Source organism: Azorhizobium sp. AG788 (assembly GCF_943371865.1).
GTDB lineage: Bacteria > Pseudomonadota > Alphaproteobacteria > Rhizobiales > Xanthobacteraceae > Azorhizobium.
In genome coordinates this window covers 1-57,149 of the sequence record NZ_CALRWL010000008.1, presented here as the reverse complement: position 1 = coordinate 57,149, position 57,149 = coordinate 1, and the positions used below count along the sequence as shown (strand labels likewise).

52 protein-coding genes and 1 riboswitch (1 of these 53 running past the window's edge) are annotated in these 57,149 nt (G+C 66.0%); of the genes, 29 read left to right on the top strand and 23 right to left on the bottom strand.

Annotated features, from left to right (window positions below):
- The 5 genes from rfbA to AAG816_RS07125 form a co-directional block, all read left to right on the top strand.
- Positions 1 to 745, top strand: partial view of a glucose-1-phosphate thymidylyltransferase RfbA gene (gene rfbA, locus AAG816_RS07145; protein WP_341988885.1) — the 3' portion only. It extends 128 nt beyond the left edge of the window; 745 of the gene's 873 nt are visible here — the last part of the coding sequence; its start codon lies off the left edge, out of view; its stop codon occupies positions 743 to 745.
- 123 nt (positions 746 to 868) lie between these two features.
- On the top strand, positions 869 to 1,468 hold the full coding sequence (locus AAG816_RS07140; RefSeq protein ID WP_341988884.1) for a D-sedoheptulose 7-phosphate isomerase: 600 nt from the start codon (positions 869 to 871) through the stop codon (positions 1,466 to 1,468).
- Positions 1,469 to 1,483: 15 nt separating this feature from the next.
- Positions 1,484 to 2,599, top strand: a complete 1,116-nt coding sequence (locus AAG816_RS07135) for an HAD family hydrolase (protein ID WP_341988883.1) — start codon at positions 1,484 to 1,486, stop codon at positions 2,597 to 2,599.
- Between the two features lie 162 nt (positions 2,600 to 2,761).
- A complete protein-coding gene (locus AAG816_RS07130) occupies positions 2,762 to 3,535 on the top strand; it encodes a ferredoxin--NADP reductase (RefSeq protein WP_341988882.1) in 774 nt (257 codons plus the stop codon).
- 511 nt (positions 3,536 to 4,046) lie between these two features.
- Positions 4,047 to 6,668, top strand: coding sequence for a sulfite reductase flavoprotein subunit alpha (locus AAG816_RS07125; protein WP_341988881.1), 2,622 nt, complete (start codon positions 4,047 to 4,049; stop codon positions 6,666 to 6,668).
- A 91-nt stretch (positions 6,669 to 6,759) separates the two neighbouring features.
- Here AAG816_RS07125 and AAG816_RS07120 read toward each other — a convergent pair whose 3' ends face one another.
- Together AAG816_RS07120 and thiD are read right to left on the bottom strand one after the other, a co-directional pair.
- Positions 6,760 to 7,383, bottom strand: coding sequence for a helix-turn-helix domain-containing protein (locus AAG816_RS07120; protein ID WP_341988879.1), 624 nt, complete (start codon positions 7,381 to 7,383; stop codon positions 6,760 to 6,762).
- A gap of 117 nt (positions 7,384 to 7,500) precedes the next feature.
- Positions 7,501 to 8,331, bottom strand: a complete 831-nt coding sequence (thiD, locus tag AAG816_RS07115) for a bifunctional hydroxymethylpyrimidine kinase/phosphomethylpyrimidine kinase (RefSeq protein WP_341988878.1) — start codon at positions 8,329 to 8,331, stop codon at positions 7,501 to 7,503.
- Between the two features lie 40 nt (positions 8,332 to 8,371).
- Positions 8,372 to 8,479, bottom strand: a riboswitch (TPP riboswitch).
- 137 nt (positions 8,480 to 8,616) lie between these two features.
- Here thiD and AAG816_RS07110 point away from each other — a divergent pair.
- Entirely contained in the window at positions 8,617 to 8,853 is a 237-nt protein-coding gene (locus tag AAG816_RS07110) for an Lrp/AsnC ligand binding domain-containing protein (RefSeq protein ID WP_341988966.1), read from the top strand.
- 122 nt (positions 8,854 to 8,975) lie between these two features.
- Positions 8,976 to 11,579 (top strand): cation-translocating P-type ATPase, encoded by a 2,604-nt coding sequence (locus tag AAG816_RS07105; protein WP_341988877.1) that lies wholly within the window; start codon positions 8,976 to 8,978, stop codon positions 11,577 to 11,579.
- Here AAG816_RS07105 and AAG816_RS07100 read toward each other — a convergent pair whose 3' ends face one another.
- The 3 genes from AAG816_RS07100 to AAG816_RS07090 form a co-directional block, all read right to left on the bottom strand.
- On the bottom strand, positions 11,580 to 12,428 hold the full coding sequence (locus AAG816_RS07100; RefSeq protein ID WP_341988876.1) for a universal stress protein: 849 nt from the start codon (positions 12,426 to 12,428) through the stop codon (positions 11,580 to 11,582).
- Positions 12,429 to 12,495: 67 nt separating this feature from the next.
- Positions 12,496 to 13,026: a chromate transporter gene (locus AAG816_RS07095; protein ID WP_341988875.1), complete on the bottom strand. Its 531-nt coding sequence runs from the start codon at positions 13,024 to 13,026 to the stop codon at positions 12,496 to 12,498.
- Positions 13,023 to 13,622 carry a chromate transporter gene (locus AAG816_RS07090; protein ID WP_341988874.1) on the bottom strand — a complete coding sequence of 200 codons (600 nt, stop codon included), beginning with the start codon at positions 13,620 to 13,622 and terminating at the stop codon, positions 13,023 to 13,025. The genes AAG816_RS07095 and AAG816_RS07090 overlap by 4 nt, the downstream gene beginning before the upstream one ends.
- 232 nt (positions 13,623 to 13,854) lie before the next feature.
- Here AAG816_RS07090 and AAG816_RS07085 point away from each other — a divergent pair, with 232 nt between their 5' ends.
- Positions 13,855 to 14,520 carry a cytochrome b/b6 domain-containing protein gene (locus tag AAG816_RS07085; protein WP_341988873.1) on the top strand — a complete coding sequence of 222 codons (666 nt, stop codon included), beginning with the start codon at positions 13,855 to 13,857 and terminating at the stop codon, positions 14,518 to 14,520.
- 19 nt (positions 14,521 to 14,539) lie between these two features.
- On the opposite strand, the gene AAG816_RS07080 is transcribed toward AAG816_RS07085, so the two are convergent.
- From AAG816_RS07080 to AAG816_RS07070, 3 genes are all read right to left on the bottom strand, one after another.
- On the bottom strand, positions 14,540 to 14,968 hold the full coding sequence (locus tag AAG816_RS07080; RefSeq protein ID WP_341988872.1) for a cytochrome c: 429 nt from the start codon (positions 14,966 to 14,968) through the stop codon (positions 14,540 to 14,542).
- Between the two features lie 222 nt (positions 14,969 to 15,190).
- A complete protein-coding gene (locus tag AAG816_RS07075) occupies positions 15,191 to 17,500 on the bottom strand; it encodes a xanthine dehydrogenase family protein molybdopterin-binding subunit (protein WP_341988871.1) in 2,310 nt (769 codons plus the stop codon).
- A gap of 137 nt (positions 17,501 to 17,637) precedes the next feature.
- Complete coding sequence (locus AAG816_RS07070) at positions 17,638 to 18,384, bottom strand: molybdopterin-binding protein (protein WP_341988870.1); 747 nt, start codon at positions 18,382 to 18,384, stop codon at positions 17,638 to 17,640.
- A gap of 160 nt (positions 18,385 to 18,544) precedes the next feature.
- On the opposite strand from AAG816_RS07070, the gene AAG816_RS07065 reads away from it, so the two are divergent.
- From AAG816_RS07065 to AAG816_RS07015, 11 genes are all read left to right on the top strand, one after another.
- Positions 18,545 to 19,960 (top strand): circularly permuted type 2 ATP-grasp protein, encoded by a 1,416-nt coding sequence (locus AAG816_RS07065; protein WP_341988869.1) that lies wholly within the window; start codon positions 18,545 to 18,547, stop codon positions 19,958 to 19,960.
- A gap of 166 nt (positions 19,961 to 20,126) precedes the next feature.
- Positions 20,127 to 21,077, top strand: a complete 951-nt coding sequence (locus AAG816_RS07060) for an alpha-E domain-containing protein (protein WP_341988868.1) — start codon at positions 20,127 to 20,129, stop codon at positions 21,075 to 21,077.
- A 37-nt stretch (positions 21,078 to 21,114) separates the two neighbouring features.
- Complete coding sequence (locus AAG816_RS07055) at positions 21,115 to 21,957, top strand: transglutaminase family protein (protein ID WP_341988867.1); 843 nt, start codon at positions 21,115 to 21,117, stop codon at positions 21,955 to 21,957.
- A gap of 97 nt (positions 21,958 to 22,054) precedes the next feature.
- Complete coding sequence (locus AAG816_RS07050) at positions 22,055 to 22,489, top strand: HIT family protein (RefSeq protein ID WP_341988866.1); 435 nt, start codon at positions 22,055 to 22,057, stop codon at positions 22,487 to 22,489.
- A gap of 756 nt (positions 22,490 to 23,245) precedes the next feature.
- On the top strand, positions 23,246 to 24,376 hold the full coding sequence (locus AAG816_RS07045; RefSeq protein WP_341988865.1) for an ATP-grasp domain-containing protein: 1,131 nt from the start codon (positions 23,246 to 23,248) through the stop codon (positions 24,374 to 24,376).
- 88 nt (positions 24,377 to 24,464) lie between these two features.
- Positions 24,465 to 24,923 (top strand): dihydroneopterin aldolase, encoded by a 459-nt coding sequence (gene folB, locus AAG816_RS07040; protein ID WP_341988864.1) that lies wholly within the window; start codon positions 24,465 to 24,467, stop codon positions 24,921 to 24,923.
- Between the two features lie 119 nt (positions 24,924 to 25,042).
- Positions 25,043 to 26,032, top strand: a complete 990-nt coding sequence (locus AAG816_RS07035; protein ID WP_341988863.1) for a class 1 fructose-bisphosphatase — start codon at positions 25,043 to 25,045, stop codon at positions 26,030 to 26,032.
- Positions 26,033 to 26,083: 51 nt separating this feature from the next.
- The gene (gene rpe / locus AAG816_RS07030; protein WP_341988862.1) at positions 26,084 to 26,764 is read left to right on the top strand and encodes a ribulose-phosphate 3-epimerase; all 681 of its coding nucleotides are present in this window, start codon (positions 26,084 to 26,086) and stop codon (positions 26,762 to 26,764) included.
- Between the two features lie 185 nt (positions 26,765 to 26,949).
- Positions 26,950 to 28,563, top strand: coding sequence for an acyl-CoA synthetase (locus tag AAG816_RS07025; RefSeq protein ID WP_341988861.1), 1,614 nt, complete (start codon positions 26,950 to 26,952; stop codon positions 28,561 to 28,563).
- Positions 28,564 to 28,572: 9 nt separating this feature from the next.
- Positions 28,573 to 29,364 (top strand): enoyl-CoA hydratase, encoded by a 792-nt coding sequence (locus AAG816_RS07020; RefSeq protein WP_341988860.1) that lies wholly within the window; start codon positions 28,573 to 28,575, stop codon positions 29,362 to 29,364.
- A gap of 688 nt (positions 29,365 to 30,052) precedes the next feature.
- A complete protein-coding gene (locus AAG816_RS07015) occupies positions 30,053 to 30,478 on the top strand; it encodes an OsmC family protein (RefSeq protein WP_341988859.1) in 426 nt (141 codons plus the stop codon).
- Positions 30,479 to 30,535: 57 nt separating this feature from the next.
- Here the strand turns inward: AAG816_RS07015 and AAG816_RS07010 are convergent, their stop codons facing one another.
- Positions 30,536 to 31,234, bottom strand: coding sequence for an esterase (locus AAG816_RS07010; RefSeq protein ID WP_341988858.1), 699 nt, complete (start codon positions 31,232 to 31,234; stop codon positions 30,536 to 30,538).
- A 143-nt stretch (positions 31,235 to 31,377) separates the two neighbouring features.
- On the opposite strand from AAG816_RS07010, the gene AAG816_RS07005 reads away from it, so the two are divergent.
- Complete coding sequence (locus AAG816_RS07005; RefSeq protein ID WP_341988857.1) at positions 31,378 to 31,572, top strand: hypothetical protein; 195 nt, start codon at positions 31,378 to 31,380, stop codon at positions 31,570 to 31,572.
- Positions 31,573 to 31,625: 53 nt separating this feature from the next.
- Here AAG816_RS07005 and AAG816_RS07000 read toward each other — a convergent pair whose 3' ends face one another.
- Entirely contained in the window at positions 31,626 to 32,324 is a 699-nt protein-coding gene (locus AAG816_RS07000) for a GntR family transcriptional regulator (protein ID WP_341988856.1), read from the bottom strand.
- A gap of 232 nt (positions 32,325 to 32,556) precedes the next feature.
- On the opposite strand from AAG816_RS07000, the gene AAG816_RS06995 reads away from it, so the two are divergent.
- Complete coding sequence (locus AAG816_RS06995; RefSeq protein ID WP_341988855.1) at positions 32,557 to 34,233, top strand: radical SAM protein; 1,677 nt, start codon at positions 32,557 to 32,559, stop codon at positions 34,231 to 34,233.
- 35 nt (positions 34,234 to 34,268) lie between these two features.
- On the opposite strand, the gene AAG816_RS06990 is transcribed toward AAG816_RS06995, so the two are convergent.
- From AAG816_RS06990 to AAG816_RS06980, 3 genes are all read right to left on the bottom strand, one after another.
- Complete coding sequence (locus AAG816_RS06990; protein ID WP_341988854.1) at positions 34,269 to 35,819, bottom strand: glycosyltransferase family 39 protein; 1,551 nt, start codon at positions 35,817 to 35,819, stop codon at positions 34,269 to 34,271.
- Positions 35,820 to 35,945: 126 nt separating this feature from the next.
- Positions 35,946 to 36,248 (bottom strand): acylphosphatase, encoded by a 303-nt coding sequence (locus AAG816_RS06985; RefSeq protein ID WP_341988853.1) that lies wholly within the window; start codon positions 36,246 to 36,248, stop codon positions 35,946 to 35,948.
- Positions 36,249 to 36,262: 14 nt separating this feature from the next.
- Positions 36,263 to 37,090, bottom strand: coding sequence for a cell envelope integrity EipB family protein (locus tag AAG816_RS06980; protein ID WP_341988851.1), 828 nt, complete (start codon positions 37,088 to 37,090; stop codon positions 36,263 to 36,265).
- A gap of 100 nt (positions 37,091 to 37,190) precedes the next feature.
- On the opposite strand from AAG816_RS06980, the gene AAG816_RS06975 reads away from it, so the two are divergent.
- From AAG816_RS06975 to AAG816_RS06955, 5 genes are all read left to right on the top strand, one after another.
- Complete coding sequence (locus AAG816_RS06975) at positions 37,191 to 37,655, top strand: RidA family protein (protein WP_341988850.1); 465 nt, start codon at positions 37,191 to 37,193, stop codon at positions 37,653 to 37,655.
- A 23-nt stretch (positions 37,656 to 37,678) separates the two neighbouring features.
- Complete coding sequence (locus AAG816_RS06970; protein ID WP_341988849.1) at positions 37,679 to 38,404, top strand: glycerophosphodiester phosphodiesterase family protein; 726 nt, start codon at positions 37,679 to 37,681, stop codon at positions 38,402 to 38,404.
- 65 nt (positions 38,405 to 38,469) lie between these two features.
- A complete protein-coding gene (locus tag AAG816_RS06965) occupies positions 38,470 to 39,540 on the top strand; it encodes a DUF4424 domain-containing protein (protein ID WP_341988848.1) in 1,071 nt (356 codons plus the stop codon).
- An 88-nt stretch (positions 39,541 to 39,628) separates the two neighbouring features.
- The gene (locus tag AAG816_RS06960) at positions 39,629 to 40,807 is read left to right on the top strand and encodes a GNAT family N-acetyltransferase (protein ID WP_341988847.1); all 1,179 of its coding nucleotides are present in this window, start codon (positions 39,629 to 39,631) and stop codon (positions 40,805 to 40,807) included.
- Positions 40,808 to 40,988: 181 nt separating this feature from the next.
- Complete coding sequence (locus tag AAG816_RS06955; RefSeq protein WP_341988846.1) at positions 40,989 to 41,756, top strand: peptidase; 768 nt, start codon at positions 40,989 to 40,991, stop codon at positions 41,754 to 41,756.
- Between the two features lie 100 nt (positions 41,757 to 41,856).
- On the opposite strand, the gene AAG816_RS06950 is transcribed toward AAG816_RS06955, so the two are convergent.
- The 7 genes from AAG816_RS06950 to AAG816_RS06920 form a co-directional block, all read right to left on the bottom strand.
- A complete protein-coding gene (locus tag AAG816_RS06950) occupies positions 41,857 to 42,315 on the bottom strand; it encodes a peptidylprolyl isomerase (protein ID WP_341988845.1) in 459 nt (152 codons plus the stop codon).
- A gap of 58 nt (positions 42,316 to 42,373) precedes the next feature.
- A complete protein-coding gene (locus AAG816_RS06945) occupies positions 42,374 to 42,946 on the bottom strand; it encodes a peptidylprolyl isomerase (protein ID WP_341988844.1) in 573 nt (190 codons plus the stop codon).
- A gap of 91 nt (positions 42,947 to 43,037) precedes the next feature.
- Complete coding sequence (gene coaD, locus AAG816_RS06940; protein WP_341988843.1) at positions 43,038 to 43,553, bottom strand: pantetheine-phosphate adenylyltransferase; 516 nt, start codon at positions 43,551 to 43,553, stop codon at positions 43,038 to 43,040.
- Positions 43,554 to 43,616: 63 nt separating this feature from the next.
- Positions 43,617 to 44,228: a LysE family translocator gene (locus AAG816_RS06935; protein WP_341988842.1), complete on the bottom strand. Its 612-nt coding sequence runs from the start codon at positions 44,226 to 44,228 to the stop codon at positions 43,617 to 43,619.
- Positions 44,229 to 44,234: 6 nt separating this feature from the next.
- Positions 44,235 to 46,991, bottom strand: a complete 2,757-nt coding sequence (gyrA, locus tag AAG816_RS06930) for a DNA gyrase subunit A (protein WP_341988841.1) — start codon at positions 46,989 to 46,991, stop codon at positions 44,235 to 44,237.
- A gap of 215 nt (positions 46,992 to 47,206) precedes the next feature.
- Positions 47,207 to 47,602 (bottom strand): DUF2306 domain-containing protein, encoded by a 396-nt coding sequence (locus AAG816_RS06925; protein ID WP_341988840.1) that lies wholly within the window; start codon positions 47,600 to 47,602, stop codon positions 47,207 to 47,209.
- A gap of 77 nt (positions 47,603 to 47,679) precedes the next feature.
- A complete protein-coding gene (locus AAG816_RS06920) occupies positions 47,680 to 48,936 on the bottom strand; it encodes a homoserine O-acetyltransferase (protein WP_341988839.1) in 1,257 nt (418 codons plus the stop codon).
- Between the two features lie 535 nt (positions 48,937 to 49,471).
- Here AAG816_RS06920 and AAG816_RS06915 point away from each other — a divergent pair.
- Entirely contained in the window at positions 49,472 to 49,981 is a 510-nt protein-coding gene (locus AAG816_RS06915; RefSeq protein WP_341988838.1) for an N-acetyltransferase, read from the top strand.
- A gap of 92 nt (positions 49,982 to 50,073) precedes the next feature.
- Here AAG816_RS06915 and AAG816_RS06910 read toward each other — a convergent pair whose 3' ends face one another.
- Positions 50,074 to 51,513 carry a 3-deoxy-7-phosphoheptulonate synthase class II gene (locus AAG816_RS06910; RefSeq protein WP_341988837.1) on the bottom strand — a complete coding sequence of 480 codons (1,440 nt, stop codon included), beginning with the start codon at positions 51,511 to 51,513 and terminating at the stop codon, positions 50,074 to 50,076.
- 314 nt (positions 51,514 to 51,827) lie between these two features.
- Between AAG816_RS06910 and AAG816_RS06905 the strand changes: the two genes are divergently transcribed.
- Complete coding sequence (locus tag AAG816_RS06905) at positions 51,828 to 53,084, top strand: multidrug effflux MFS transporter (protein ID WP_341988836.1); 1,257 nt, start codon at positions 51,828 to 51,830, stop codon at positions 53,082 to 53,084.
- Between the two features lie 41 nt (positions 53,085 to 53,125).
- Here the strand turns inward: AAG816_RS06905 and AAG816_RS06900 are convergent, their stop codons facing one another.
- Together AAG816_RS06900 and gor are read right to left on the bottom strand one after the other, a co-directional pair.
- Positions 53,126 to 53,362, bottom strand: coding sequence for a hypothetical protein (locus AAG816_RS06900; RefSeq protein WP_341988835.1), 237 nt, complete (start codon positions 53,360 to 53,362; stop codon positions 53,126 to 53,128).
- A 143-nt stretch (positions 53,363 to 53,505) separates the two neighbouring features.
- Positions 53,506 to 54,864 carry a glutathione-disulfide reductase gene (gor, locus tag AAG816_RS06895; protein WP_341988834.1) on the bottom strand — a complete coding sequence of 453 codons (1,359 nt, stop codon included), beginning with the start codon at positions 54,862 to 54,864 and terminating at the stop codon, positions 53,506 to 53,508.
- A gap of 176 nt (positions 54,865 to 55,040) precedes the next feature.
- On the opposite strand from gor, the gene AAG816_RS06890 reads away from it, so the two are divergent.
- The coding region (locus AAG816_RS06890; protein ID WP_341988833.1) for a glycosyltransferase family 2 protein at positions 55,041 to 57,149 on the top strand (2,109 nt) is incomplete at its 3' end.

The following is a 57,149-nucleotide window of genomic DNA, read 5'->3' as shown; positions in this document are numbered from 1 at the left end:
GGCCGGGATCCGCGACATCCTCATCATCACCACGCCCCATGACAGTGATCTGTTCCAGAAGCTGCTCCAGGACGGCAGCCAGTTCGGCCTGAATATTTCCTATGCCGTGCAGGAGACCCCGCGCGGTCTTGCGGATGCGTTCATCGTCGGACGTGAGTTCGTCGGCAATGACCGGGTGGCCCTGGTTCTGGGTGACAATCTGTTCTTCGGACACGGCCTGCCGGAACTTCTCGGAGAGGCCCTCAAACGCCCTGTTGGCGCGACGGTGTTCGGCTATCCGGTGAACGATCCCGAGCGCTATGGCGTGGTGGAAATGGCGCCGGATGGTCGCGTGCTGTCGCTGGAGGAGAAGCCGCTCAAGGCGCGCTCCAATCTCGCCGTGACCGGGCTCTATTTCTACGACAACCGGGTGCTCGACATCGCCGCCAATCTGGCGCCGTCGCCGCGCGGCGAGATCGAGATCACCGACGTCAACAAGGCCTATCTGGAGCTGGGTGACCTGCACGTCAGCATCATGGGCCGCGGCTTTGCCTGGCTCGATACCGGCACGCCGGCCTCATTGGTGGAGGCAGCGCAATTCGTTCAGATCCTTGAGCAGCGCCAGGGATTGCGCATCGCCGCGCCGGAGGAGGTGGCGTTCCGCGCCGGCTTCATCGACCGCGCGCAACTGTCGGCCCTCGCTGAAACCTTGAAGAAGTCGACCTATGGCGCCTACTTGGCCAAGGTGGCTGCGGAAGGCGCCTGAGGTTGCCCGGCGGATCGGCGGCGAGCGACAGGCTCTGCCTTTCTCCCGCCGTTCCGACAGGCCATCTTGGGGACATCGAATTTTTGGGATGGTCGTTCCGTGAGCCGCGAAGCAGCTTTTGTCATGCCCGATGATTTCAATCCGCGCGTTACGCAATATCTGACGCAGTCGCGGGACGTGCTGGACCGGGCCCTTTCCGGCCCCGAACTGGCGCATGCCACTGCGGAGATCGCCCGGCTCTGGACCGAGCGACTGGCCGCGGGGCGCAAGATCCTGTTGTGCGGCAATGGCGGCAGTGCGGGTGATGCCCAGCATCTTGCCGGAGAGCTATTGTGCCGTTTTCGGTTCGATCGCGCCCCACTGCCGGCTCTGGCGTTGACGGTCGACTCGTCCGTGATCACCGCCATCGGCAACGATTACGGCTATGATCAGGTGTTCTCCCGACAAGTGCTGGGTCTCGCGACCGCGGGCGATGTGGTGGTGGGTCTCTCCACCTCCGGCCGCTCCCCGAACGTGGTCAAGGCGCTCCAGGCGGCGCGGGAGCGCGGGGCGGCCACGGTGGCCTTTACCGGGGAAGACCCGCGCGATCTTGGACCGTTGGCGGATCTGGTGCTGCGGGCGCCGTCCGCGTCCACGCCTCTCATCCAACAGGTCCACATGGTGTGCGGACACATCATTTGCGAACTGGTGGAAGCCGCCTTGTTCCAGCCGCCTGGAGCATGATCGGTGCACCACGGGATGGCGCCCGCGCAGGCGGTGATCCCCTGGGGATTTGATGCGGACGCCAGCGCTCCCCTGCCCCCGTTGGGCCGCCTCCTGGCCGATTGCGGGCGCTTTGGCCTGACCCGTTCCGTGCTCCTGGTGCCAACCGGGAGGGCGGCGCGCGCACAGGAGGCGTTGGCCGAGCTGTCTCAGGTCGCCCCACTCCCGGACGTGCGGCTGGTCGAGGTCCGCGCGCCGCATGCCCCGGCGGCGTTGAGCGAAATCAAGTCTTTGCTGGACGCCCACTTCGCCCTGTTCGATCCAGCCATTGTGCTGGATGGCAACTGGCTGAACTTGGTCCCCAAGCTTGCCGATGCCGACGACGCGTTGGCGCTGGTACCGGGCACCGGGCCGTTTGCATTGATAAATGGCCGCGCGGCTGCGCGGACAGACGACGGCGCGCCCGGTTTCATGGCGATGGCGGTTGCGATGCTGCGGCGGGATGCGCTGATGCCCGCCGCCGCAGCGCCCAACATCCCCGCCATGCTGCTGCAGCTCACGCAAGACACGTCCGTGGCGGCATGCGTGTTTGCCGGATCCCAGATCCTGCCGGCCTGCGATGGACTGCCAGTGCGTCCGCCCCGCCCCGCCCTCTTCCTTGATCGCGATGGCACGCTCAATGAAGACTATGGCTATGTCAGTGACCCGGATCGGCTGGTGCTGCTGCCCGGCGCGGCCGCGGCGGTGAAGCGGGCCAATGATCTGGGATGGTACGTCTTCCTGGTGACCAATCAGTCGGGCGTCGGCCGCGGCTATTACGAGGAAGCACAGGTTCTGCTGTGCAATGCGACACTCCAGGACCAGCTCCGCGCTCGGGGCGCACATCTGGACGATATCCGCTATGCCCCCGACCATCCGGAAGCCCTGCTGCCGCGCTATCGCAGCACATCTGACTGGCGCAAGCCAGGACCAGGCATGTTGATCGACCTCATGGCGCACTGGCCGGTTCGGCGTGAGGCTAGCCTCATGGTGGGCGACAAGGCGAGCGATGTGGACGCCGGGACCGCCGCGGGCATCCGCAGCCTGCTGTTTTCCGGCGGCGATCTGGACACCTTCCTGGCGCCTCACCTTCAGCCGGTGATTGCCCCCTGAGGGCGACACGCGACGGCAGGACATGGAGCCGCAGTGCACCATCGTAAATACGTGGTATAGGGTGAAAGACGCCGTACTACAGCGCCATCCGGTTGTTGGTGGCGCCGGCACCCCTCTCCGCCCCGCCCGCCGGGGCGTTCCTCGCCAGTCCAGCCGGTCCCCATGAGCAATCTGAACGAAGAAACGGTCAAGAGCGTCCATCACTGGACCGACAGCTTGTTTTCCTTCACCACCACCCGCGATCCGGGCTTCCGGTTCCTCAACGGCCAATTCGTGATGATCGGCCTGCCGGTGGATGGACGGCCGCTGCTGCGCGCTTACTCGCTCGCCAGCGCCAATTACGAGGAAGACCTCGAGTTTCTGTCGATCAAGGTCCAGAACGGGCCGCTCACGTCCCGCCTCCAGCATTTGAAGGTCGGCGACAAGGTGCTGGTCGGTCGCAAGGCCACCGGAACCCTGATCCAGGACAACCTCACGCCCGGCAAGCGCCTGTATCTCCTGTCCACCGGCACCGGCCTGGCACCGTTCCTCTCCGTGGTGAAAGATCCGGACGCCTACGAGCGCTTCGAGAAGATCATCCTCGTGCACGGCTGCCGCACCGTGGCCGAACTGGCCTACGATCAATTGCTCACCCATGACTTGCTGGAAAACGAGTTCATCGGTGACGAGGTCAAAAGCAAACTGATCTATTATCCCACGGTGACCCGCGAACCGTTCCGCAACCAGGGTCGCATCACGCAACTGATCGAAACCGGCAAGCTGTTCAGCGACATCGGCGTCCCTGACCTCAATCCCGCCGATGACCGGCTGATGCTATGCGGCAGCCCGCAGATGCTGAAGGATGTGGTGGAAGCCCTTGAAGCGCGTGGCTTTGCGGAAGGCAGCCAGACGACGGCCGGCCAATATGTGATCGAGAAGGCATTCGTCGAACGCTGATCCGCTCGTCAATCGGACATCGACGGCGCCCTCTCGCATGAGTCTGAGGGGCAGCGGCTCCCTGCTTGCCGCTCCGTATCTGACGACATGATCGGGCTTTTGCGCGCGCGTGCCTGTTGGAGCGGATGGCGGCTGGATGATTGGCGCTAGCTGCTCCCGACACTAGCGGTCTATCTTGCGCTCGATCTCGGGCACCTTGCCAGATGACGGAGCATTAGTGCCGTCTTGGGCGCACCGGGAAGCCAGTTTAGAGTGAAACCAAATTGGCTTGAACGGCGTGCAAGGACTCCATACTCGACATGGGGTTTACGCCCCTATTTATATTTATAACTATTCCATAGAAGATATGGCGTATTGAGACCACCTCTTCCCATTGCTATGGCTTGAATCCGTCGTTTTCAGTGGTTTCGGGTTCAGGGGTTCTCATGGCTTCGTTGCGATGCCTGCGGTTGCGCGGCACGACTTTGTTCGTCGACGGTCCATCTGCCCAGATCCTGCGGACGGTTGCGTGATGCTCAAAGCCATCCTGTTCCAGCTTCACTGGTTCATTGGCATCACCGCCGGCATCGTGCTGGCAGTGGTCGGTGTCACGGGCGGCATGCTCTCGTTTGAGGATGAGATCCTGCGGGAGCTCAATCCCGGCATTCTGAGCCTTGCGCCCCAGAACGCCGCGCTGTTGGCGCCCGAAGCCCTGCTGGCCCGTATACGCGAGGCTGAGCCGGGCAAGACCATCTCGAGCCTTACGGTCTCCGCTAACCCCGAACGGCCCGCGCGCGTCATGTTCGCGCCGCCCCCCGGCGCCCAGGGACCGCGCGGGGAGATGCGCTACGTCAATCCATATGATGGGGCTTTGCTGGGCAATCCGGCGGGGCAGGACTTTTTCCGCTTTACCATGCAGGTGCATCGCTGGCTGGCGGTGGGCGACGTGGGCAAGCAGATTGTCGGCGCCTCGACCGCCCTGCTGATCTTTCTGTCCCTGAGCGGGCTGTACCTGCGCTGGCCACGCAATGTCCTGGCGTGGCGCCGCTGGTTTGCTCTCGACCTCACCCGTCGCGGTCGCTCCCTTCTGTGGGAGTTGCACTCGATCATCGGAACCTGGGTGCTGCCCTTCTATCTTCTGGCCGCGCTGACCGGTCTGACCTGGTCCTATGACTGGTATCGCGGCGCGCTGTTCGACATCACCGGCACGCCGCGCCCCGCCCAACGCGGCGGCCCGCCGCAAGCGGCACCGGGACAGGGCGCCGCGGGACAAGGGACGGGCGGGCAAGGCCAACAGCCGCCGGCCTTAGCGGGGACCGCGCCCCGGCCGCGCGAGGGGGCGGGACGGCCGGCGTCGCTCGACATTCCCAGCCTTTGGGCCGTGTTCCTGAAGGAAAGCGGCGGCTACCGCACTGCCACCTTGCGGCTGCCGCAGGCCGGCAATGGCCCGCTCACCATCAGCTACCAGACGCCGAACGCGGCCCACGAACGGGCCAATAATACCCTGGTTCTGGACCCCGCGGGCAAGGTGCGCGAGCACCGCCGCTATGATGATCTGCCCGCCGGACAGAAGTTGACCAGCAGCCTCTTCCCGCTACACGCGGGCAGCTTTTTCGGCCTGCCGGGCACCGTCCTGATGATGATTGCCAGCCTGCTGATGCCCCTGTTCACGGTCACCGGCTGGATGCTGTATCTGGATCGCCGCCGCAAGAAGCGGGAGGCGGCGCGCTACGCGCAGGAAGCCGGCATTGTCCTGGACGGAGATGTCGCGGCCGCGCCCGTCCTGGTGGCCTTCGCCAGCCAAAGCGGAACCGCCGAGCGTCTGGCCTGGCAGAGCGCCGGCGCCCTTCAGGCTGCAGGCTTACCGGTGCAGGTGACCGCATTGGAGGGCCTTGCGGCGGAAACCCTGGCCGGCGCGCGGCGGGCGCTGTTTGTGGTTTCCACCTTCGGCGAGGGCCAGCCACCGGACGCTGCCCGCGCCTTCGCCCGCAAGGTGATGGGTCAGTCCACCGCCCTCTCGCAGCTGGACTATGGCGTGCTGGCGCTGGGAGAGCGGTCCTATTCACGCTTTTGCGGGTTTGGTCGCGAACTGGATACGTGGCTGCGCACCCAGGGTGCGACGCCGCTGTTTGATCGCGTCGAAGTGGACGGCAACGACCCGAGCGCGCTGCGCCACTGGCAGGCCCAGCTCGGCGCCTTATCAGGCAACACCTCTTTGCCGGACTGGGTCGCGCCCGACTATCAGGCCTGGCGCTTGGTGAGCCGGACCTGCCTCAATGCCGGCAGTGTCGGCCTCCCCACCTTCCATGTGGTGCTGGAACCCATGGAGCCCGGCACCCTGTCATGGCAGGCCGGCGATATTGCGGAGCTTGGACCGCGCCACGATCCCCGCACCGTCGAGGCATTCCTTGCCGCGACCGGCCATGCGGCGGACGCCCCGGTTGAGCTGGACAGCCAGCGCTTGACGCTCGGATCGGTTCTCGCCGAGCGCCTGCTGCCTGCGGCGGGAGATGTGGCTGGCTGGGCGCCACAGGCGCTGGCCGATCAGCTCAAGCCCCTGCCCCACCGCGAGTATTCCATCGCCTCCATTCCGCGGGATGGCCGACTGGAACTGCTGGTGCGCCAGACCCGCACGGCCGATGGCTATGGCCTGGGTTCGGGTTGGCTGACCGTGCATGCCCCGGTGGGCAGCGAGATTGCACTGCGCATCCGGCGGAACGCGGCGTTCCATGCCCCGGTCGGCGCGCAGCCCATGATCCTCATCGGAAACGGAACCGGCCTTGCGGGGCTGCGGGCGCACCTGAAGGCCCGCATAAATGCCGGCCATGAACGGAACTGGCTGCTGTTCGGCGAGCGCAACGCAGCCCACGACTTCTATTTCCGCGAGGAGATTGCCGGGTGGACCGCATCGGGCGCGTTGGAGCGGCTAGACGTGGCGTTCTCTCGGGATGAGCCCGGCCGTTATGTCCAGGACAGTCTTCGGCACTCCGCGGAGACGCTGCGGGCCTGGGTTGCGGATGGGGCGACCATCTATGTCTGCGGCAGCTTGAAGGGCATGGCGCCGGCCGTGGATGGCGTGCTCGCCGAGGTTCTCGGCCATGCGGTGGTCGAAGCCCTTGCGGACGAGGGCCGCTACCGCCGCGACGTCTACTGAGGCCCCAGAATCACCCGGCGGCACACACCGCTGGGTGATGGGCTCTGCTTGGGTGAGGCCCTTCACCGGCACGGAGACGCGGCGGCGCGGATCAATCCAGAACCGCCGCCTTCAGCAGGCACACCATGACCGCATGGGCCGGCACCGACCCGACATTGCGGATGATGTGCTGACGGTCGCAGCGATAGCGCAAGGTCTCCCCCGCCTTGGCAGTTTCGATCACCCCGCCCACTTCCACCTGCAATTCGCCCGCATGCACGGACAAGCATTCAATCGCCCCGCGCTGGTGGCCTTCGGAATCCAGCATCCCGCCCGGCTCCGCGTGGAAATCGTAATATTGCAGCCACTCGACGGTCTTGATCCAGCCGATGATGGCCAGGCGGCAGAGCCCGTCCTCGGACATGAGCATCGGGGTGTCGGCGCGGGTCAGCTTCTCTACGAAAGGGGCTTCGTCGGAGGATGCCAGCACCCGCTCCACGGTGATGTCCAGGGCCTGCGACAGCCGCCACACGGTGGCCAGCGTCGGATTGGTCTCGTTGCGCTCAATCTGGCTGATGATCGACTTGGCCACACCGGATTGCTCGGCAAGGTCCGACAGGGACAGATTATAGGCTTTCCGCAGGCGCTGAATGGTCTTGCCCAATTGTCCGGTGATGGCGTGGGCGCCGGGCTCCAATCCGCTGCCGCGCTCGGCGGACCTCTCGCGCTGAACCATGATGCTCCCTTTTACCGAACAGCCGTTCGCTTTCCCGGACGATAGCGGGAAATAACCGCCGCGGGCAAGATCGCTGCGGGCAAGACATTGCTGCGCGTCAGCCAAAACGCATCGGGATCAGAGGGGCAGGGTCGGCCAGATTGCATAGAAATGATGCACCGGGCCATGGCCGTGGCCGATGTCGAGCCCATCAGCAGCGGCGATTGCCCCGGTGATATAGGTCTTGGCATCAGCCACCGAGCCGGCCAGATCACGGCCCTTCGCCAGGCCGGCGGCGATGGCAGAGGAGAGCGTGCAGCCGGTACCGTGGGTATTGCGGGTGACATGACGGGCGGCAGGAAGGCGCGAGACGCCGCGCGGTGTCACCAGCAGATCCACGCTCTCGGCCCCGGTACCGTGGCCACCCTTCATCAGCACAGCCTTCGCGCCCAGCCGCAACAGTCGCTCGCCCTGGGCGTGCATGGCGGCCTCATCCGCCGCAACCGCTTCGCCCAGCAAGGCGGCAGCCTCCGGCAAATTGGGCGTGATGAGATCGGCCATGGGCAGCAGGAGCGCTTTCAGGCTGTCCACCGCCGCATCCTCCAGCAAGCGGGCGCCGGAAGCGGCCACCATCACCGGATCAAGGACGATCAGGCTGGCGCCGTGGCGCTCCAGCCCCTGCGCCACCGCCGCAATGCTCTGCGGGCGCGACAGCATGCCGATCTTCACCGCCCGCACCGCCAGATCGCTGAACACCGCATCCATCTGCTGGCCGATGAAGTCGGCGGGCACGTCATGGATGGCGCTGACCCCTTGGGTATTCTGGGCGGTCAAAGCGGTGATCACGCTGGCGCCATAGACGCCAAGGGCGGAAAAGGTCTTCAGGTCGGCCTGGATCCCCGCGCCTCCACTGGAATCTGAACCGGCAATGGTCACCGCGATGGGTGTGGACAGGATGGGCTCAGCCACGCGTCGCCTCAAAAGCAATCGAAGGGGGAGTCGGAGCACCCATGCGCCACGTCTCGTTTCCCTCCGCCGGCATGATCCGGATCAGGTTCGCGGGTTGGTGCGGCCACCTCTCAGCCGCCCATGATGGGCGGCACCCCGACGAGATTTGAGAGATGTAGCCGCGCCAACGAGCCGGTTCAAGCCGAGGCGCCAGGCATCCGGTTTCCCCACCGGTCCGTCTTGCCACCGCGGATGGTTTTGTCCACTTTGGCGGCGCGCACGAGCGGGCGCGAATGGAGCCATCCGGTGATCCCCTTTTTTGTTCAGATCAAATGCCAGCTTGGAAAGTCCTATGAGGTCGCCAACGCGCTGGCGGACGCGGAAATCGCCTCCGAAATCTATTCGACCGCGGGAGACTTCGACCTGCTGGTGAAGTTTTATGTGGCTGAAAACTCCGACATTGGCCACTTCGTGAATGAAAAGGTGCAGAAACTGCCCGGCATTCAGGACACCCGCACCATCATCACCTTCAAGGCCTTCTAGGCCCGATCGGCGGCACACGATTTTATGTCTCTTCTGCCCTTGTGATGCATCAAGGCGGTGGATGAACATTTGCGCCCATGGTGACTGACACACCGTAATGTGGATCAGTCAGGGGTACGCAGATGCCAGTGTTGACGTCTCCTCCCCAACCGCCCCTTGCGGCGGAGCGAACTGGGCCTCCCTCCTATTCCGCCCACGGCTTCACCGGCAGCGCAGGTCTGGATCCGGGAGAGGCCGCGCGGCGGCTCGTGCAATTCGGGCCGAACAGTCTGCAGGAGGAGCGCACGCGCAGCTTTGCCGCGGTGATCCTAGGCACCCTGCGCGAGCCGATGTTCCTGCTGCTGCTGGGGGCGGCAGGCCTTTACCTGGTGATTGGAAGTCTGGGAGAGGGCCTCTTTCTGCTCGCCGGTGCCACCGTGACCATCGGGCTGGTGGTGTTTCAGGAGGTGCGCAGCGAGCGGGCGCTCTCAGCCCTGCGCGATCTGGCGGAGCCCTTTGCCCAGGTGGTCAGGGGCGGCCGACAGATCCGCATTCCGGCGCATGAGCTGGTTCCCGGCGACATCATCCTGGTGGGAGAGGGCGAACGGCTGCCCGTGGACGGCGTTCTGGTTGCCGGTGACGCACTGACGGTGGACGAATCCGCTCTGACCGGCGAGTCGGTGCCGGTGTTCAAGCAGGTGGCGCCGGAGGCAGCGGGGGCCGAGGGGGTGCCGGAACCCGGTGGCGACCACACGCCATTTGTCTTCACCGGAACCTTGAACGTGCGCGGGCAAGGTGTGATTCAGGCGCTCCACACCGGATCGGCCACCCGTCTGGGCCGAATCGGCACCTCGCTGGCGACCATCGAAAGCGAGCCCACCCGGCTTCAGCGCGCCATGTCGCGGCTGGTTGGCAAGCTTGGCATCCTGGCCATTGCCTTCTGCGGCGTCGTCACGCTGGCCTACGGGCTCCTGCGTGGAGACTGGATCAGCGGCGCCCTGGCGGGAATCACGCTCGCCATCGCACTGATCCCTGAGGAGTTTCCCATGGTGCTGGCCATTTTCATGGCCCTCGGCGCCTTCCGGCTGGCCAATCAGAAAGTTCTGGTGCGCCGGGGCGCTGTGGTGGAAACCCTTGGGGCCGCCACCATCTTGTGCGTCGACAAGACCGGCACCCTGACCGAAAACCAGATGGCGCTGGTGGCGCTCCAGGTGGGCGAAGCGACGGTGGCCATTGCCACCGGCCAGCCGCGCAACGCGGGTGGCGAACATCTCCTGCGCATGGCCGCTCTGGCCTCGGCACCGATGCCGGTCGATCCCATGGATCGCGCGGTGCGCGCCGTGTCCGCATCCGCATCCGGCGCAGCCGGGCACGCCGAAAGGAGTGCTCTGCTCAAAACCTTTCCCCTCACCTCCGACCTGCTGGCTTTCATTCAGCTTTGGCGCACGAACGCTCAGGGGCATCCGTTGATCTTCGCCGCAAAGGGCGCTCCGGAAGCTATCACCCGGCTCTGCCGGATGGACGAGCCGGGCCGGGCGGAGGTTGCCCGGCAGGTCTCGGCCTTTGCGGAACAAGGCCTGCGTATCCTCGCCGTTGCCAGCCGCGCTGCAACCCATGAGGCCGAGGCTCCCACCCAGGCCGCCTTCGTGTTCGAAGGCCTTCTCGCGTTCGCCGACCCGGTTCGGGCGGATGTGCCCGGCGCCATTGCCGAGGCCCGGCGCGCTGGGATCGCGGTCGCCATGATGACCGGCGATTATCCGGCCACCGCCCGCGAGATCGCCCGGCAGGCCGGGATCGACATTACCCACGGCGTGCTGACCGGTCCGGAGCTGGCGGCCTTGGATGGGGATGCGCTGCGGGAGAAGGTGCACAACGTGCGGGTGTTCGCGCGGATCATGCCGGAGCAGAAGCTGGCCATCATCCGGGCGCTGCGGGCCAATGGCGAGGTGGTGGCCATGACCGGCGACGGGGTCAATGACGCCCCAGCTCTGGAGGCCGCCCATATCGGGATCGCCATGGGCCAGCGCGGGACCGATGTGGCGCGTGAGGCCTCGGACATCGTGCTGCTGGACGACCGCTTCGTATCCATCGTCGGCGGCATTCGCCTCGGGCGGCGCATCTTCACCAATCTCCGCAAAGCCTTGACCTATGTCACCGCCATTCATATCCCGATCGCCGGTTTGGCCCTGTTGCCCATCCTGCTCGGCCTGCCGCCGGTGCTGTACCCGGTGCATGTGGTGCTGATGGAACTGCTGGTGGACCCGCTCTGCGCGCTGGTGTTCGAGGGTGAGCCGAGCGAGCGCACCGCCATGGACCGCCCGCCCCGGCCCGCATCGGAGCCGCTGTTCGGCGGGCGGCAGATCCTGTTCGGCGTGCTTCAGGGCACGGTGGTGATGCTGGCAGTTCTTGGCCTCTACATCCTGTCCCTGCGGGCCGGATATCCGGAAGACCAGGCGCGGACGGGGGCGTTTCTGACGCTGATTTTGTCCAATCTTATCCTGGCTCTAGCCAGTGCGGCGGCGCCGGGCACGGCTCTGCTTGATCCCCGGCGCAAGGCGTTCTGGATCATCGGCGGGGTGGCTGCGGCGGTGGTGGCGGCGATCCTGTTGCTGCCCCCTCTCACCGCCATCTTCCGGCTGTCGCCGCCGACGGCGGCCCAATGGGCCGTCGTCATCACGGTGGCGCTGGTGGCCGGCGGCTGGGCCGGCGTTGTGCGGCGGCTGCGGCGCAAGCCGCAGCCAGCCTGATCAATAGGACAGATAAAGCGGAATGGGGCTTGTGCTCAGCAGAGACTGCGTTACCCCGCCCAATGCCACTTGGCGGAACCAGGAATGCACATAGGCACCCATGACGATCATGTCGGCCTTGGTCTTCTCGGCATGATTGCGCAAGGTCTGCGCCACATCGCGGCCGACCACGGGAAGATCAGTAATCACGAAGGTTACGCCGTGGCTGGTCAGGTGCGGGGCCAGTTCCGCACCGAGCACCGATCCCGCCAGATCCTTCTCCCCTTGCACGGAGACCACCTCCACCAGGGCCGCGCCCTTGAGGATCGGCAGGGCATCATTGAGCGCCCGCGCCGCCCGGGCGCTGCCGTCCCAGGCCACTAAGATCCTGTCAGCTTTGAAGGTTTCGGTGCCCTGAGGGACGACCAGAACCGGCCGCCCGGACTCGAACACCGCCGCCTCGATGATCGCGCGGTCCGGGGACCAGGGGGAGGCTTCCGCATCGATGATGGTCAGGTCATGGACCCGCGCTTCCGACAAGAACGCTGTCACAAGCTCCACATGCGACATGTGCGGAACCTCCGTTCGGCATGATATTCCCGCAAGTTCCGCAGCCGCGCGTGTATCATTCGCGATCTTGCCGGCAGACTCCTGGAGGCGGGTATTCTCCGCGCTCACCATGCCCGCCACCACGTCGCTGAGCCTGCTGTGGGGCAGGAACAATTTCTGCGAGGCGGACTGCACCGTCAGCCGCGCGCCCGCCGCCTGCGCCAGGGAGAGGCCATAGGCGATGGCGCAGGAGGTATCGGTCCAATTGCTCTCGCACGACACCCCGACGAACAGATTCTTCAGATTGTACAGCACAGGCATCCTCCTATTTTCCTCGGAGTGTAACCTAGCTGACCTTACGTCCGGCCCCTTGATTTGGGACAATCGCCTACAGCAGCCCCCCGGCCCCGGCCGCCGCGCCGACGCCGATCCACCACAGCGGATGGCGCCGGGTGAGCAGGGAGCCGAGTACGGAGATGCCGGTCACCGCATAGCACTGCCAGTTGATGTCCGAGGCGCGCATCAGGATATAGGCGCTGGCCAGGATCACGCCGATGGTCAGGGCCGAGAGGCCGCGCTGGATGGCGAAGCGCAGCGGGGCGTCGCGGAAGCGGTGGGAGATGCGGGTCAAGGCAAAGGCCAGTGTGCCCACGGGCACGCACATGGCCAGGGTCGCGCCGATGGCGCCGGGGATGCCGGCCACATACCAGCCGATCAGCGTCACCAGGATCACATTCGGGCCCGGCGTCACCTGGGCGATGGCGAACAGATCGGTGAAGGTGGTGTCGCTCATCCACTGATGGCTCTCCACCGCCATGCGATGGAGTTCGGGGATCACCGCATTGGCGCCGCCGATGGCCAGGAACGACACCAGAAAGAATTGGAGGATGACGTCCCCCAGCGATCCGCGCCCGGTCATGTGGCCCACCGCCGCGCCGCCAGGATGGAGAAGGGTGCCAGCCCCAGGATCACCGCCACCAGCGGCAGGCCCAGCAGCCCGGCCCCGACGAAGGCCAAAGCGGCAAACACCAGCATGAACGGGCTCTTGCGCTCCACCCAGGCCATCTTCAGGCCGAGCGCGATGAATAGGCCCACCGCCCCGGCGGAGATGCCGCGCAGCATGCCGGACACTGCCGGCGTCTGGCCATAGGTGAGATAGAGCCAGGCCAGCGACAGCCCGATCACGCACGGCGCGGCCACCAGGCCAACGAATGAGACCACGGCGCCGGGGAAGCCGCCGAACCGGGCACCGATGCAGAACGACATGTTGCAGATGTTCGGCCCGGGCATCAGCTGGCAGATGGACAGGATGTCGGTGAATTCGCGGGCGGTGAGCCATTTGCGCTGCTCCACCATCTCCCGGCGGGCAAAGGGCAGACTGCCGCCGAACCCGGAGATGGCGATGCGGAAGAAGCCGAAGAACAGTTCCCGCACGGTCGGGGCATGGGTGCCATCGGGCGTAGCCGACGCGCTGCCCTGCCCCGGCCCATCAGCGGATGCCTCTTCAGCGCTCACGGCCGCCCTCCTCAGTGCCAACGCGGCCCGTCGGGGTGGGCATGGGAGGGGGTTTGCTCCCGCGTGGCATTGGTTGCCGCTTTAAGAGCGGTGGCGCGGAGGCGCAAGCCGTGCTGCAAGGGCAGCCTTAAGGGAAATCTTGGCCGAAGGTCCCATCTTCACGGGAATTTCGGTTGGCGTGAGCGCTTCAGGCGGCACAGTGCGGTACCGCAGGAAAGTCAGAGGGATTCGCATGGCAAGCGCGCCGGTACGCTGGATGAAGGTGTGGGACGCGCCCACCCGGCTGTTTCACTGGGCTTTGGTGCTGCTGGTGGCCGGCGCCTATGCCACCATCCAGCTGGGCTGGATCGATTGGCATTTCCGCTGCGGCTACGCCATCCTGGCGCTGCTGCTGTTTCGTCTGGTTTGGGGCGTGGTGGGCAGCGACACCGCGCGCTTCGCCCGCTTCCTCCACAGCCCCTTGGCGGCCCTGGCGCATCTGCGCCATTTCACCCGGCGCGAGCCCGATACCGAGATCGGCCACAATGCCGCCGGCGGCTGGATGGTGGTGGTGATGCTGGCGCTGCTGCTGTTTCAGGCGGGCAGCGGCCTGTTTTCAAACGATCAGACCTTCAGCGAAGGGCCGCTGGCCAAGCTGGTCAGCACCGGCTGGAGCGACCGCATCAGCGGCTGGCATGTCTTCAACTTCAATCTGGTGCTGGGCCTGATCGGCCTGCATGTGCTGGCGGTTATCGGCTATGCGGTGGTGAAGCGGCACGATCTGGTGCGGCCCATGTGCACCGGCATGAAGCGCCTGCCCGCCACGCTGGCGGCACCGCGGATGGCCCCTATCGGCCTGGCCGCGGTGCTGTTCGCCATCGCCGCCGGCGCCGTCTGGGCGCTGGTGACGATCGCGTAAGCCGCACGAGGATGCGCGATCAGCGCAGCTTGTAGGTCTGGTGGCAGGTGCGGCAGTTGTCGCCCACCGCCGCCATGGCGGTCTTGAAGCCGGCTTCGGTACCGATGGCACCGACGTTGGCGGCGATGTCGGCCTTGAACTTGGCCAGCGCCGCATCAAAGCCGGCGCGGTCGCTCCAGATGGCCGGGGCGGCCTTGGTGTCACCGGCGTCGGAGCCGGCGGGGAACAGGGCGCCATACTTGGCCGCCCCGTCCGCATAGGTCTTGAAGATCGCAGCGGCCTTCGCCGCGTCATAGGGCGCTTCGCCCTTGACCATGGCGCCGGCCACCTTGGTCTGGTCGCCGATCTCCTTCATCACCGCTTTGCGGTCCTTGATGGGGTCCGTCTGGGCCACGACAACGGTCGCGGCCAGGGGAACGAGCAGGGCAGCAAGCAGGGCAAAGCGCATCGGCGACTCCTTAGGGATGGTTTGGAACCATAATCGTTCTAAGGGGCTTTCGCCGCACCGCGCCATGGCGCCGCGCCCGCCTCGCGAAAGCGTGATTGAAACCCGCTGCGAAATACAACCATTCCGCGCACCATCGGACGACGGCTCGCCTTTAACGGAACGTTTCCTGTTGGAAACTGACCGCCAAAAAGCGAGCCGGCACAAGTCCCGGTGCGGTTCAGCTCACGCTGCCGCGCGCACCCTGGAGATGGCATCGAATACCGCGGCGGGTGTGGCCGGCATGTCCAGGTGATCGATGCCGTGGCCACGCCACAGCGCATCCACCACCGCATTCATCACGGCGGGACACGAACCGATGGTGCCGGCCTCGCCGGCCCCCTTCACGCCCAAGGGATTGGTCCGGCAGCGCACGTTGCGGGTCTCGAAATGAATGTCCGGCACGTCGGCGGCGCGGGGCAGCGCGTAGTCCATGAAGCTGGCGGTGAGCAACTGGCCTTCGTCGTCGAAAACGGTGCGCTCCAGCAATGCCTGGCCGATGCCCTGGACGATGCCGCCATGCACCTGCCCCGCCAGAAGCAGCGGGTTCACCGTGGCGCCGAAATCGTCCACCACCACATAGCCGACAATCTCGACCGCGCCGGTGTCCGGATCGATCTCCACCTCGCAGACATGGGTACCATTGGGATAGGTGGCTTCCGGGGCCGAGAAGGCGTCGGTGGCCCGCAGATCCTCCGGCGTCGCCGCCGGCAGATTGGCCAGTTCCGCCAGGGTCAGGCGGCGATCGGTGCCCGCCACCACCAGCGCGCCGTCAAGGAACTCCAGATCGGCCGCGTCCGCCTCCAAAGCGTCGGCGCCCAGGCGCTTGAGGTTTTCCGACATCTTGCGCGCCGCGCCCGCCACGGCGGCACCGCCAATGGGAATAGAGCGCGACCCGCCGGTGCCCGAGCCGGACGGCAGGTCGTCGGTATCGCCCTGGAGCACCCGCACCCGCTCCAGGGGCAGTTGCAGTTCGGCGGAGACCAGTTGGGCGTAAGCGGTCTGGTGCCCCTGCCCGCTGGCCTGGCTGCCGATCTTCACTGTGACGCCGCCGTCCGCCTCAAGGGTGAGGAAGGCCGGTTCCGCGCCGCCGCCGCCGCAGGCTTCGATATAGCAGGCAAAGCCGATGCCCCGCAGCTTGCCCCCCGCGCCGGCCTTGGCGGCGCGGGACGGGAAGCCGGCATAGTCCGCCACCGCCAAGGCGCGCGTCATGTGCCCGTCGAATTCGCCGCTGTCATAGAGCCGCCCGGTGTTGGTGCGGTAGGGCATGGCGTCCGGCGGAATGAAGTTGCGGCGCCGCAATTCCTCGGGGGCGATGCCGATCTGCCGCGCGGCGGCATCGACGATGCGCTCGATCACATAGGCCGCCTCGGGGCGACCGGCACCGCGATAGGCATCCACCGGCACGGTGTGGGAATAGATGCCGCGCACCCGGGCGTGGAACGCGCCGATGCGATAGACCCCCGGCAGCATGCTGGCGCCGCCCCAGGGAATATAAGGGCCGTAATAGGCCAGGAACGCGCCCATGTTGGACAGCGTGTCCACCTCCAGGGCCAGAAACCGCCCCTCCCCGTCCAGGGCCAGCGCCACGTCGGTGATGTTGTCGCGGCCGTGGCTGTCGCCCTGGAAATGCTCGTTGCGGTCGCCGATCCAGGCCACCCCATGGCCGAGCAGCTTCGCCGCCAAGGCCGCAAGCGGATATTCGCAGAACGGGAACATCTTGGTGCCGAAGCCGCCGCCCACGTCGGGTGTGATCACGCGCAGATCCTCGCGGTCCCAGTTCAGCACCTTGTCGGCGATGGCATTGCGCAAGGTGTGGCTGCCCTGGCTGCCCAAGGTGAGGCGGATGCGCCCGCTCTCTTCCACTTCGGCCAGCACGCCACGCGGCTCAATGTAATTGGTCACCAGGCGGTTGTTCACCAGCCGGAGCCGAACCACATGGGTGGCCTTGGCAAAGGCTGCCTGGCAGGCGTCGGCATGGCCGAATTCCGAGGTGAAGGCGACGTTGCCGGGGCGCTCCGCCCAGACCACCGGCGCGCCCTCCGCTGCCGCGGCGGCGAGTTCGGCCACCGCCGGCAAGGGCTCCCAGTGGATCTCCATGGCTTCGGCGGCATCACGCGCCTGGTCCAGGGTCTCGGCGACGATGAAAGCCACCGCATCGCCCACATGGCGGACCGTATCCTCCGCCAGCACCGGATGGGGCGGCACCGCCAGACGATCCTCGCCCACGATGGTGATGGTGGCGGCCATGGGCATGGAGCCCAGATCCGCCGTCTCGGCCGCGGTGAGTACCAGACGCACGCCCGGCATGGCGCGCACCGAGTCGACATCGTTCAAGGTGAAGCGAGCGTGCGCATGAGGCGAACGCACCACATAGGCCGCGAACGCATCGGACGTCGCGGCCGCATCGGCCACATAACGCCCGCCGCCCACCAGCAGGGCCGCATCCTCGATCCGCTTATGGGGCTGACCGACGCCGAACTTCGCTTCCACCATGCGCCTGCTCCTGCTTCTGGCCTTCCACGCCTAGCACGAACCGGGTGCGCCGCAGCATCCCGAATCGCATGCCTGCCGACGCCCCCATGAGACGGCGGCATGGCTCCCCAGGCAGGCGAGACCAAACGCCTCAGCGCTCAGCGCGGCGGCAGCGCCGCCACCATGGCCGCCACCGCATCCCGCGCCAGCGCCAAACGCTCGGGATCGCGCGAGCGCACCACCAGATTGGTATTCGGGCCGGTCTCGGACATGAACGGATAGGAGCCGATGGAGACGTCGGGATAGTGCTCCGCAATGGCCCGCAGCGGCGCGGCGATATCGCCCTCGCGCGCATTGGCCAGCACGGTTTCCGACAGCATCCGCGCCCCGGTGGTCAGCAGCGGCAGCACCGCCTCCAGCATGGCGTGCATGATGGTGGGCACCCCCGCCATGACAAACACATTGCCCAAGCGGAAGCCCGGCGCCTTGGACACCGGATTGACGATCAGGTCCGCCCCGGCGGGGATGCGTGCCATGCGCAGGCGCGACTCGTTCAGATCCTTCTCGGCGATGAACTGCAGCAGCATCGCCTTGGCGCGCGGGTCCACATCGATGGAAACGCCGAATGCCTTTGCAACCGCATCCGCAGTGATGTCATCATGGGTCGGCCCGATACCTCCCGTGGTGAACACGTAAGTGTAGCGGTGGCGCAATGCGTTGAGAGCATCCACGATGTCCGCCTCCACGTCTGGTACGACCCGGACTTCCTTCAGGTCCGCCCCGATCTCGGTCAGACGTTCGGCGATATGGCCGATGTTCTTGTCCTTGGTCCGCCCCGACAGGATCTCGTCGCCGATCACCAGCAATGCCGAGGTGACCGAAGCTGCGCCGGGTGCCTGCGTCATGGTCCGCTCTCCTGCCTGCAGCAGCGCCATACCACCGGCCGCTGCCCATGTTTTCATCAATTTGTCATCGATGCCCAAGCCAAGCCACGCAGATGCGCGTTAGGTCTTCCTTGGCACGATGTTTGTACATAGGCTGAAACGAAGCGGAGTGGCAGTCCCGATGGCGCGTGCGTTTGACGAGATGTCCAGTGACGACGGAAGCGTCCGTAAAGCCTATGAGACGCTGAACCGATGGTTGACCAATGTCCCGCACGACGTGCTGGACCAGCGGCGCAAGGAGGCGGAATTCATTTTCCGCCGCATCGGCATCACCTTCGCGGTCTATGGGGAGCAGAATGCGCAAGAGCGCCTGATCCCGTTCGACATCGTGCCGCGGATCATCACCAAGGATGAATGGACCCGGCTCGCCAAGGGCCTGGAGCAGCGCGTGAAGGCGCTGAACCTCTATATCAAGGACGTCTATTCCAAGCGCGAGGTGCTGCGCGCGGGCATCGTGCCCGAGGAACTGGTCTATCAAAACCCGGCGTTCCGCCCGGAGATGAACGGCCAGCGCGTCCCGCACGACCTTTATGTGCATATCGCCGGCATCGACATCGTGCGCACCGATCCGGACACCTTCTACGTGCTGGAGGACAATGCCCGCACCCCGTCCGGCGTGTCCTACATGTTGGAGAATCGCGAGATCATGCTGCGGCTGTTCCCCGAATTGTTCTCCCTCCACCGGGTCGCCCCGGTGGAGAATTATGCCGACGATCTTTTGGCCACCTTGCGCTCGCTCTCGCCCAATGGCGGCTATGAGCCCAACGTGGCCATCCTGACCCCCGGCATCTACAATTCGGCCTATTACGAACATTCGTTCCTGGCGGACAAATTGGGCGTGGACCTGGTGGAAGGCCGCGACCTGTTCGTGAAGGACGCCGTCGTCTACATGCGCACCACCGAGGGGCCGAAGCGCGTGGACGTGATCTATCGCCGCCTGGACGATGACTATATCGACCCGCTGGTGTTCCGCCCCGACAGCATCCTCGGCGTGCCGGGGCTGATGAGCGCCTACAAGGCCGGCAACGTCACCCTCACCAATGCGGTGGGAACCGGCGTCGCCGACGACAAGGCGGTCTACAGCTACATGCCGGAGATCATTAAATTCTATCTGGGCGAGGAGCCCTTACTGCCCAACGTGCCCACCTGGCGCTGCCGCGAGCCGGACCACCTGAAATATGTGCTGGAGCACCTGGGCGAGTTGGTGGTGAAGGAAGTCCACGGCTCCGGCGGCTACGGCATGCTGGTGGGGCCGAAGGCGGACAAGGCGGAGATCGAACTGTTCCGCGCCAAGCTGAAGAATGATCCCGCCAACTTCATCGCCCAGCCCACCTTGGCCCTGTCCACCTGCCCGACGCTGGTGGCCGAAGGCGTGGCGCCGCGCCATGTGGACCTGCGCCCGTTCATCCTCTCCGGCTCGGACAAGGTGCGCATCGTGCCCGGCGGGCTGACGCGCGTGGCCATGAAGGAAGGCTCCCTCGTGGTGAACTCCAGCCAGGGTGGCGGCACCAAGGATACCTGGGTTCTCGACGCCTAGAGCCGGATGACTTTAGGTCAAATTGACCTAAAGTCTGAATCCGTCTCTGCATCAAAGAGTTGGAGCATGATGTCGTCCGAAAGCCAGTTTCCCTTTTCGGCATCATGCTCTCAGCCGCGGGGCCGCCCGGCGCCGCTTTGCTCGTTTCCTGCCAGATGGGCTGCCCATGCTCTCCCGTACCGCCGATAATCTGTACTGGCTCAGCCGCTATGTGGAGCGGGCCGACTGCCTCGCGCGCATCCTCGACGTGGCGCAAAGGCTAGCCTACACCCCCGTGACCTATGGCGGCTCCACCAATGAGTGGAGTTCCGCGGTGCTCACCGCCGGCTGCGTCGAGGGCTTCGTGGAGCGCTACGGCCCCGTCGAGGAGGCCACCGAAGAAAATGTGGTGTCGTTCCTGGCGTTCGACGCCGAGAACGGCTCCTCCATCCGCAGTTGTTTCGAGACCGCCCGCACCAATGCGCGCTCGGTGCGCACGGCGCTGACCTCGGAAATGTGGGATGTGATCAATTCCGCCTGGATCGAACTGCGGGCGTTTCCGGACAAGTCCCTGAGCCGCGAGGAACTGGCGCGGTTCCTGGCGTTCGTGAAGGAGACTTCGCTGCGGTTCGACGGCGCCACCTTCCGCACCATGCTGCGCAACGATGCCTATTGGTTCTCCCGCGTCGGCGCCCATGTGGAGCGCGCCGACAACACCGCGCGCATTCTGGATGTGAAGTATCATGTGCTGCTGCCGGAAAAGGAGCATGTGGGCGGGCCGCTGGATTATTTCCAATGGGCCTCGATCCTGCGCTCGGTGTCCGCGCTCACCGCGTTCCACTGGGTCTATCGCGACAGCGTCAAGCCGTGGCTGGTGGCGGATCTGTTGATCCTGAACCGGCAGATGCCGCGCTCGCTCGCCGCCTGCTATGACAATCTCTCGCGCAGCCTGGACGACATCGGCGGCGCCTATGGCCGGCAAGGCCCCTCGCAGCGGCTCGCCCGCTCCACCCTGGCCAAGTTGAGCAATCACTCCATCGAGGACATATTCCAGGCCGGGTTACACGAATTCATCACCCGATTCATTCAGGATAATTACAAGCTGGGCGGCGAGATCACTGAGCAGTATCTGACGTGACCTGCACAGTGGTTTGAGCAAAGCCGGGGGGACAAGAATGCGGGTTCGGGTGCGCCATGAAATCATCCATCGTTTCGAGCCCATGGCGCGTCACGCCATCGCGACCCTGCGGCTGACGCCCCGCAGCCATGTGGGCCAGCATGTGGTGCGCTGGAGCCTGGATGTGACCCCCGACTGCCGGCTGATCGCCGACGAGGACGCGTTCGGCAACATCGTCCACACCTTGTCGGTGGAAGGCGCCATCGACGCCATCACGGTCATTGCGGAAGGCGACGTGGACACCCAGGACACCACCGGCATTGCCGCCGGCACCGCCGAGCGCTTCCCGCCGTCCTTGTTCCTGCGGCAGACGCCGCTGACCGCCTGCGATGACGCCCTCAACGCCCTGGCGGCGGAGATCGCCGCCACCTCCGAAGACCCTCTGACCCGCCTGCATGCGCTCATGGTGGCGGTACACAAGCGGGTCGAGGAAGTGCCGGCCGATGCGAAGCTGATTGCCCAGCCGGGCGCCAAGGCGCTGGCGACGGCGAAAGGCTGTTCCGCGGAACTGGCGCATGTGTTCATCGCCGTGGCGCGCGCCTTGCGCATCCCGGCGCGTCAGGTTTCCGGCTATGCGGCCCTGGAAGGGGTGCCCGCCGGGTTGCGGGAGTGGGCGGAGGCCCATGTGCCCACAATCGGCTGGGTGGCATTCGACTGCGGGGAAAACCTCTGCGCCACCGACGCCCATGTGCGCTTGGCCGTGGGACTGGATTCGCTGGCGGTGTCGCCCATGCTGTCCACCGGCATCAGCGCCCAGAATGCGGCGGTGGCGAGCGATTTCTTCCAGACGGCTTTGCCCGGCCAAGGCCAGCAGCAAAGCCAGGGCCAACGCCAGCAGTAGAACCCTCCGGTCCCAGGCGCGGATCGCCGGATGGGGTCAAACCCGCTTGACCCCCGCCGCCGCGCCTGCGATGCGCTTCCAGAACCAGGAGACATCCATGAGCGAAGCGCCAACTTACGATTCCGGCAATGTCTTTGCGAAGATCCTGCGGGGCGAGTTGCCCGCCTACAAGGTCTATGAAGACGACCACACCCTGGTCTTCCTCGACATCATGCCCCGCTCCCCCGGCCATGCACTGGTGATCCCCAAGGCGCCGGCCCGCAACATCCTTGATATCGCCGCCGACGATCTCGCCCATGTGGCCAAGGTGGCCCAGAAAGTGGCGCGGGCGGCGAAGTCGGTATTTGCGGCGGACGGCATCACCCTGCAGCAGTTCAGCGAAGAGGCCGGCGGCCAGGTGGTGTTTCACCTCCACGTCCATGTCATCCCGCGCTTTACCGGCGTCGCCATGAAGCCGGCGGCCAGCGAGATGGAGGCCGGAGAGGTGCTGGCGGAGCATGCGGCGCGCCTCAAGGCCGCCCTGGCCGGCTAGCGGTCGCGAGCGGAGCGGCTCGCAGCTCGCGGAGAAGAACCGACAAAACAAACAGATAGAGACTTCCACCGGTTCAATGAACCGGGGGGAGTTCTTGAGACCGGCGTTTTTAGTCCCCAGGACATGGCTGTTCCTCTGTTTTGGTGACGCCAAGCCTTGGTGGAAAACCGTCTCCCGCGTTCCGCTATTCCGCGGAGCGCCCGATCGGCAACGCCCTGTCTTGGGCCGGATGGTGCGGCGCACAGACAGTGGCTTTTGCTGGCGAGAGGCAGTCGCTATGCTGGTGGGGCACGTCAGGCTTCGAAGTGGCGGGGGAAACGGGGCACGATTGCTTTAAGCGTCATGCCGCTGCCAGGTTCGAACGTCCCACGGGAATGCGCGCACCGCGTTCGTGGCTGGCCAGCCCGCAGCGTCGGGTCTGTTTTTGTCCCTCCACGCCCAAGCGGGCGTGGCTGGATCGAAGGGCGCCGCACCGGTGCCCGTCCGCCGGCGTTCCATCCCGGAGCCGGATGCCACGGAAGCGTGAGGAACTGGGGCTGAACCAGGGCTGAGATCCTCTGCGGGGTGAGAGAACGAACCGGGCGCCGGCCGCTCCTTCGGTCGCCTTGGATTGGAACGTGCAACCGGGATGTGACGCCCTGGCCAGATTGCCCAGCCCGGCCCGCTTGCCCGCGGCCGGTTCCACCATCCCTCGCCGCCCAGCGGGACGATGGCCGACATCAGTTTCCTTCACGCGCACGGATGGATTGCTCGTTCATGGATCTTGCCGTCATCGCATTGTCTGCCCGCCCCCTGGTTGCCAGCGCCGCACGCGCGGGCTTGTCCGCTCTTTCCCTGGACCTGTTCGCCGAACTGGATACCTGCGCCAAGGCCGCGCGCTGCGTCCGGGTCCATCGCAAGAACGGCTCCGGCTTTGACGGCGACGATCTGATCCAGGCCCTGGCCAGCCTGGCCCCCACCGGCCTCCCGGTGGTCTTGGGCGCGGGACTGGAGGATGATCCCGCGTTGATGGAGCGGATCGCCGAGCGCAACCCCATTCTGGGCAATGCGGCTGACACGGTGCGGGTGGTGAAGGACCCCATCGCCCTCGCCGCTCTGTGCGGCACGCTGAAGATCCCGTTCCCGCCGGTGACGCTTGCCGCGCCCGATGCGGCCTTCGCCGTGGGGCCGACCCTGGACAAGGGCATCGGCGGCTGTGGCGGCGGCCATATTGTGCGCCGCGCCGAAGGCGATCTCTCCGCCCCCGGACCCAATCGCTATTTGCAGCGGGAGGTCGCCGGCCAGCCCTATTCGTTGATGCTGTTGGCCAATGGCACCACGGCGACCGTGGTCGGCATCAGCCGGCAATGGCATGCCCCCGATGCCGCGCATCCCTTCCGCTACGGCGGCTCCGTGGGCCCGGTAGACCTGCCGTCCCGCCACGGCGCAGCCATCCGGCAGGCGGCGGAGCGCTTGGCCTTGGCCTGCGGCTTGGTTGGGCTTGTCTCGGTGGATTTCATCGTCGACCAGGACCGCTGGTGGCTGCTGGAGATCAACCCGCGCCTGAGTTCGGCCCTGGACCTGTTCGACCTCGACCCCATGCCGCCACTTCTGGGGCTGCATCTGGCCGCATGCGGGGGCCGTATGCCCAGCGGCCTGCCCACCGCGCCGGGTCGGCGGGCGATGGCGGTGCTGCTGGCTCCCCATGATCTGGTGGTGCCGGATGGCCAATGGCCGGCCTTTGCGGTGGATCGCCCGGCCCCGGGCGCTGCGATCCGGGCCGGGACGCCGATCTGTTCGGTTCGCGCGAGCGGAACGAGTCTCCAGGCCACCCAGGACCAGATCAGCCAGCGCTTGGCGGAGGTGCGGGCCGTGCTGGGGCTGGCGCCGGCCGACCTGATGGTGTGATCCCGGCGCCCGCGCCGGCCCGGCACCTTCCCCCGCTTGCGCCGGACCACGCCGCTGTGCTGACATTTCCCTGACCCAAGAGGGCTTCATGAGTTCCAGTCTCCCCGACGCCAGCGTCCCCGCCGCCCTTACGTCCGAACTGGTGACGGCCGACACCCAGTCGGGCCCAGATGCTTGGCGCGCGCGCAATGACCGGGTGTTCCTGCGCGATGTGCCGTTCTTCGGCCGGCACGGCGTCTTTCCAGAGGAGCAGGTGCTGGGGCAACGCTTCGTGCTGGATGCGGACTGGTGGCTGGATACGCGCCCGGCCGCCTGGGCCGACGATGCGTCGCTCACGGTTTCCTACCAGGCGGTCTATGACCATATGAAAGCGGTGGTGGAAGATCAGCCGGTGCATCTGCTGGAGACATTGGCCGAGCGCATCGCCACTCGCCTGCTGGATCATTTCCCGGCGGTGGAGCAGGTGCGCGTCGTGGTGCGCAAGCCCGGCGCCCCCATCAGCGGCGTGTTCGGCGACGTGGGAGTCGAGATCATCCGCACGCGCTGAATCCAGGCATCCGGCCCGCGGGGAAGCTTCGGCGCCCGCCATTTAATCAACCGGCGGACGTGACGGGGCCGCCGGCTTGCGCCATAAGAGCGCCTTCGATGCGCACAAGGAGAGACGCTGTGAGCGAGGTGGTGACCCTTCAGGCCTTCCTGGATGACTGGGCGGGTGCGGACCCCTTGCGCTGCGCCGTCGCGGCCACCGTCGAGCGTCTGGCGGAAGCCGGCATCGCCATTGCCGAGTTGGTGGCCCGCGGGCCGCTGGCGGAAGAATTCGGCAAGGTGCGCGGCGACGATCTCAATGCCGGCGGCGACGCCCAGAAAGAGCTGGACGTGATCGCCGAGGAGGAACTGGTGGACGCCCTCGGCCGCGCGCCGGTCGCCTTCATGGCCTCCGAGGAAAGCGAGACCCTGATCCCGCTCGACCCGCACGGCCGGGTGGTGGTGGCGGTGGATCCGCTGGACGGCTCGTCCAACATCGACACCAATGTCTCCGTGGGCACCATCTATTCCATCCTGCCCTATGACGCGGAGCGTCACGTGGATCCAACCGCGGCAGTGATGCAGAAGGGCTCCGCCCAGATTGCCGCCGGCTTCCTGGTCTATGGCCCAGCCACGGTTTTGGTCTCGACCCTGGGCGACGGCACCCAGGTGTTCGTGTTCGATCACGACACCGGCGCCTTCCTTTTGGCCCGCGAGCGGGTGGAAATCGCCCCGGCGTGCAAGGAATACGGCATCAACCAGTCCAACGTGCGCCACTGGGCCCAGCCGACCCAGCGCTATATCGAGGACTGCCTCGCCGGCAAGGACGGCCCGCGCGGCAAGGATTTCAACATGCGCTGGGTGGGCTCGCTGGTGGCGGACGCCTTCCGCATCTTCACCCGCGGCGGCGTCTATCTCTATCCCGGCGACAAGCGCAAGGGCTATGCGGACGGTCGCCTGCGCCTGATCTATGAAGCCAATCCGGTGGCCTTCGTCACCGAGCAGGCGGGCGGATCGGCCACCGACGGCACCACCCGCATCCTCGACATCGAGCCGCACCACATTCACCAGCGCATCCCGCTGGTGTTCGGCTCGCGCGAGGAAGTCGCCCAGATCGCCAGCTACTACTGACACCTGAGACCCATAGACGGGACGCGCGCGCCGCGCCCGACGGAGCCTGCCATGACGAGCCCCCTGATCGCGCCCTCCATCCTCGCCTCCGACTTCTCCCGTTTGGGCGAAGAAGTGCGGGACGTGGCCGCGGCAGGGGCGGACTATATCCATCTCGACGTGATGGACGGCCACTTCGTGCCCAACATCACGTTTGGCCCCGACATCATCCGCGCCCTGCGCCCGCACACCGACAAGGTGTTCGACGTGCATCTGATGATCTCGCCGGTGGAGCCCTATCTGGAGGCGTTCGCCGCCGCCGGCGCCGACATCATCACCGTGCAGGTGGAAGCCACCGACCATCTGGACCGCTGCCTGCAGGTGATCCGCGGCCTCGGCAAGAAGGCCGGCGTGGCGCTGAATCCAGCGACCCCGGAAGATGCAATCGCTTATGTGCTGGACCGGCTCGACCTGATCTGCGTGATGAGCGTCAATCCCGGCTTCGGCGGGCAGGCCTTCATCCCCGCCGTGCTGCCGAAGATCGAGCGCATCCGCGACATGATCCGTGGCCGCGACATCCGCCTGGAAGTGGACGGCGGCGTCAATCCCGCCACCGGCGCCCTATGCGCCAAGGCCGGCGCCGACGTGCTGGTGGCCGGCTCCGCCGTGTTCAAGGGCGGCATCGAAGGCTATCGCGCCAACATCGCCGCCATCCGGCACCAGGCCGCCACTGCCGTGGGCCTGGTGGCCTGAACCCAACGGCCCGTCGCCCGCCGTGGTGGGCGATGGATCTTGACCTCAGCAATAAAAAAACGTTCGATCGTTTCCTAGCTTTATTCCGCACGGGCGATCCACGTCCGGTGGTCGATGTGCCTTGCCAAATCAGGGCGCCAAGGAAACGATGAGCGCTCGCCAGAGGGCGCCGGAGGACACCGCCCATGCTTCCCCAGGCCGAGCGCTATGACGACCTCGTACGCGCCTTTCGCTGGCGCATCCCCGCCCGCTTCAACATGGGGGTCGCCTGCGTGGACGCCCATGCGGATGGCTCCGGCAAGCCGGCCTTGGTGTTCGTGGAAGAGACCGGCGGCGTTGCCACCTATTCCTTCGATCAGTTGAAAGCCCTGACCAACCGCTTCGCCAATGCCCTGCTTGGCAACGGCCTGGCGCGCGGCGACCGGGTGGCGGTGTTCCTGCCCCAGGCGCCGGAAACCGCCATCGCCCATCTGGCCGCGTTCAAGGCCGGGTTGATCTCGGTGCCGCTGTTCACCTTGTTCGGCGATGAGGCGCTGTCCTATCGGCTCGCGGCGGCGGGCGCCAAGGCGCTGGTGACCGATCTGGCGGGCCTCGCCAAGCTGTCGCGGGTGCGCGACCAGATCCCCGATCTAACCCATGTGTTCGTCATCGGCCCCGACCGGGGCGCCGGCGATACCCTGTCGTTCGATCAGGCTCTGGCTGCAGCCTCGGACAGCTTCCAGCCGGTGGACACCGGGCCCGATGACCCGGCAATCATCATCTTCACCTCCGGCACCACCGGCAATCCCAAGGGGGCGCTGCACGGCCACCGGGTGCTGCTGGGCCATCTGCCCTGCGTCCAGTTCGTCCACCAGGGCATGCCCATGCCCGGCGACTTGCACTGGACCCCGGCGGACTGGGCCTGGATCGGCGGCCTGTTCGACGTGCTGTTCCCCACCCTCTATCTCGGCGTGCCGGTGCTGGCCCATCGCGCGAAGAAATTCGACCCCGACGCCGCCATGGCGCTGATGGCCGACCATCAGGTGCGCAACGTGTTCCTGCCTCCCACGGCGTTGAAATTGCTGCGGCAGGCGGATGTGCGCCATCCCGGCCTGAAGCTGCGCTCCCTGCTCACCGGCGGCGAGACCCTGGGCGCCGAGCTGGGCGCCTTCGTGCAGGAGCGCCTCGGGGTGGAAGCCCGGGAGATCTATGGCCAGACCGAATGCAATCTGGTGGTGGGCTCCAACTCCTCTTTCTTCCCCATCCGCCCCGGCTCCATGGGCAAGGCCATCCCCGGCCACGATGTGCGCATCGTCGACGAGGAGGGCCAGGAGGTGCCGCCGGGTCAGGAGGGCCATATCGGCGTGCGCAAGGGCGATCCGGTGATGATGCTGGAATATTGGAATAATTCCGCCGCCACCGAGGACAAATATGTGGGCGAGTTCCTGCTCACCGGCGATCTGGGCCGGCAGGATGAGGACGGCTATCTCTGGTATGTGAGCCGCTCGGACGATGTGATCACCTCGGCGGGCTATCGCATCGGCCCCGGCGAGATCGAGGATTGCATCCTCAAGCATCCAGCGGTGGCCATGGTGGGGGTGGTGGGCGTGCCGGATCCGGTGCGCACCGAGGCCATCAAGGCCTGGGTGGTGCTCAAGCCCGGCGTCGCCGGCTCCGATGCCCTGGTGGCGGAAATCCAGGACCAAGTGCGCACACGCTTGTCGGGGCATGAATATCCCCGCTACGTGTCCTTCACCGATGCGCTACCCATGACCGCCACCGGCAAGATTTTACGGCGCGAACTGCGCCGGCTCGGCTGAGGAGCCCCCATGACGTCTTCGCCCGCCCCCGCCGACGCCGGCACGACCCGCCTCGCCATCGTCGACGGCATCGCCACCGTCACCTTCGACCGTCCGGCGGCGCGAAACGCCATGACCTGGCGCATGTATGAGGAACTTTATGCGGCCTGCGGGGCCATCGCCGCGCAGGCCGCAAGCATCCGCGCCGTTGTGCTGCGCGGCGCTGGCGGGAAGGCATTCGTGGCCGGCACCGACATCGAGCAGTTCCGCACCTTCACGGCCGATGATGCGGTGGCCTATGAGGCCAATGTGGAGACCTATGTGGCGGCTCTGGAAGCCATTCCGGTGCCCACCCTTGCCGTCGTCGAAGGCTGGGCGGTGGGTGGGGGCTTTGCCATCGCCAATGCCTGCGACCTGCGCATCGCCACCCCCGGCACCCGCTTCGGCGTGCCCATCGCTCGCACCCTGGGCAATGGGCTGTCCGCCGCCAACCTACGCCGGCTCTCGGCCACGCTCGGGGTGGGCATGGTCAAGCGCATGCTGCTGCTGGCGGAAATGCCCACGGCGGACTCAATGCCCGCCGGCTATCTGGAGATTGTGGCCGCGGACACGCTCGACGCCCATGTAGCCGAGGTCTGCGCGCGGCTGAAGGGCCATGCGCCGCTGACGCTGCGGGCCACCAAGGAGGCGCTGCGGCGGCTGGCCACCGATGCCACGCCGGCCGACGAAGACCTCATTCGTCTGGTCTATGGCAGTGCCGACTTCAAGGACGGCATTGCCGCTTTCACGGCGAAGCGCACACCGGACTGGCAGGGGCGCTGACGGCGCCCCAGGCGCGCCGCCGCAGGAGCTGGGGCCGCACGATAGTCCGGGCCCAGGGCACGCCTGTCGGCGAGAACGCCGGGGGGCAACGTCCCCGCCGACAGGACGCGTGCCCTGACCGGCAAACACTGTCACCGCGCCGAGCGCTGCGTGACGCATTGCTTACGATGTCCGGCACGGACTGGATCACGTCGAGCTTTTGCCGGATCTCCCTGCATCCCCGGGCGGCGGGCTGCGCCCTACATCCGTCGTAGGGCGCGATGGCGGCGGGCATGGCGGTTGCGCCCATTCCGGCGCAGGCTCATGCGCAGAAGTCCGCCGAAGGCGAGCGCCGTGGGCATCCCGAGGAATACCGCTGCCATCACCAAGTCGGCCATGGGGTCTGCCTTTGCGTCGGATGTGCAGCTTGAGTCGGGCCCGTACAGGTTAAGGTTGTTGGTGTGGGTTGCACCGGGCTTGCGTGATCGGAGCTGGGCCAAAAATACCGATCGCGTGGTGAGGCGAAGTGGAGGCTGCGGGCGTTGATATCCGCGGCGTCACGGCATCGCGTCGCTCGAACTCGCGAGGGCTCACGCCTCGACCGGACCGGCCGGGTCGACCTGCCGCGTGCTCGACGTCAAGTCACAGACCATCGCTCCGACCCGATGGCCACGCGATCCGCTCGGGACGGACCACAGGGAGACTGCGCATGAAGACCGAAGGTTCAGCCGTTTGGGAAGGTGGCATCAAGGATGGAAAAGGCGCCATTTCCACCAAGAGCGGCGCGCTCCAGGCTTATCCGTATGGCTTCGCCAGCCGCTTCGAGGGCAAGCCGGGCACCAACCCCGAGGAGCTGATCGGCGCCGCCCACGCGGGCTGCTTCACCATGGCCCTGTCGCTCATCCTGGGCGAGGCCAAGCTCACCGCCACCCATATGGAAACCACCGCCGAGGTCACGCTGGACAAGCAGGCGGACGGTTTTGCCATCACTGCCGTGCACCTGACCCTGCGGGCAACCATTCCCGGCACCGATGACGCGACCTTCCAGGCCCTGGCCGGCAAGGCGAAGGCCGGCTGCCCGGTCTCCAAGCTGCTCAAGGCCGAGATCACCCTCGACGCCACCCTGACCGCCTGACCGGCGGGAGGCGTCGGCCCGCGGGTTCGGCGCCTCCCCCAGGCCTCCGAAGCGCATTCAGGCGTGGGCGGCCAGCAGATCCGCCAGGAAGAAGTTCACCGCCAGAGCCACCACCGGCGGCTGATAGGCGTGCGGCCCGTTATATTCCACATAGGTCACATCATAACCCGCCTGCTTCAGCAAAGCGGAATGGGCACGCCCGCTGCGGTCGATGGGGATCTGTTCGTCCTGGATGCCGTGCGACATGAAGATCCGCGGCGCCCCCTCTTGCTCCTGCACCGACATGAAGCCGGCGGACGAGACAATGATGTGGGTGACGAACTGCCCGTTGGTGAGTCCCAAGGACAAAGCGTAGCTGCCGCCATCGGAATGGCCGGCGAAGGCGATATGGCTCGGATCCAGAGTAAACCGAGCCGCCACCTCCGCCAGGGTGGTGTCCAGCCGTTCCCGGTCCGGCCCATTGCCGGCAATGACGATATCCCAGGTGGGATAGAGCGATTGCGGCACCAGCAGCAGGAAGCCGTTGGCCTCCGCATGGGCCTCCAGCATGGGCAGGATCTTCTGCGCGCTGCCGCCGCCGCCGTGGAACAGCACCACCAGGGGCGTGGGCACCGCGGGGTCGATGCCGGTGGGCACCACCAGCACCGCATCGCGCTCCGGCCACAGGCCCAGATCATGGCGGCCTGGCGGCAGGGGCGGATTCGTGGGCGGCGAAAGGACGAAGGCGAGGCGACCCGCGAGCTTTGAATCCATCATACCAGATAATCTAAAGCCACATTTTCGCAGATCAACCGTTGTCCGCCCCCGACCAGCCCCGCCGGACACGACGGAACGAATGGGCGCGTCACCGGTTTTCCCTAGGAGAGATCCCCACATCCCCCCACTGAACGGAGCCGTTCATGACCCGTGACCCGCGCAATCTCGACCAGAACCCCCTGGTGATCGATCCGGCCAATGTGGACGCCGTGCTGCATGATCGCCCCACACCGGCCTCGCCGACCCTGAAGCCGGCGCAACACGAAACCCATGCGGAATATGCGGGAGCCGACCGCGGGACAGTGACCGGCAAGACCGAACCTGCGCCCAAGCGCTGATTGCGCGGAGCCCACTTGATGAAGGCGGGGAGGCTGTGCGCCCCGCCTGGGCGTTAGGCGTCAGCGGGCGCCTGGGCGTAAGCGGCCAGGATATCGCGGATGCCGCGCTCGCCGTCTCCGGTGGCCGTTTCCAACGCCCGCGACTGCACCGCGTCCAGATGCGCATGCATCATGCTGTTCACCCGATCCAAATCGCCTTCGACCAACGCGGCCAGCAGATCGCGATGCTCATGGACGGAGCAGTTGGACCATTGCGGGCGCCCGTATAGCCCGAGCACCAGCGCGCTGCGTCCGACGATTTGGCGCATGTATCGGGCCAGCAGCGCACTGCCGCTCATTTCGGCCAGAATGACGTGAAACTCCGCCGCCAGCCGGATGTATTCGGCGCGCCCGTCATAGATCGCGCGCTCCTCAGCCGCGATCTGCGCCTCCAGGCGTGCCACCTGCTCCGGGCTCAGTTGGCCGCAGACCCGTTTGACCACCAAGCGTTCCATATCCTGGCGGACGCTGAACAGATCGCGCGCCTCGGCGGGCGTCGGCTTGGCGACAGCGGCGCCGCGATTGGGGCGGATGTCCACCAATTCCTCGCTGGCCAGCAATTCCAGCGCCCGGCGCACCACGGTGCGGCTGACCCCGAACTGCTCGCCGATGGTGTCCTCCGGCAGCTTGGTCCCGGGCTCCAGCGCCTGCTCCATGATGGCAAGCCTCAAGGCGCGATAGATCGCGCCGGCCCGTTCCCCGATCTGCTCCATGCGCGCTCACACCTCTCGCCCCCTCCATGGCATCTGCCCGGAGATGGCTCAAGCCCCGAAGCTTCGCGCCTGCAGCATTTTCGCTCCATGCGGCGTGACGCAAGATCGGCCAGCGCAAGCCTGGAGCAAGATTGCGTTTCTAGCTGTTGATAAGAACTTCTCCAGTACGGTCACTAATATCTGTTTGTGCATTGCGTCTCTCAGACCTCCCAAATTGGATTGCGAGCTATTAATGGGACAGATCACGCAAAATTTCGTTAAATCGTCTCGAACAGGCAGAAACCTTCTTTTGGTGGTTCTTCCCTACCGCCTTGCACAACAGCTGGATGCAAAGAAGAAGGGCGCGCGGAGTTTTCTCGGCTTTCCTTACGGCGTCCTGACTATCGCCTCTTATATCGAACGGGAGTCGGAGGGCGCCCATGGCGTCCACATTCTCGATCTCAATATTCCTGCCGATCTGAGCGAAATCGATCGCATCAAATCATTCATTCTCGAGCATCAGATCGATATCGTGGGATATTCCATGTCCTACGACAATTCTTTCCCGTGGCTGCTCTCAGTCTCCGCCGCAGTCCGCACTCTGTTCCCTCACGTGATCCAAGTGGCCGGTGGCCCGGCGGTCACCACGGGCTATAACGACATCATCGAGGAAGGTGCCGCGCTCGACGCCTTGTGCTTCTCCGAAGGCGAGGTCGGCATGCAGAGCCTTCTAGACGCTGTCGATCCCTATGAAGCACTTCAGTCTGCCCCCTGGATTCTTGGTAAGCCGGTCGAAAATCGCAAGGCGCCCCATGCGGTCTACGGTGACCTCGACCTCAGCATCAGGGTCAATTACGAGTTGGTCGACATCAAAGCCTACAGCATGAAGGAGGCCTTCTCCCCCTTCGTGAAGTACTCCGAAGGCTCCAAGCAATTTTTTCTGGTGACGTCGCGCGGCTGCCCTTTCAAATGCGTGTTCTGCGCGGAGCCGCAGTTCCACGGCGCAAACATGCGCTATGCCTCGGTCGATCTCATCATCGAACATGTGGGCATGCTGGTGGAGAAGTATGGTCTCACCGTCCTTACCCTCTCCGACGACCAGCTGCTGATGAACAAGGATCGGGCCAAGGAACTGTTTCGCCGATTGGCGCAATTCAAGATCCGCATCGAGATGCCCAACGGTGTCACCTTGTCCTACATTGATGAGGAACTCGCCACGCTCATGCGCGCCGCCGGGGTCGACACCATCTTTCTAGCCATCGAGTCCGGCTCGAAGCGGGTGCTGAAGGAGATCATCGTCAAGCCCATCGCCTTTGAACGCATCCAGCCAACCATCGCGTTGCTGCGCAAAGCGGGCATCTTCACATGCGCCTTCTTTGTGCTTGGCCTGCCCGGCGAGACCGACGCGGAGCGGGAAGAAACTCGTCAATTCATCCTCGATATGGGCTTCGACTGGGCCTTCTTCAATTATGCGACGCCGTTGCGGGGCAGCCGCCTGTTCGAGCAGTGCAAGCGCAACGGCTGGTTGGCACCGGAGCATCAGCGCATCGGCGCATTGGACATGGGCGACTATGTGATCAACTCGCCGGGCATCGATAAAGAAACGCTCAAGCGCTTCATGTTCGACCTCAATCTTGAAGGCAACTTCGTCAAGAACCGGAACATGCGCATTGGCGAATACGGTCTGGCGGCGACCACCTTCAAGGAGGTGATCAACCGCCACGAGGGCCAACCCTTCGCGCACTATTTCCTGGCACAGGCCTATCGCGGCCTCGGCGAGTCCGAAAACATGATCGCCCATCATGCCCGCCGGTTCGTCGAAATCGTCGATGCCGATCCCGAATGGCTGGGGCACGCCAACCGCTGGGGCCTCAACGTCGACAGCATGCGCGCCCTAACCACCGCCCCGCGCGCTCTCGCACACGCCTGAGCGTCGCGACCTCGTCCCCAAGGACCACGATCCGCTCAGCGACAGAGCGGATCGTCAGCCTTCAGCGGCGTGATCTGCCACAGGCTCTGGCGCCGGGGCCGCAGCAAAGGCCCCCACCATTTGAACCACAGGTCGATGGAGGTGCCGTCGGACTTGGGCAAGGTGAAATTCCCCAGGCCGTTGGCGATGCCGGAAATGCGCGCGCAGCCGGTGGCCGGACGGGCGGGCGGGCGGTAGCCGGTCTCGTGGACGATCACCACCCGCGCGTTGGGAATGGCCGCCTTCAGGCGACCGGCGGACATGCGGTCGTCCGCCACCAGGGTGGGTGCTGTTCCCAGCTGGAAGTCGATCGCCGGGCGCAGCGACTTCAGCGGTTCGGCGGACACGCAGCGTCCGCACAGCCGGGAGTCCGGCCAGAGCGTCACCGCCGCCCGCACCCCCACCACACCGACCGCCACCGCCAGCAGAACGCCGAGATACAGCTTCACCCGGGTCTGCCACCCGCCCAGGCGCTCCAGTTCCGCGAACACATAGACGGTGGAGAGCAGGAAGAAGACGTGGAAATAGCGGTCGCGCAGGCTGGTGGAGCCCACCGCCAGCGCGCCCACCAGGGTTCCGACCGTCCCCAGGACAATCATGGTTCGCAACACGTGGCGGGGGGCCGCCCGTTCCGGCGTGCTCGGCAGCGCATCCTCGCCGCGGTTCAGGGGCAGGAACACGGCGGCGGCCAGGGCGATGAACGGCAGCAGATATCCCACCCAGGCGCCGGCAAACGAGTCCAGCACATGGCCGAGCGTGGCGTCGGCGGAGGGGCCGACCACTTCCGCGGTGGCGGCCACCACGTCCTGCTTCAGCAGATAGAGCGCCAGCGCATACCCGCCCAGGGGCACCGCCGCCACCAGCACCGTGAGCAGGATGCCCGGATTCAGCAACGCCCGCCGAAAGCTCGGCTCGAACAGGCTCGAAATCACCAGGACGCCCAGGAACGGCAGGAAGCCGAACTTGCCCAGGAGGCCGAACGCGATCCAGCCGCCCAGCCCCGCATACAACCAGGCCGAGGGCCGCCGGGACAGCGCCGTCAAGGTCAGGAAACTGCCGGCGATGGCCACGATCATCACGTTGGAATGGGTGAGGATGCGGTGGCTGTGGTAGCCGACGACCCACAGCAGCGAGAGCGAGAACACCGCCAGCGCCTGCAGGCGCGGGTCGGCGATCACCTGCCGGGCGACGCGGTAGACCAGGATGGCGCAGGTAAACAGCAGGCTGTAGCGCAGGATCGCATACGGCAGCGGGCCGGGGCCGAACAGCCACAGCAGCCCGTAGAGCACCCAGTCGAACAGCGGCGGATTGCGCGGGACGTAGCTGACCTGGAACGACTGGACCAGATAGCTCTCGATGGCATCGTCCACATTGATGGCCGATTCGAGCCAGATCGCCACCAAAGCGTGGACCACTGCCCAGGCGGCCACAATGATGGCAATGCCCGAGGGGCGCGCCCACCACGGCGTCGGCGCGACGGGCGCCCGGCCATAGGGCGGGCTGCCATAGCGCAATTCGTTCGGCACCGATGCGGGGGAAACGCGCACGACATCCTCCTTGGACGCTGCGTCAGAGGGCGGTTCTATAGCCGTCTTACCGGCACCTGACTATTGCAGGGAAAGCACGGGCCACCACTTCCGTCGCGCGATCTGGCGGGCGTGGCGTTTGCGGCGTCACAGGGTTGGCAGCACCAGAAAGCGGCCACTGCCCCAGCCATGGTCCGGGGCGCTATCCGTCGCCGGCTGGATGAGAACCGCGTCCACCCGCGCCGCCGCCGGTCCGGATCGGCATTCAGCCACCATGGCGTCCACCGCGGCCGACGGACCGGCGAACACCGCCTCAACGGCGCCGTCGCGTCGGTTGCGCACGAAGCCCGTCAAGCCGCGCGCTTCGGCCGCATCGGCGCACCAGGCGCGGTAACCCACGCCCTGGACGCGGCCGCGCACCATGACATGCACGCTCCCGTGGTCATTCATGGCGCAAGACCGGCCTATTTCTTGTCACACGACGTCGCGGAGGCCTTCAGCGGCTCGATGGTCTCGAGCGCGCCGCGCAGCGCAAAGTCGCCATAGTCGATCTTCAGTTCGCCGATGACGCCGTTGTCATAGAGCGAGAAGCTCATGACATATTCCGGCGCGCTGGCGTCCTTCTCCACGTCGTAATAGCTCACGCTGACCGGATAGAAGCTATGGCCGCCCAGGACGGGCTTGGCCGCGGGCAGCAGCTTCGATTCGTCGGTGCTGGGCCGGCCGATCACCGCCAGGGTGTTGTAGACCTTGGTGCCGTCGGAGGAGCCGTCATAGACCTTGGCCTCGAACAGGCTCTCGCCGGCCGCAGCGGCGGCCAGGACCCGGACCACATGCTCGGTGGGCATGAGGATGCGGCCCTTCAGCTCCACGGTGCGCGGATCCGGCTTGGCGATCTTGACCACCAAGGTCCCGTTATCGCCTCGCGTGACCTGGGCATCCACGTCCGACTTGGTATCCCCGTCCAATTGATCGCGGGTCTTGAAGCGATAGCTGGCGCCGCCGCCGTCCTCCCAGCTGGTGGAGGCCATATCGGCGCGCACCGGGGCGCCCTCTCCTGTGTCCAGGGTCGAGGTCTGGCGCATGTTCACCGTATAGCCTTCGCAGGCATCGCCGCGCATTTCGTAGTCGATTCGCCCGGTGGCGCCGTCGAGACGGCGGGAACTCTTGGTGGCATCCAGCACCAGTTTGTAGCCCGCCCGGTGCGGCAGAAGCGCATCGGCCGCAGCCGGCGCGAGGCTGGACACGAGAAGGACCAAGGCAAGGCTCGAAGGCCCCAGCAGACGCGGCATCGCAGATCTCCTTGCAGACCGCCCTGCGCGCTTGCGCGGCGGCCCCGGTTCAGCGAAGAGGAAGTCGCAAAATGCGCACAAGGTGTGGCAGGAGAAGATAATGTCGCAAACCATCGAGCAGAAACTGGCGGAACTCGGCATCACCCTGCCGACCCCGGTGGCGCCATTGGCCAATTATGTGCCTGCCGTGCGCACCGGCAACCTCTTGTTCATCTCCGGCCAGGTGTCCATCGACGGTGCCGGCAAGCTCAGCACCGGCAAGCTCGGCGCCGGCATCGACATTGAAGCCGGTCGCGCCGCCGCGCGCCTGTGCGCCATCAATCTGCTGGCCCAGACCAAGGCCGCCCTCGGCGATCTGGAGAAGATCGTGCGGGTGGTGAAGCTGGTGGGCTTCGTGAACTCCGCCCCCGATTTCGTCGATCAGCCCAAGGTGATGAACGGCTGCTCCGATCTGTTCGTGGAAGTGCTGGGCGACAAGGGCCGGCATGCGCGCTCGGCAGTCGGCATTGCCGCGCTGCCCTTTGATGCCGCCGTGGAAGTGGAAGCCATCTTCGAAGTGGCCTGAGCCCCGTGGCCGGCCCGTTCTCCATGACCGCGCGCCCGGTCGCCCATCGTGGTCTCCACGATGCGGCGGCCGGGATCATCGAGAACACCGCCTCCGCCGTGGATGCGGCGGTGGCGGGCGGCTACGCCATTGAGGTGGACGTCCAGCTGTCGCGCGACGGCGAAGCCATGGTGTTCCATGACTTTGCCCTGGAGCGCCTGACAACCGGCTGCGGCAAGGTGGCGGACCTCTCCGTGGCCGAATTGCAGGCCCTCGCCTTCAAGGGCACCGCCGACGCCATGATGACGCTGCCGGAGCTGCTGGCGCGGGTGGACGGGCGGACCTTGCTGCTGGTCGAGATCAAGAGCGCCTTCACCGGCGATGTGCGCCTCGCCCGCCGCACCGCGGAGCTGGCAGCGGCCTATGCCGGCCCCATCGCTTTGATGTCCTTCGACCCTGAAATGGTCGCGGCGGTGGCCGAAGCGGCGCCCAAGGTGCGCCGGGGCATCGTGGCGCAGCGGCGGTATGGCGACAGCGAGTGGACCGGCCTCAGCGCGCTGCAGCGCTGGACCATGGGCCATCTGTTGCACTGGCCGCGCTCGCATTTCCAATTCATCGCCTATCGCGTCGCCGATCTGGGCGCCCCCGTGCTACGGCTTGCGCGCGCCTGCGGCATGCCGGTGCTCACATGGACGGTGCGCAGCCCGCAGGATCGGGCGCGGTGCGCATCGGGTGCCGACCAGATGATCTTCGAGACCTTCCGGCCCTGACTGCGGCCATTCAGGACAGACCGCCGGACATCCCGGCATTGGAGATTGCGATGTTCGGATCGGGCATGACACGGGGACGCACCGGCGCCTTTCGGCGGATCGACACGGCCAGGGGCGCGCTTGTTCTCGCCGCCACGCTGGGGGCCCTGACGCTCGGCACCGTTCCCGGCAAGGCCAACGACACCACGGCAGCACTGGCCGCCGGCGGGCTGGTGTTCGTGCCCACCGACGACATCGCAATGAAGTCCGAGGACCTGTTCATCTCCGAGCAGGAAGTGCGGGTGCGCTATGTGTTCAAGAGCACCGCTGCCAAGGACGTCCATACGCTGGTGGCCTTCCCCATGCCGGACATCATGGTGAGCATGGAGAGCACCGAGTCCATCCCGGTGGAGGACAGCGAGAACTTCCTCGACTTCAAAACCCTGGTGGAGGGCAAGCCGGTCATCACCAAGGTGGAGCAGAAGGTGTTCGCCCTGGGTATCGACCGCACCCAGATGCTCATCGATCTCAAGGTGCCGCTGGCGCCGCAGATGTCGGCCACAGGCAAGGCGCTCGACGCATTGCCGAAGGACAAGTGGCAAGAGTTGCTGGATATCGGCCTGGTCCAGGTGGATGAATTTGACGCCGGCAAGGGCACCGAACGCCATCTCGCGCCGCGCTGGACCCTGAAGACCACCTATTATTGGATGCAGACCTTCCCCGCCGGGAAGGAATTGGTGGTGGAACACCAGTACAAGCCCAGCGTCGGCATGTCGGTGGGCACGCTGGTGGGCATGAAGGTGGACAAGGACAATCCATGGATCGCCGCCGAGCAGCGCTCCATGGCCGACACCTTCTGCATCGACAGCACGCTCCTGGCCGCGGTGGACCGCGCATCCAAGGGCAGCAAGCCCGAAATGCAACCGGTCTTCTCCGACGCCCGCATCCACTACATCCTGAAGACCGCAGGCAACTGGGCCGGCTCCATCGGCGACTTCACCCTCACCGTGGACAAGGGCGCGCCGGAGAATCTGGTGAGCTTCTGCGGCACCGGCGTGAAGAAAATCAGCCCCACGCGCTTTCAGATGAAGGCCAAGGACTTCTTCCCGCTGAAGGACCTCGGCATCCTGATCCTGAAGCCCTACCCGAAAAAGTGATGCAAGGGCACGCCGCCCCATGCCAGACTGAGGGGGCCGCCGCGCCGGTCCTGCGCCGTGGTCCCTCCTGTCACCGCATCCGGCCGGTATGACCGAAACGCAAATCCGTATCCTTCCCAGCCTGTCTGAGATTTCCCCCGCCCAGTGGGATGCCTGCGCCGCCGGGGACCAGCCCAGGCCCGAGCCGTTCGTCTCCCACGCCTTCCTCAGCGCGCTGGAGGAGGCGGGCTGCGTGCGGGCGCGCACCGGCTGGCAGCCGCAGCATCTGGTGCTGGATGGTCCCGACGGCACGGCGGCGGGCGTGGTGCCGGCCTATCTGAAATCCCATTCCCGCGGCGAATATGTCTTCGACCAGGGGTGGGCCGAGGCTTATGAGCGCGCGGGCGGGGCCTATTATCCCAAGCTCCAAGTGAGCGTGCCGTTCACCCCAGTCTCGGGCCGCCGCCTGCTGGTCCGCCCGGACGCCGGGGTGCCGAACGCTACCGAGGTGCTGGGCACCGGGCTGGTTCAACTGGCCAAGCTCCGGCGCGCCTCGTCGGTACATGTGACCTTTGCCACCGAAACCGAATGGCAGGGACTGGCCGACCTCGGCTTCCTCAAGCGCACCGACCAGCAGTTTCACTGGATCAATGAGGGCTACGCCAGCTTTGATGAGTTCCTGGAGGCGCTAGCCTCCCGCAAGCGCAAAGCCATCCGCAAGGAACGGCGCGAGGCCCTGGCGTCGGGCATCGAGATCGAATGGCTCACCGGCGCCCAGATCACCGAAGCCGCCTGGGATGCGTTTTTCGTCTTCTACATGGATACCGGTGCCCGCAAATGGGGCCAGCCCTATCTGAACCGGAAGTTCTTCTCTTTGCTCGGCGAACGCATGGCCCATCAGGTGTTCCTGGTGATGGCCAAGCGGGAGGGACGCTACATTGCCGGCGCCTTGAATCTCATCGGCGCCGACACCCTCTATGGCCGCTATTGGGGCTGCACCGAGCAGCACCCGTTCCTGCATTTCGAGATCTGCTACCATCAGGCGGTGGATTTCGCGATCGCCCACGGCCTGAAGGTGGTGGAAGCCGGCGCCCAGGGCGAACACAAGCTCGCCCGCGGCTACCTGCCCCGCACCACCTATTCCGCCCATTGGATCGCCGACGCGGGCCTGCGCAGCGCGGTGAAGCACTATCTCGACCGCGAGCGCGAGCATGTGGCGCAGGCCAATGAAGACCTCACCGCCCTCGGCCCCTTCCGCCGCGGCGGCGCCGAGGCCGAGGTGGAATAGCGCCGGCCCGCCGGTCCCACCAGCCGACCCCATCGGCGATTTTGTGCGCTTGTCCACGGAATCGATCACCCACGTGTCAAAACGGTAGCGCTTTTCAGCTACCGGCACCGCATACGTGGATCGACGCATTGCGGCTTGCGCCGCAGGATCGTAAAAAGGCGCCGGGGAACGGGAACATAAGATGACCTATTGTTGCGGCGTGCTGGTGCGGGACGGGCTGGTGATGATCGCGGACACGCGCACCAACGCCGGGCTCGACAACATCTCCACCTTCCGCAAGCTCCACATCTTCGAGGAGCCGGGCCATTATGTGATGGCCATCGCCTCTGCGGGCAATCTGTCGGTGTCGCAGTCGGTCATCAGCCTGCTGCACGAGGGCGTGGAGGACCATGAGGCCGGCGAGCGGCAGATGCTGCGCGATGCCCGCACCATGTTCCAGGCGGCCCAATTGGTGGGCCGCGCCATCCGTCAGGTCCATACCGTGGATGCGGGCGCGCTGGAGCAGAGCAATGTCAGCTTCGACGTCTCGTTCCTGCTGGGCGGCCAGATCGCCGGCGGGCCGCTGCGGCTGTTCATGGTCTATTCCGCCGGCAACTTCATCGAGTGCACCACCGACACGCCGTTCCTGCAGATCGGCGAGCATAAATACGGCAAGCCGGTGCTCGACCGGGCCGTCACCTACGACATGGAAATCTCCGACGCGCTGAAGAGCAGCCTGATTTCCATGGACAGCACCATGCGCTCCAATCTCGGCGTCGGCCTGCCCATTGATGTGATGGTGCTGTGCCCCGATGCCCTCGAAGCGGAGTTGAACTACCGCATCGAGCCGGGCGAGCCCTATTTCCACGATCTGCGCGAGCGCTGGTCGGCGGCGCTGCGGGCGGCGCACGCGGCCATTCCCCGCCCGCCCTATCTGAAGATCCTGCGGCGCTCGCGCCTGGAAGAGTGACCGCCGGTCGATCGTTCTCTCGGAAATGCAAAACGCGCCGGCCTTGGAGGCCGGCGCGTTTTTTTTATTGCATTCAGTCGGTCCGCCGCGGCGGCGCCGATCACTCGGCGGCGGTGAGGCGGGCCTTGACGATCTTGTCCGGATTGGCCACCGGCTCGCCGCGCTTGATCTGGTCCACATTCTCCATGCCGGAGACCACTTCGCCCCACACGGTGTACTGGCCGTCGAGGAAGCGGGCATCGCCGAAGCAGATGAAGAACTGGCTGTCGCCGCTGTCCGGGCTCTGGGCGCGGGCCATGGAGCAGGTGCCGCGCACGTGCGGCTGCTTGTTGAATTCAGCCTTCAGCTTCTTGCCGGAACCGCCGGTGCCGTTGCCGAACTGGCCGTCGCCGGTCTGGGCCATGAAGCCTTCGATGACGCGGTGGAACGGCACGTCGTTGTAGAAGCCTTCCGCCACCAGTTCCTTGATACGCGCCACATGGCCGGGGGCCAAGTCGGGGCGGAAAGCGATGGTCACGTCGCCCTTGGTGGTTTCGAGCACGAGAAGTTCGTCAGCCATGGGGCCTCTCCTTTGGTGATATGTTTGTCGGCTTACGTGGATTCAACGCCGCGCGGGCCTATTTGGCGTCGGACGCCACCAGCATCTTCACGATGCGGTCGGGATTGGGCACGGAGCCGTTCTGCTCCTTCGAGCCCTTCTTGATCTTGTCCACGAACTCCATGCCCGAGACCACTTGGCCCACAACCGTATACTGGCCGTTGAGGAAGGAGGCTTCGCCCAGGCAGATGAAGAACTGCGAATTGGCGCTGTCCGGCGAGGACGAGCGGGCCATGCCCACCGTCCCGCGCACGAACGGGGTCTTGGAGAATTCCGCCGGCAGGTTGGGATACTTGGAACCGCCGGTGCCGTTGCCGAACTGGCCATCGCCGGTCTGGGCCATGAAGCCGTCGATGACGCGGTGGAACGGCACGTTGTTATAGAAGCCCTCGCGCGCCAGGGTCTTCAGCCGCTCCACATGCTTGGGCGCCAGATCGGGGCGCAGGGCGATGACCACCCGGCCATAGCTGGTGTCGAGATAGAGCGTGTTCTGCGGATCGGGCTTGGCGGCGGTCTGCGCAACGGCCGGCAGGCTCATCATCGCAGCGAGGGCGAGACCGGCAAACAGACGGCGGCCGATGAGACGAGACATGAAGTGCTCCTTGCAAGCACGCCCGCAAACCCTTGGGGTCCGCAGAAGCGTGGGGCTATGGGAAGGCGGGACGAACCGTCGGACAACAAGCTCAGGAATATTTGGCCTTCAGCCGTGCCAGCACGAGAGGCGGCACGAAGGAGGAGACATCGCCCCCCATGGCAGCGATTTGCCGGACCAGCGTGGCGGTGATGGGGCGCACCCGTGGCGAAGCCGGCAGAAACACCGTCTGGATTTCCGGCGCCATGGCGCCGTTCATCCCGGCCATCTGCATTTCATAATCGAGGTCGGTGCCGTCGCGCAGGCCGCGGATCAGCAGCGTCGCGCCACAGCGGCGGGCGGCATTGACCACCAGATCGCTGAAGGTGAGCACCTCCAGCGCTGCGCCTTCCTCGGCGGCGATGGGGCCGCAGATCTCCGCCAGCATGGCAAGGCGCTCCTCGGCGGAGAATTGCGGCGTCTTGCCGGGATGAATGCCCACGGCCAGCACCAGATGGTCCGCGAGCCGCGAGGCTGAGCGCACCACATCCAGATGCCCATTGGTGGGCGGATCGAACGACCCACCATAGATGGCGACGCGACGGGTATGGGTGGGAGGCGTGCTCATGCGGGAACGGTTAGCCGCTGGCGCCGCCGCGCGCAATGGGCAGCGGGCGAGTGCGCGTGAGGTTCAGCGCCGGCCGGCCGCCAGCAGCACCAGGGCGCCGCCGGCCAGAATGCCTGCCGACACCCGGTCCGCCACCCGCGAGAACCGGCCCGAGATCGCCATGCGGGCGCGATCGGCGACTACGGCCCACACCATGTCCCCCACCAGCGCGATGACCGCAAAGATCGCCGCCAGCAGAGCAATCTGCGGTCCCGGGTCGGCGGTATTGGTGATGAATTGCGGCAGGAAGGCCGCATGGAACAGCAAGGTCTTGGGATTGGCGAACGCCACCGCCAGGCCCCGCCCAAACGCCGCATGGCCGGACGGCGCGGGACCGGCCTCCCCCTGCCCCGCATGGCGCCACTGCAGGACCGCCAGCCACAAGAGATAGGCCGCACCCGCGTAGCGCACCAGATCGAAATGCCGGGAAAACAGCTCCACCACCCAGGACAGGCCGGCCGCCACCACCGCCAATTGCAGCACGATGCCAACATTGACGCCGATCGCGCTGAGCAGGCCGGCGCGCCGGCCATGCTTCAGGCTGGTGCCCACGATCAGAGCCACATTCGGTCCCGGCGTCGCCCCGAGGGCGAGGCACGCCAGGACAAAGATCAACAGGCTCTGACCGGAGATCATGGGCGGTCACTCCTCGGGGGCGATATCCGGGGCCAGATCGAGGCCGTCGTCGCCCTCGGTCCCTTCAGCGGCCTCGTCTTCGCTGATGTGCTCCACCGAGACCACCCGCTCGTCAGCGGCAGTGTCGAACACGATCACGCCCTGGCTGGCGCGGCCGACGATGCGGATGCCATGGATCGGGCAGCGGATCAGCTGGCCGCCGTCGGTCACCAGCATGATCTGGTCGCTGTCCTTGGCCGGGAACGAGGCGATGAGCTTGCCGTTGCGCTCGTTCACCGCCATGGCGACGATGCCTTTGCCGCCGCGGCCGGTGACCCGGTATTCATAGGATGAGGTGCGCTTGCCGTAGCCGTTCTCCGACACCGTCAGGATGAACTGCTCATTGGTCTGCATTTCCAGGCGACGGACCTTGTCCACCTGAACATCGCCGCCCACGGCCTCCTCGGCATCGGCCTCTACCACCGCCGGCTCCTCGGCCGGATTGGCGCTAAGCGCGCGGCGCTCGGCACCGGAGATGCGCAGATAGGCCGCCCGTTCTTCCGCCGAGGCGTTGGAATGGGTGATGATGGCCATGGAGATGATCTTGTCGCCCTCCTCCAGCCGGATGCCGCGCACGCCGACGGAATCGCGGCCCTTGAAGACGCGGACCTCGGTCGCCGGGAAGCGGATGCAGGCGCCGTTGGCGGTGGTCAGCAGCACGTCGTCCTGCTCGGTGCACAGCTGGACCGAGGCGATGGCCTCGCCCTCTTCCAGCTTCATGGCGATCTTGCCGTTGCGATTGACCTGGCTGAAGTCCGCCAGCTCATTGCGCCGCACATTGCCGCCGGTGGTGGCGAACATCATCTGCCAGCGCTTGTGATCCTCGGGATCCTCCGGCAGGGGCACGATGGAGGTGATCCGCTCGTCCTGCGCCAAGGGCAGGATGTTGATCAGGGCCTTGCCGCGCGCCTGGGGCGCTGCGGCTGGCAGGCGCCACACCTTCAGCTTGTAGACCTGGCCCTTGGAGGAGAAGAACAGCACCGGGGCATGGGTGGAGGCCACGAACAGGCGGGTGACGAAATCCTCGTCCCGCGTCTGCATGGCTGAACGGCCCTTGCCGCCGCGGCGCTGCGCCCGATAGGTGGAGAGCGGCACCCGCTTGACGTAGCCGGCGTGGGAAACAGTGACCACCATGTCCTCGCGGGCGATGAAGTCTTCATCGTCCATGTCACCGAAGCCTTCGGTGATCTCGGTGCGGCGCGGGGTCCCGAACTCGGCCTTGATGGCGAGGAGTTCCTCGCGAATGATCGCCCGCATCCGCGGCCGGCTGGCGAGAATTTCCAGATATTCGGCGATCTCGATCGCCAGCTTGTCCAGCTCGTCGGAAATCTCATCCCGGCCGAGGGCGGTGAGGCGCTGCAGGCGCAGGTCGAGGATGGCGCGGGCCTGTTCCATCGACAGGCGATAGGTGCCGGCCGCCGACACGGTGTGGCGCGGATCGGCGATCAGGACGATCAGCGACTCGACATCCTTAGCCGGCCAATCACGGTCCATCAGCCGTTCGCGGGCGGTGGCCGGATCCGGCGCCGTCCGAATTAAGCGAATGACTTCATCGATGTTCGCCACTGCGATGGCGAGGCCGACCAAGACGTGGGCCCGGTCGCGGGCCTTGCGCAGCAGGAACTTTGTTCGCCGGCTTATGACTTCCTCGCGGAAGGCAATGAACGCGGTGAGCATGTCATGCAAATTCATGACCGAGGGCCGGCCGCCGGACAGCGCCACCATGTTGGCGCCGAACGAGGATTGCAGCGGGGTCATGCGATAGAGATTGTTCAGCACCACGTCCGCCTGGGCGTCGCGCTTGATCTCAATCACCACCCGCATGCCGTCGCGGTCACTCTCGTCGCGGATTTCCGCGATGCCTTCGAGCCGCTTATCGCGCACCAGCTCCGCGATCTTCTCGATCATCGTCGCCTTGTTCACCTGATACGGGATCTCGGTGATGATGAGCGCCTCGCGCTCCTTGCGCACGGTCTCGATGGACACCCGCGCGCGCATCAACACCGAGCCGCGCCCGGTCATATAGGCCTGGCGGATGCCCTGGCGGCCGAGGATCAGTGCCCCGGTGGGGAAATCGGGGCCGGGGATGTAGTCCAGCAGCGTTTCCGGATCCAGCGCCGGGTCATCCAGCAGCGCCACGGTGCCGTCGATGATCTCGCCCAGATTGTGCGGCGGGATGTTGGTGGCCATGCCCACCGCGATGCCGCCGGCGCCGTTCACCAGCAGATTGGGGAACCGCGCCGGAAGGACGGTGGGCTCGCTCTCGCTGTTGTCGTAATTGTCCTGATAGTCGACCGTGTCCTGGCCGAGTTCATCCAGCAGGTTCTGGGTGACCTTTTCGAGGCGCACCTCGGTATAGCGCATGGCCGCCGGCGGATCGCCGTCCACCGAGCCGAAATTGCCCTGCCCGTCGATCAGCGGCAGCCGCATGGAGAACAACTGCACCATGCGCACCAAAGCGTCATAGACCGACTGATCGCCATGGGGATGGTATTTACCGATGACGTCGCCGACCACGCGCGCCGACTTGCGGTACTGCTTGTTCCACTCGTAGCCGTTCTCATGCATGGAGAACAGGATGCGACGATGCACCGGCTTCAGGCCGTCGCGCACGTCCGGGAGGGCGCGTGCAACGATGACGCTCATCGCATAATCGAGATACGAGCGGGATAGCTCGTCGGTGATGGATACGGGCCGGATGTCGGAAGGCGCAGCGCTTCCCATCTTCGGCGTCTCGTGATCAGCCAAACGATAACTCTTTCATGGTCGGCAAAGGTAGCGTTCTTTTAGCCGATTCACCGCGCAGACGCCAGTGCAGCGCCTCCGGGCGGCGCGCAGAAACATTCATGAAATCAAAGACTTGAAAACAAGACTTCGCGCATCGCGGATTTCAACGTCGCTGCATCGCAAAAACCCTCTGCCCGGCGCGTCGACAAACCCTACCCAAACACCACTTGATGCAGCAAGCGACCGGGCAGCAAGGCAAAGACACCGGCGCCGATCAAGGCAAAAACGAAGAGCAGCGCCATGATCCGCGCATGGATTAGGCCGTCCCCCCGCCGCGCGGCCAGCCATCCGCGCCAGAGGCCGACCAGGGTGATGACCGACAGAAGGTGAATGGGGCTCCAGGCGCCCCACATGCGCAGTTCGTGGATCAGGAATGAACTCGCCGCCCCCAGCACCATCACGGCCACCCATACCCTGCCCAGGCGGCGGTGGACGGGTGTTCCCTTGGGAGAGAGCATCTGCACCGCGCCCAGGGCAAACGCCCCCAGAGCCGCGACCACATGCACCTGGATCGCCGCTGAGGCCGCAAGAAATGGCGCAAGGGTCATAAGCGTCTCCCGACATGAACCGGGAGACGCTAGCGCAGATCCGCGCCAATGTGAATATCATTCACATTGGCGCGACCTCATTGCGCGAGGAAGCGCGTAATGGCGCCCGAGGCCTCGGAGATGTTGACCACGCCATTCAGGTGCCCCCGCCCGCCGCCGATGGTCACCTGCTCCACCTTGGCACCACCGGCGCGAATGCCGTCGGCCGTGCGCTGAATGGCCGGAGGTGGGAACACCAGATCCTCCCCGGTGGAGATCAGCAGAACGGGCGCCTTGATCCGCGCCAGTCCGCCGTCACCGCCGGCCACGAAGGTCTGATTGGCCTTGACCAGATAGAGCAGGTGGTTGGCATCGGCCACCTGCGCCCGCGCGGCGCCGACATTGTCCAGCGCCGCCTCGATGGCGTAGCGATTGCCCATGGCCTTGGCCGGATCCTGGCCCGGCTCCGCCCATTTCCGGCCGAACGCATCGTCGGCCCAGGTCCAGTAGCCGGCCTGCATGGTCACGATCTTCAGCGATAGCGCCAAGCCCTTGTCGGGCGGGGTTCGGCCATAATAGTCGCCATTGTTCCAGTTCGGGTCGAGCCGGATCGGCGCCGCCCAGAGATCAAGCCATTCCACCAGCCAGCCGTCCGCGTCCCCGGCGCCGATCACCGGCACCACGCGGGAGACCATTTCCGGATAGGCGGCCGCCCACTCATAGGCCTGGAGCGCGCCCATGGAGGCGCCCATCACCGCATGCAGCTTCTTGATCCCGAGGCTGTCCAGCAGGGCTTTCTGCACATTGACGAAATCGCGGATGCCGACCACCGGGAAGCTCATGCCATAGGGCTTGTCGGTGCCGGGCTGGAGCGAGGCCGGGCCGGTGGTGATGACGTTCGGGTCCTTGGCGTTCAGATTGACCAGCGTATCCGATGAAATTATATAGTATTTATCCGTATCGAGCGGCTTTCCGGGGCCGATGATCGCGTCCCAATATCCGGGGACCTTATCATCAGCCTTGTATTTACCAGCCGCATGGCTGGTGCCGGAAAAGAAGTGCGTCACCAGGATGGCGTTGCTCTTGTCGGCATTCAGGGTCCCATAGGATTCCCAGCCGACCTTTACATCCTTTAATGGTACGCCGCCCGCCGTCGTATATGCGGGCAAGGTGAAACTCTTCTTCTCGACGATGGCGTCCAGCGCCAGCGCAGGCCCGCCGGCCCAAAGCCCCGCCATCGCGAGTAGTGCGACCGCCATCGCCGCCCGTGGCGCGGTCCAGCGCGCCCGGCTGGCGGATATCGAGCCCATGGCCCCTGCCCGTCCCAGAGCGGAATTGAAAATCCAACCTGCCATTTGCGCCTCCTCGGGCACCGTCCTGGCCTTTGGCCAGGCGGTCGCCTCATTGCGTGAACGGATGTCCTCACCGCCATTCCAATGACGGTTTCGCCGGCCCGATGGTCGAACTGGCCTCAATGGCCGAGTTCCGCGCATCCCATGCTTGGCGGCACCGGATGCGTTTGAAACCCTGCCGCGTCGTGCGGGCAAAGGTGACGGCGAAGCGGTCAATGGCGAGACCAGGGTCTCCCCACGAACGGTACTCTGCGATGCGCCGGTGCCCCCGGCAATGGGCTTCTGCGCACGACTCGAGCCCCCAGCCGCTGTTCGGCTCACCGCGACGTTGCGCCCTCGCCCACCGACCCGCTGGACCGGTCTCGCCTGCCGTGCTAATCGCCCGCCTCCAGTTTGAGGATGTCATGATCCAGGTTGCCCAGCGACGACGAGAGCACGAGCCGCGCTTCACCGCGCGTGCCCCTCTGCGTCTGTCCGCCTGAGACCGTCAAGCCGGCCTGGGCGGGCCTGTCTCTGCTTTGCCCTTGGCTGTTAGATCATGACCGAACTTCCGATCACCATTGCCCACGAGTCCCCCGCCAACACCGCCGCCATCGAGCGGATGCATCAACGCACCTTCGGCCCTGGTCGGTTCGCACGCACCGCCTTTCGGCTGCGCGAGCACACGCCCCCGGACCTCAGCCTGTCGTTCACGGCCCATGTGAGCACGATGATGGTCGGATCGGTGCGGCTCACCCCAATCGGGATCGGCGATACGCCGGCGTTGCTGCTGGGTCCGCTCACCGTGGAACCGCCGTTCCGCTCGGTGGGCATCGGCGCGCGGCTGATGCGGGTGTGCATGGAGGCCGCCTGCGCTCAGGGCCACAATCTGGTCCTGCTGGTGGGCGATGCGCCGTATTATGCGAGGTTCGGCTTTGTGGTCGTGCCTCACGGCCAGATCACCATGCCCGGCCCGGTGGATCCGGCACGGCTGCTGGTGGCGGAACTGAACCCGGGCGCCTTTGCCGGCGTCACCGGACTGGTGCGCGGCGCCGCCGCGGCGGCCTGATCGCCCCAAAGCCGACCGGATACAAAAATGCCCCGGCGAACCGGGGCATTTTCATCTTGGACGGGACGTGCGCTGACTGGATCGGCCAGCCCTCACTCCGCAGCAACCACCTCGGGGCGACCACGGGCCTGACGCTCACGCTTGAGCAGTTCGGCGACCAGGAAGGCCAGTTCGATGGACTGCTCGGCATTCAGCCGCGGGTCGCAATAGGTGTGGTAGCGATCACGCAGATCTTCGTCGGAAATGGCCCGCGCGCCGCCCGTGCATTCGGTGACGTTCTTGCCGGTCATCTCCAGATGCACGCCGCCGGCATAGGTGCCCTCGGCCGCATGGATGTCGAAGAAGCTGCGGATCTCCGACAGGATGCGATCGAACGGCCGGGTCTTGAAGCCCGAGCCGGCCTTGATGGTATTGCCGTGCATGGGATCGCACGACCACACCACCGTGCGGCCTTCCCGCTCCACCGCCCGTACCAGCGCCGGCAGGCTGTCGCCCACCTTGTCCGATCCGAAGCGGCAGATCAGCGAGATCCGGCCCGGCTCATTGTCCGGCTGGAGAATGTCCAGCAGGCGGATGAGGCCGTCCGGCGTCAGGGACGGACCGCACTTGATGCCGATCGGATTGCGGATGCCGCGGAAATATTCCACGTGGGCATGATCGGCCTGACGGGTACGATCACCGATCCACAACAGGTGGCCGGAGGTGGCGTACCAGTCACCCGAGGTGGAATCCACCCGGGTCAGCGCCTGTTCATAGCCCAGCAGCAAGGCTTCATGGCTGGTGAAGAAGTCCGTTGAGCGCAGCTCGGGATGGACCTGCGGATCGATCCCGCAGGCACGCATGAAATCGAGCGCCTCGGTGATGCGGTTCGCCAGTTCCTGATAGCGATGCGACTGCGGCGAATCTTTCACGAAGCCCAGCATCCACTGATGGGCATTGGACAGATTGGCATAGCCGCCGGACGCGAATGCCCGCAGCAGGTTCAGCGTCGCCGCCGACTGGCGGTACGCTTCGATCTGCCGCGCCGCATCGGGCACGCGGGAGGCCGGGGTGAAGGCGATGTCGTTGACGATATCGCCGCGGTAGCTGGGCAGCTCGACGCCGTCCACGATCTCCGTATTGGAGGAGCGCGGCTTGGCGAACTGTCCGGCAATGCGGCCGAGCTTCACCACCGGCGCACCGCCGGAGAAGGCCATCACCACCGCCATCTGCAGGAAAACGCGGAAGAAATCGCGGATGTTGTCCGCCGAATGCTCGTCGAAGCTCTCGGCGCAATCACCGCCCTGCAGCAGGAAGGCTTCGCCGGCCGCAACCTTGGCCAGATGCGCCTTCAGGCGGCGGGCCTCACCTGCAAAAACCAGCGGCGGATAGGAGGCGAGCTTGCGCTCCACCTCCACCAAAGCGGCCGCGTCCGGATACTCCGGAACCTGGACCACCGGATAAAATCGCCAGGAATCCGGACGCCAGCCTTCGGCGCGGCGAGAAGAGGTCTCGGCGCTCGGGATGCGGTCGGAAACAGGGCGGGTGGTCATAGAAATCTCCATCCAGCTATCGCGCGGCACACATGCGCCGTGCGCTCCGGTCCTTGGCGCTCATGGGTCACAGGACTACGGAAGCAGGGCTTATACACGAGAGCACCAGGGCACGAAACCGGAACATGGGGGGCCATGGCTCCGTTGGAAAGTGCGGGAGGCCGACGGTTTTCCGGTGGGGCAGGCATGCGCCCAGCGCGTGCAGCACCGGCGATCCCCGCCAAGATCAGGCGGGCGGGTGTCTCCCGGATGGCCTAAAAGGGCGTCCGGTGGACACGTCACGCACCGCCTTCCAGGCCATACAGAGACCGCATATGACAACACACGACAGGGGTGCGGCGAAGCCGTCGGCCCCCGCACCGTCCTTTTTTGAGTTCGTCGCGCTCATCGCCTTGATGATGGGCACGACCGCATTTTCCATCGACAATCTGCTGCCGGCCTTCGATCAAATCCGCGCGGACCTATCGGTCCCGCGGGCTTCCGACCTGCAACTGATCGTCACCGCGTTCATGATCGGCTTTGCCATCATGCAATTGGTGTTCGGCACCATTTCCGACGTGATCGGACGCAAGCCGGCCTTGATGATCGGCCTGTCCATCTACGCCTTGGGTTGCGCCCTTGCCGCCATGACCGACAGCTTTGCGGTGCTGTTGATCGCTCGGGGCATCCAGGGCATGGGGGCAGCGGCGGGGCGCGTGCTCTCGGTGGCGATCGTGCGGGATCGCTTCAAGGGCCAGGAGATGGCCCGCGTCATGTCGCTGTCGATGATGGTGTTCCTGATCGTGCCGGTGGTGGCGCCCAGCATCGGCAGTGCCATCCTGCTGGTGGGCAGTTGGCACTTCATCTTCCTGGCCATGTTCGCGCTGGCCGTGGTCCTCGCGGTGTGGTTCGCCATTCGCATGCCGGAAACCCTGCATCCTGAGTATCGGGTCTCGTTTTCCGTCACCGGCATCGTGCGCGGCATGCGCCTGACGCTGACCAACCGGAAAGCCTTTGGCTACGCCACCGGCATGGGCCTGATGATGGGATCGCTGATGGCCTATGTGGGATCGGCGCAGCAGATCTTCGATTCGGAGATCTACCATCTGGGGGTCTGGTTCCCCCTCGCCTTCTCATCGGTGGCGGCGGTGATGTCGGTGGCCTCGTTCCTCAATTCCAAGCTGGTGCGGACGGTGGGCATGCGCCACCTCTCCCATGGGGGGGTGATCGGCTTCACCCTGGTGGGCGCGGTTCAGGTGGGGCTGGCCCTGGCCTACCATGGCCAGCCGCCGCTCATCCTGTTCTGCGGGCTGCTGGCGCTGAATCAGGCCCTGTTCGCGCTCACCGTGCCCAACTTCAATTCCATGGCCATGGAGCCATTGGGGGCCATTGCGGGCACCGCCTCGTCCTTCATCGGCTTCTACACCACCCTGCTGGGCGCGGTGCTCGGCATGCTGTTCGGGCAGGCGGTGGCCGGATCGGTGCTGCCGCTGGTGCTGGGCTATCTGGTGCTGGGTCTGCTCGCCCTGGGCGCAACGCTTTGGGCTGAAAACGGCAGGCTGTTCGGCACGAGGGTCCAAGGTCAGAACTGATCCACACGGGCCGCCCGGCGCAGAGGCCGGGTGGCCCGGCATCAGAACCCGGTTTCCTTGACGCAATCGGCAATGACCTTGGCGAGTTTCACCCGCGTGGCATCCGGCTCCGTCGTCTCCCGCAGCGTACAGGCGTCCAGCGTGTCAAACTTGGCGCCGGAAACCTTCTTCTCCGTGAAGGCCTCCAGGGTCGCCTGCCGGTCCGGCGGGGTCAGGACCTGATATTTGAGCACCGCGCCTGGCCGATCCTGGGCGGGCAGAATCGGCGCCGCGGCCACCCCTTCCGCCTGGACCGTAAAGGTCAGAAAAAGTGCCCCAACGGCAACAAATGACGTGCGCACAGCGTCCCTCGATCCAAGCTTGAGCATGACGCTCTTTTGCATCTTGGAGCCAGTGCCGTCCAGACCTGTGCCCCGCGCGCTCAAGAGGATTTCGTGCGCATCGTCACCAGTTCTTCCGCCGCTGTGGGATGCACCGCCACGGTCCGGTCGAAGTCCGCCTTGGTGGCCCCCATGCCAATGGCCACCGCCGCCATCTGGATGATCTCGGATGCCGCCTCGCCCACCACATGGCAGCCCAGAACCTTGTCGGTGTCCGCATCCACGACGAGCTTCACCAGCATGCGGGTGGCACGCCCGGACAGGGTCGCCCGCATGGGGCGGAACTGCGCCTTGTAGATGTCGAGCGTGAATCCCGCCTCCCGCGCCGCAGCTTCCGAGAGGCCCACGGTGCCGATCTCGGGCTCGGTAAATACGGCGGTGGCAACCAGATGGTGGTCCACCTGCCAGGGCTTGCCACCGAACACAGTGTCGGCGAAGGCATGGCCCTCGCGGATCGCCATTGGGGTCAGATTGACCCGGTTGGTGACGTCGCCGACGGCGTGGATCGAGGGCACATTGGTGCGGCCGTGCACATCCACCGGGATGGCACCGACGCCGTCGACGATCACGCCTGCCGTTTCAAGGCCCAGGTTCCTGGTGTTGGGGATCCGCCCGATGGCGAGCATCACCTCATCCACCTCCACATGACTGCCGTCGGAGAGTTCCACCCGCTTGCCGTCCGCCGTCGCGGTGATGGAGGTCAGCGACCGCCCGGTGAGGATATTGATGCCCGAATGGCGCATCTCGTCCGCCACATGATGGCGCACGTCGTCGTCGAACGATCGCAGGATCTGCTCGGCGCGCAGCACCAAGGCGACTTCGCAGCCCAGCGCCCGGAACAGGCAGGCGAACTCCACCGCGATATAGCCGCCGCCCTGCACCAGCACCCGCCGTGGCAGCGTCGGAAGATGGAAGGCCTCGTTGGAGGTGATGGCCAGTTCCGCCCCCGGAATCGCCGGCCCGAGCGCCGGGTGCCCGCCGGTCGCAATCAGGATGTGGCGGGCTTCGATGGTCTCGCCGGTGCCGACGATGCGCACCGTATGGGCGCCCGTCACCACGGCGCGGTCGCGGATGATCTCCACGCCGGGCGCTTCCAGATTGCGCTGGTAGATGCTCTCCAGCCGGGCGATTTCGCGATCCTTGTTGGCCACCAGGGTCGGCCAATCGAAACGCGCGCCCTCCACCGTCCAGCCATAGCCGGCCATGTCTTCCAGGTCGTGGGCGTAGCGGCCGGCATAGACGAACAGCTTCTTGGGCACGCAGCCGCGAATCACGCAGGTGCCACCGAGCCGGAATTCTTCCGCCAGCATCACCTTGGCACCGTGCTGGGCAGCGATACGGCTGGCGCGTACTCCACCGGAGCCGCCTCCGATGACGAACAGATCCACGCTCCGCGACATGAACGACTCCCTTTCGGCGGCCACAGGCTGAAGCCCCCGCCGGCCGCGAACTTCAAGGCCCTGCGGCTGGCGGCGTCAAGCGTCCCCGCTTGCCGGCCACCGCCCAATGGTGCTTCAACCGATCGCCGGAGAGTGTGGTCTCTCCTTTCCCGACGTGTCAGGCCCGGTTGCGCTTCATGCCCGAACAGATCCCGCCGCGCTGGCTGCGCATCACCCGGAACGCCGCCGGCCAACCCAGCGCTACACTGCCGACCAGCGTCCGGCTCAAGGTGCGCGGCAAGGGCCTGGTGTTCGTTCTGGTGCTGCGCGGGGTCGATGCGCCCATCGATATGGTGTTCCGGGATGGGGCGGGGCGTGACCTGTCCCGCGCCCGCATGCAGGATGGGGAGGACGCCGTCTTTATCCCTCGGGGAGCGGCGGCGGTGACGGTGTTCACCACCGCGCCTGCGGTGCGCCTCGGCTATTTCCCGCGCAGCAAGCTGGGCCTCAAGCTCCACGCCTTCCTGAGCGGTCGGTTCGGGTCGTCGGGGATTGCGAAACGGTGGCGTACGGCCGGAGCTGCGGCCCGCAATCTGCGCGGCCTGCACGGCGCCCTGCTCCAAAGCTCCCCCGCCCATCGCCAGGAGCAGGCCGACCACTACCGGCGCTATCGGGCACGTTATGGGGAAGACGCCGGCGCCCCCGTCGCTCCCGGCGCGGATCTGTCGATCTCTTTCGTCACCGTCCTGCCCGCCTCCGGCATGGATCTGGCCGCGTGCCGGGATGCGCTTCTGGCGCAGAGCGACCCGGGGTGGGAGTGGCTGGTGGTGCAACCGGACACGGTGGCGTCAGATGCCGTCGGCGCAGATCAGCGCGTGCGACGGCTGCACCCGCCGAGCAGCGATCCCGCCGATTCCTTCAACAGCGCCCTCGAAGCGGCCACGGGCACGCTTCTGGTGCCCCTCGACCCCTGCGCCCGTCCCACCCGGCACGCGGTGGCGATGTTGCGTGCGGCCTTCGCCGCCCATCCCGACGGCCAGATGCTCTATACCGATGAGGAACGCCTCGATGCGGCGGGCCATCCCATGGAAGGCATCTTCAAGCCCGCCTTCAATCCCCATCTGCTGCGGAGCGTCGACTATATCGGCCAGTCGTGCGTGTTTCGCGCAACGCTGCTGCGAGCGATCGCCGGGGCACGGCCCGGATTCGGCGGCGCCGTCCTATATGATCTGCGGCTCCGGGCGGTTGAAACGCTTCCCGCCTCCGCCATCTACCACCTCCCTCGGGTGGCGTTTTCGCGGACACCGGATCATCACGGCGACACATTCGGTCCTCGCGACATCGATGCCGCGGCACGCGCGGTCCGCGACGCCACCGGCGTGACGCAGGTGCTTCACACCGAGGGGCGGTTGCGACCGGTCTATACGCCTGCGGACCCGCGCCCGCTGGTCTCCTTCGTCATTCCCACCCGTGACCGCGCAGACCTGCTGGGTCTCGCCTTGCGCTCCCTCATCGCCCTGACCCGGTATCGGGAATTTGAGATCATCATTGTCGACAATGGGTCGACGGAACCGGAGACATTTGCCTTGTTCGACGAGGTAAAGGCGCTCTGGCCGGCGACGCAGGTGGTGCGCGATGATGGCGGCTTCAACTATCCCCGCATCTGCAATCGCGGCGTCGACGTGGCATCCGGCGCCCTCATCTGCCTGCTGAATAACGATATCGAAGTGGTGGAGCCCGGCTGGCTGGACGAGATGGTGGCTCTGGCCTGCTTGCCCGGTACGGGCATCGTCGGGGCCAAGCTGCTGTTTCCCGATCGCACGCTCCAGCATGCGGGCGTCATCGCCGGACTGTTCGCCTATGCCGGACACTGGTTCGCCCACGCCGCCGCCACTGCGGGCGGCTATGAGGACCGTCTGCACAGCCGGCAGAATCTCTCCGCCGTCACCGGCGCCTGCCTGCTGATCAGCCGCACCTGCTGGGACCGGATCGGCCCCCTGGACGCGGAGCGCTTTGCCGAGGACTGCAACGACATCGACCTGTGCCTGCGGGCCATGGCCGCCGGCTATGAGGTGGTGTGGAGCCCCTTCGCCTGCCTGGTGCATCACGAATCCGCTTCGCGCGGGCGGCGGCGCGCCAAGGCCCATCGCGAGCGCCTGAAAGCACAGCGCGCCCGGTTCGAGGCGCGGTGGCACGCCAGCACGCTGGTGGACCCGCACTACAATCCCAACCTGCGCCGCAAGAGCCTCTATGCGACGCTGGCATCGGCGCCCGAAGGGAGCCGCGCGCCACGGACCGCGTCCGTG

Bases quoted from the DNA above. Each gene is read 5' to 3' on its own strand.
- gyrA (WP_341988841.1), bottom strand. From the start codon at position 46,991: ATGGGAAGCGCTGCGCCTTCCGACATCCGGCCCGTATCCATCACCGAC.
- AAG816_RS06995 (WP_341988855.1), top strand. From the start codon at position 32,557: ATGGGACAGATCACGCAAAATTTCGTTAAATCGTCTCGAACAGGCAGA.
- AAG816_RS06955 (WP_341988846.1), top strand. From the start codon at position 40,989: ATGACCTATTGTTGCGGCGTGCTGGTGCGGGACGGGCTGGTGATGATC.
- AAG816_RS06945 (WP_341988844.1), bottom strand. From the start codon at position 42,946: ATGTCTCGTCTCATCGGCCGCCGTCTGTTTGCCGGTCTCGCCCTCGCT.
- AAG816_RS07105 (WP_341988877.1), top strand. From the start codon at position 8,976: ATGCCAGTGTTGACGTCTCCTCCCCAACCGCCCCTTGCGGCGGAGCGA.
- AAG816_RS07130 (WP_341988882.1), top strand. From the start codon at position 2,762: ATGAGCAATCTGAACGAAGAAACGGTCAAGAGCGTCCATCACTGGACC.
- AAG816_RS06975 (WP_341988850.1), top strand. From the start codon at position 37,191: ATGTCGCAAACCATCGAGCAGAAACTGGCGGAACTCGGCATCACCCTG.
- AAG816_RS06965 (WP_341988848.1), top strand. From the start codon at position 38,470: ATGACACGGGGACGCACCGGCGCCTTTCGGCGGATCGACACGGCCAGG.
- AAG816_RS07015 (WP_341988859.1), top strand. From the start codon at position 30,053: ATGAAGACCGAAGGTTCAGCCGTTTGGGAAGGTGGCATCAAGGATGGA.
- AAG816_RS07085 (WP_341988873.1), top strand. From the start codon at position 13,855: ATGGCAAGCGCGCCGGTACGCTGGATGAAGGTGTGGGACGCGCCCACC.
- AAG816_RS07050 (WP_341988866.1), top strand. From the start codon at position 22,055: ATGAGCGAAGCGCCAACTTACGATTCCGGCAATGTCTTTGCGAAGATC.
- folB (WP_341988864.1), top strand. From the start codon at position 24,465: ATGAGTTCCAGTCTCCCCGACGCCAGCGTCCCCGCCGCCCTTACGTCC.
- AAG816_RS07095 (WP_341988875.1), bottom strand. From the start codon at position 13,026: ATGACCGGGCGCGGATCGCTGGGGGACGTCATCCTCCAATTCTTTCTG.
- AAG816_RS07120 (WP_341988879.1), bottom strand. From the start codon at position 7,383: ATGGTTCAGCGCGAGAGGTCCGCCGAGCGCGGCAGCGGATTGGAGCCC.
- AAG816_RS07010 (WP_341988858.1), bottom strand. From the start codon at position 31,234: ATGATGGATTCAAAGCTCGCGGGTCGCCTCGCCTTCGTCCTTTCGCCG.
- AAG816_RS07025 (WP_341988861.1), top strand. From the start codon at position 26,950: ATGCTTCCCCAGGCCGAGCGCTATGACGACCTCGTACGCGCCTTTCGC.
- AAG816_RS07125 (WP_341988881.1), top strand. From the start codon at position 4,047: ATGCTCAAAGCCATCCTGTTCCAGCTTCACTGGTTCATTGGCATCACC.
- AAG816_RS07020 (WP_341988860.1), top strand. From the start codon at position 28,573: ATGACGTCTTCGCCCGCCCCCGCCGACGCCGGCACGACCCGCCTCGCC.
- AAG816_RS06915 (WP_341988838.1), top strand. From the start codon at position 49,472: ATGACCGAACTTCCGATCACCATTGCCCACGAGTCCCCCGCCAACACC.
- AAG816_RS06920 (WP_341988839.1), bottom strand. From the start codon at position 48,936: ATGGCAGGTTGGATTTTCAATTCCGCTCTGGGACGGGCAGGGGCCATG.
- AAG816_RS07055 (WP_341988867.1), top strand. From the start codon at position 21,115: ATGCGGGTTCGGGTGCGCCATGAAATCATCCATCGTTTCGAGCCCATG.
- rpe (WP_341988862.1), top strand. From the start codon at position 26,084: ATGACGAGCCCCCTGATCGCGCCCTCCATCCTCGCCTCCGACTTCTCC.
- AAG816_RS06970 (WP_341988849.1), top strand. From the start codon at position 37,679: ATGACCGCGCGCCCGGTCGCCCATCGTGGTCTCCACGATGCGGCGGCC.
- AAG816_RS07070 (WP_341988870.1), bottom strand. From the start codon at position 18,384: ATGACGCAGGCACCCGGCGCAGCTTCGGTCACCTCGGCATTGCTGGTG.
- AAG816_RS07135 (WP_341988883.1), top strand. From the start codon at position 1,484: ATGGCGCCCGCGCAGGCGGTGATCCCCTGGGGATTTGATGCGGACGCC.
- AAG816_RS06910 (WP_341988837.1), bottom strand. From the start codon at position 51,513: ATGACCACCCGCCCTGTTTCCGACCGCATCCCGAGCGCCGAGACCTCT.
- AAG816_RS07100 (WP_341988876.1), bottom strand. From the start codon at position 12,428: ATGCCTGTGCTGTACAATCTGAAGAATCTGTTCGTCGGGGTGTCGTGC.
- coaD (WP_341988843.1), bottom strand. From the start codon at position 43,553: ATGAGCACGCCTCCCACCCATACCCGTCGCGTCGCCATCTATGGTGGG.
- AAG816_RS07140 (WP_341988884.1), top strand. From the start codon at position 869: ATGCCCGATGATTTCAATCCGCGCGTTACGCAATATCTGACGCAGTCG.
- AAG816_RS07005 (WP_341988857.1), top strand. From the start codon at position 31,378: ATGACCCGTGACCCGCGCAATCTCGACCAGAACCCCCTGGTGATCGAT.
- AAG816_RS07075 (WP_341988871.1), bottom strand. From the start codon at position 17,500: ATGGTGGAAGCGAAGTTCGGCGTCGGTCAGCCCCATAAGCGGATCGAG.
- AAG816_RS06980 (WP_341988851.1), bottom strand. From the start codon at position 37,090: ATGCCGCGTCTGCTGGGGCCTTCGAGCCTTGCCTTGGTCCTTCTCGTG.
- AAG816_RS07080 (WP_341988872.1), bottom strand. From the start codon at position 14,968: ATGCGCTTTGCCCTGCTTGCTGCCCTGCTCGTTCCCCTGGCCGCGACC.
- AAG816_RS06925 (WP_341988840.1), bottom strand. From the start codon at position 47,602: ATGACCCTTGCGCCATTTCTTGCGGCCTCAGCGGCGATCCAGGTGCAT.
- AAG816_RS07065 (WP_341988869.1), top strand. From the start codon at position 18,545: ATGGCGCGTGCGTTTGACGAGATGTCCAGTGACGACGGAAGCGTCCGT.
- AAG816_RS07060 (WP_341988868.1), top strand. From the start codon at position 20,127: ATGCTCTCCCGTACCGCCGATAATCTGTACTGGCTCAGCCGCTATGTG.
- AAG816_RS07045 (WP_341988865.1), top strand. From the start codon at position 23,246: ATGGATCTTGCCGTCATCGCATTGTCTGCCCGCCCCCTGGTTGCCAGC.
- AAG816_RS07000 (WP_341988856.1), bottom strand. From the start codon at position 32,324: ATGGAGCAGATCGGGGAACGGGCCGGCGCGATCTATCGCGCCTTGAGG.
- AAG816_RS06985 (WP_341988853.1), bottom strand. From the start codon at position 36,248: ATGAATGACCACGGGAGCGTGCATGTCATGGTGCGCGGCCGCGTCCAG.
- AAG816_RS06960 (WP_341988847.1), top strand. From the start codon at position 39,629: ATGACCGAAACGCAAATCCGTATCCTTCCCAGCCTGTCTGAGATTTCC.
- AAG816_RS06935 (WP_341988842.1), bottom strand. From the start codon at position 44,228: ATGATCTCCGGTCAGAGCCTGTTGATCTTTGTCCTGGCGTGCCTCGCC.
- AAG816_RS06905 (WP_341988836.1), top strand. From the start codon at position 51,828: ATGACAACACACGACAGGGGTGCGGCGAAGCCGTCGGCCCCCGCACCG.
- AAG816_RS06950 (WP_341988845.1), bottom strand. From the start codon at position 42,315: ATGGCTGACGAACTTCTCGTGCTCGAAACCACCAAGGGCGACGTGACC.
- gor (WP_341988834.1), bottom strand. From the start codon at position 54,864: ATGTCGCGGAGCGTGGATCTGTTCGTCATCGGAGGCGGCTCCGGTGGA.